This is a genomic window from Anaeromyxobacter soli, assembly GCF_022808855.1.
Lineage (GTDB): Bacteria > Myxococcota > Myxococcia > Myxococcales > Anaeromyxobacteraceae > Anaeromyxobacter > Anaeromyxobacter soli.
The window spans coordinates 1-55,841 of sequence record NZ_JAKZLF010000026.1; the positions used below are offsets into that span (position 1 = coordinate 1).

General features: G+C 73.8%; 49 protein-coding genes. 19 read left to right on the forward strand and 30 right to left on the reverse strand.

What is annotated here, in order from left to right; translation table 11 throughout:
• Positions 1-100: 100 nt before the first annotated feature.
• Positions 101-337 carry a hypothetical protein gene (locus MLV88_RS16720; RefSeq protein WP_242341555.1) on the reverse strand — a complete coding sequence of 79 codons (237 nt, stop codon included), beginning with the start codon at positions 335-337 and terminating at the stop codon, positions 101-103.
• A 32-nt stretch (positions 338-369) separates the two neighbouring features.
• Positions 370-795: a universal stress protein gene (locus MLV88_RS16725; RefSeq protein ID WP_242341556.1), complete on the reverse strand. Its 426-nt coding sequence runs from the start codon at positions 793-795 to the stop codon at positions 370-372.
• 351 nt (positions 796-1,146) lie between these two features.
• Between MLV88_RS16725 and bfr the strand changes: the two genes are divergently transcribed.
• The 5 genes from bfr to MLV88_RS16750 all read left to right on the forward strand — a co-directional run bounded on the left by bfr (position 1,147) and on the right by MLV88_RS16750 (position 7,678).
• Entirely contained in the window at positions 1,147-1,629 is a 483-nt protein-coding gene (gene bfr, locus MLV88_RS16730) for a bacterioferritin (protein ID WP_242341557.1), read from the forward strand.
• Between the two features lie 64 nt (positions 1,630-1,693).
• Positions 1,694-2,149 carry a MarR family winged helix-turn-helix transcriptional regulator gene (locus tag MLV88_RS16735; protein ID WP_242359917.1) on the forward strand — a complete coding sequence of 152 codons (456 nt, stop codon included), beginning with the start codon at positions 1,694-1,696 and terminating at the stop codon, positions 2,147-2,149.
• Between the two features lie 111 nt (positions 2,150-2,260).
• Positions 2,261-3,010, forward strand: coding sequence for a hypothetical protein (locus tag MLV88_RS16740; RefSeq protein ID WP_242359918.1), 750 nt, complete (start codon positions 2,261-2,263; stop codon positions 3,008-3,010).
• 151 nt (positions 3,011-3,161) lie between these two features.
• Positions 3,162-5,540, forward strand: coding sequence for an alpha-amylase family glycosyl hydrolase (locus MLV88_RS16745; protein WP_242359919.1), 2,379 nt, complete (start codon positions 3,162-3,164; stop codon positions 5,538-5,540).
• A gap of 119 nt (positions 5,541-5,659) precedes the next feature.
• On the forward strand, positions 5,660-7,678 hold the full coding sequence (locus MLV88_RS16750; protein WP_243338032.1) for a PAS domain-containing protein: 2,019 nt from the start codon (positions 5,660-5,662) through the stop codon (positions 7,676-7,678).
• A 6-nt stretch (positions 7,679-7,684) separates the two neighbouring features.
• Here MLV88_RS16750 and MLV88_RS16755 read toward each other — a convergent pair whose 3' ends face one another.
• From MLV88_RS16755 to MLV88_RS16775, 5 genes are all read right to left on the reverse strand, one after another.
• Positions 7,685-8,977: an acetyl-CoA hydrolase/transferase family protein gene (locus MLV88_RS16755; protein WP_242359921.1), complete on the reverse strand. Its 1,293-nt coding sequence runs from the start codon at positions 8,975-8,977 to the stop codon at positions 7,685-7,687.
• 42 nt (positions 8,978-9,019) lie between these two features.
• Entirely contained in the window at positions 9,020-11,023 is a 2,004-nt protein-coding gene (locus MLV88_RS16760; RefSeq protein WP_243338033.1) for an acetyl/propionyl/methylcrotonyl-CoA carboxylase subunit alpha, read from the reverse strand.
• A gap of 17 nt (positions 11,024-11,040) precedes the next feature.
• Positions 11,041-12,648 carry a carboxyl transferase domain-containing protein gene (locus tag MLV88_RS16765; RefSeq protein WP_242337757.1) on the reverse strand — a complete coding sequence of 536 codons (1,608 nt, stop codon included), beginning with the start codon at positions 12,646-12,648 and terminating at the stop codon, positions 11,041-11,043.
• Positions 12,649-12,784: 136 nt separating this feature from the next.
• Complete coding sequence (locus MLV88_RS16770) at positions 12,785-13,954, reverse strand: isovaleryl-CoA dehydrogenase (RefSeq protein ID WP_243338036.1); 1,170 nt, start codon at positions 13,952-13,954, stop codon at positions 12,785-12,787.
• A gap of 67 nt (positions 13,955-14,021) precedes the next feature.
• Positions 14,022-15,179 carry an acyl-CoA dehydrogenase family protein gene (locus tag MLV88_RS16775; RefSeq protein ID WP_242337753.1) on the reverse strand — a complete coding sequence of 386 codons (1,158 nt, stop codon included), beginning with the start codon at positions 15,177-15,179 and terminating at the stop codon, positions 14,022-14,024.
• A 298-nt stretch (positions 15,180-15,477) separates the two neighbouring features.
• Between MLV88_RS16775 and prpR the strand changes: the two genes are divergently transcribed.
• The 4 genes from prpR (at position 15,478) to MLV88_RS16795 (ending at position 19,311) form a co-directional block, all read left to right on the forward strand.
• Positions 15,478-17,457: a propionate catabolism operon regulatory protein PrpR gene (gene prpR / locus MLV88_RS16780; protein WP_243338038.1), complete on the forward strand. Its 1,980-nt coding sequence runs from the start codon at positions 15,478-15,480 to the stop codon at positions 17,455-17,457.
• Positions 17,458-17,622: 165 nt separating this feature from the next.
• Positions 17,623-18,363 carry a sigma-70 family RNA polymerase sigma factor gene (locus tag MLV88_RS16785; protein ID WP_242337749.1) on the forward strand — a complete coding sequence of 247 codons (741 nt, stop codon included), beginning with the start codon at positions 17,623-17,625 and terminating at the stop codon, positions 18,361-18,363.
• Between the two features lie 28 nt (positions 18,364-18,391).
• Positions 18,392-18,868, forward strand: a complete 477-nt coding sequence (locus MLV88_RS16790) for a type II TA system antitoxin MqsA family protein (RefSeq protein ID WP_242337746.1) — start codon at positions 18,392-18,394, stop codon at positions 18,866-18,868.
• Between the two features lie 158 nt (positions 18,869-19,026).
• Positions 19,027-19,311, forward strand: a complete 285-nt coding sequence (locus tag MLV88_RS16795; RefSeq protein ID WP_242337744.1) for a hypothetical protein — start codon at positions 19,027-19,029, stop codon at positions 19,309-19,311.
• A 37-nt stretch (positions 19,312-19,348) separates the two neighbouring features.
• On the opposite strand, the gene MLV88_RS16800 is transcribed toward MLV88_RS16795, so the two are convergent.
• The 9 genes from MLV88_RS16800 to MLV88_RS16840 form a co-directional block, all read right to left on the reverse strand.
• Entirely contained in the window at positions 19,349-20,842 is a 1,494-nt protein-coding gene (locus tag MLV88_RS16800; RefSeq protein ID WP_243338040.1) for a carotenoid biosynthesis protein, read from the reverse strand.
• A gap of 7 nt (positions 20,843-20,849) precedes the next feature.
• Complete coding sequence (shc, locus tag MLV88_RS16805; RefSeq protein ID WP_243338042.1) at positions 20,850-22,814, reverse strand: squalene--hopene cyclase; 1,965 nt, start codon at positions 22,812-22,814, stop codon at positions 20,850-20,852.
• On the reverse strand, positions 22,811-23,746 hold the full coding sequence (locus tag MLV88_RS16810) for a phytoene/squalene synthase family protein (RefSeq protein WP_242337738.1): 936 nt from the start codon (positions 23,744-23,746) through the stop codon (positions 22,811-22,813). The genes shc and MLV88_RS16810 overlap by 4 nt, the downstream gene beginning before the upstream one ends.
• The gene (locus MLV88_RS16815; RefSeq protein WP_242337736.1) at positions 23,734-25,458 is read right to left on the reverse strand and encodes a phytoene desaturase family protein; all 1,725 of its coding nucleotides are present in this window, start codon (positions 25,456-25,458) and stop codon (positions 23,734-23,736) included. Before MLV88_RS16815 ends, MLV88_RS16810 begins: the two co-directional genes overlap by 13 nt.
• Positions 25,455-26,507, reverse strand: a complete 1,053-nt coding sequence (gene fni, locus MLV88_RS16820; RefSeq protein ID WP_243338045.1) for a type 2 isopentenyl-diphosphate Delta-isomerase — start codon at positions 26,505-26,507, stop codon at positions 25,455-25,457. Before fni ends, MLV88_RS16815 begins: the two co-directional genes overlap by 4 nt.
• 11 nt (positions 26,508-26,518) lie before the next feature.
• Positions 26,519-27,529: an adenosyl-hopene transferase HpnH gene (hpnH, locus tag MLV88_RS16825; RefSeq protein ID WP_242337732.1), complete on the reverse strand. Its 1,011-nt coding sequence runs from the start codon at positions 27,527-27,529 to the stop codon at positions 26,519-26,521.
• Positions 27,514-28,545 (reverse strand): hopanoid-associated sugar epimerase, encoded by a 1,032-nt coding sequence (hpnA, locus tag MLV88_RS16830; RefSeq protein ID WP_243338047.1) that lies wholly within the window; start codon positions 28,543-28,545, stop codon positions 27,514-27,516. The genes hpnH and hpnA overlap by 16 nt, the downstream gene beginning before the upstream one ends.
• A gap of 309 nt (positions 28,546-28,854) precedes the next feature.
• Complete coding sequence (locus MLV88_RS16835; protein WP_242337728.1) at positions 28,855-29,091, reverse strand: hypothetical protein; 237 nt, start codon at positions 29,089-29,091, stop codon at positions 28,855-28,857.
• An 82-nt stretch (positions 29,092-29,173) separates the two neighbouring features.
• Positions 29,174-30,634, reverse strand: coding sequence for a YhjD/YihY/BrkB family envelope integrity protein (locus MLV88_RS16840; RefSeq protein WP_243338048.1), 1,461 nt, complete (start codon positions 30,632-30,634; stop codon positions 29,174-29,176).
• A 187-nt stretch (positions 30,635-30,821) separates the two neighbouring features.
• Here MLV88_RS16840 and MLV88_RS16845 point away from each other — a divergent pair, with 187 nt between their 5' ends.
• Positions 30,822-31,259, forward strand: a complete 438-nt coding sequence (locus MLV88_RS16845) for a universal stress protein (RefSeq protein ID WP_242337725.1) — start codon at positions 30,822-30,824, stop codon at positions 31,257-31,259.
• A 57-nt stretch (positions 31,260-31,316) separates the two neighbouring features.
• On the opposite strand, the gene MLV88_RS16850 is transcribed toward MLV88_RS16845, so the two are convergent.
• Complete coding sequence (locus MLV88_RS16850) at positions 31,317-31,511, reverse strand: hypothetical protein (RefSeq protein WP_243338049.1); 195 nt, start codon at positions 31,509-31,511, stop codon at positions 31,317-31,319.
• 195 nt (positions 31,512-31,706) lie between these two features.
• On the opposite strand from MLV88_RS16850, the gene MLV88_RS16855 reads away from it, so the two are divergent.
• On the forward strand, positions 31,707-32,489 hold the full coding sequence (locus MLV88_RS16855; protein WP_242355124.1) for a DUF169 domain-containing protein: 783 nt from the start codon (positions 31,707-31,709) through the stop codon (positions 32,487-32,489).
• Between the two features lie 36 nt (positions 32,490-32,525).
• Here MLV88_RS16855 and MLV88_RS16860 read toward each other — a convergent pair whose 3' ends face one another.
• The 3 genes from MLV88_RS16860 to MLV88_RS16870 form a co-directional block, all read right to left on the reverse strand.
• Positions 32,526-32,759, reverse strand: coding sequence for a hypothetical protein (locus tag MLV88_RS16860; protein WP_242355122.1), 234 nt, complete (start codon positions 32,757-32,759; stop codon positions 32,526-32,528).
• Between the two features lie 193 nt (positions 32,760-32,952).
• Entirely contained in the window at positions 32,953-33,159 is a 207-nt protein-coding gene (locus MLV88_RS16865) for a hypothetical protein (protein ID WP_242337718.1), read from the reverse strand.
• Positions 33,156-34,112, reverse strand: a complete 957-nt coding sequence (locus MLV88_RS16870) for a hypothetical protein (protein WP_242359929.1) — start codon at positions 34,110-34,112, stop codon at positions 33,156-33,158. Before MLV88_RS16870 ends, MLV88_RS16865 begins: the two co-directional genes overlap by 4 nt.
• A gap of 334 nt (positions 34,113-34,446) precedes the next feature.
• On the opposite strand from MLV88_RS16870, the gene MLV88_RS16875 reads away from it, so the two are divergent.
• On the forward strand, positions 34,447-34,644 hold the full coding sequence (locus tag MLV88_RS16875; RefSeq protein ID WP_242337714.1) for a hypothetical protein: 198 nt from the start codon (positions 34,447-34,449) through the stop codon (positions 34,642-34,644).
• A 133-nt stretch (positions 34,645-34,777) separates the two neighbouring features.
• On the opposite strand, the gene MLV88_RS16880 is transcribed toward MLV88_RS16875, so the two are convergent.
• From MLV88_RS16880 to MLV88_RS16890, 3 genes are all read right to left on the reverse strand, one after another.
• Positions 34,778-37,753, reverse strand: coding sequence for an ATP-binding protein (locus MLV88_RS16880; RefSeq protein WP_243338051.1), 2,976 nt, complete (start codon positions 37,751-37,753; stop codon positions 34,778-34,780).
• A 43-nt stretch (positions 37,754-37,796) separates the two neighbouring features.
• Entirely contained in the window at positions 37,797-39,521 is a 1,725-nt protein-coding gene (locus tag MLV88_RS16885) for an acyl-CoA carboxylase subunit beta (RefSeq protein WP_242337710.1), read from the reverse strand.
• A gap of 291 nt (positions 39,522-39,812) precedes the next feature.
• A complete protein-coding gene (locus MLV88_RS16890; RefSeq protein ID WP_242337708.1) occupies positions 39,813-40,361 on the reverse strand; it encodes a class I SAM-dependent methyltransferase in 549 nt (182 codons plus the stop codon).
• 287 nt (positions 40,362-40,648) lie between these two features.
• On the opposite strand from MLV88_RS16890, the gene MLV88_RS16895 reads away from it, so the two are divergent.
• From MLV88_RS16895 to MLV88_RS16920, 6 genes are all read left to right on the forward strand, one after another.
• Entirely contained in the window at positions 40,649-41,431 is a 783-nt protein-coding gene (locus tag MLV88_RS16895; protein ID WP_242337706.1) for a hypothetical protein, read from the forward strand.
• Positions 41,432-41,454: 23 nt separating this feature from the next.
• The gene (locus tag MLV88_RS16900) at positions 41,455-41,730 is read left to right on the forward strand and encodes a FeoA family protein (RefSeq protein WP_242337704.1); all 276 of its coding nucleotides are present in this window, start codon (positions 41,455-41,457) and stop codon (positions 41,728-41,730) included.
• 14 nt (positions 41,731-41,744) lie between these two features.
• The gene (locus MLV88_RS16905) at positions 41,745-41,972 is read left to right on the forward strand and encodes a FeoA family protein (RefSeq protein ID WP_242337702.1); all 228 of its coding nucleotides are present in this window, start codon (positions 41,745-41,747) and stop codon (positions 41,970-41,972) included.
• Positions 41,969-44,182 carry a ferrous iron transport protein B gene (gene feoB / locus MLV88_RS16910; RefSeq protein WP_242337700.1) on the forward strand — a complete coding sequence of 738 codons (2,214 nt, stop codon included), beginning with the start codon at positions 41,969-41,971 and terminating at the stop codon, positions 44,180-44,182. Before MLV88_RS16905 ends, feoB begins: the two co-directional genes overlap by 4 nt.
• A 2-nt stretch (positions 44,183-44,184) precedes the next feature.
• Entirely contained in the window at positions 44,185-44,409 is a 225-nt protein-coding gene (locus MLV88_RS16915) for a hypothetical protein (RefSeq protein WP_242337698.1), read from the forward strand.
• A gap of 102 nt (positions 44,410-44,511) precedes the next feature.
• Positions 44,512-45,375, forward strand: a complete 864-nt coding sequence (locus MLV88_RS16920) for a hypothetical protein (protein ID WP_243338052.1) — start codon at positions 44,512-44,514, stop codon at positions 45,373-45,375.
• Positions 45,376-45,423: 48 nt separating this feature from the next.
• Here MLV88_RS16920 and nrfD read toward each other — a convergent pair whose 3' ends face one another.
• From nrfD to MLV88_RS16950, 6 genes are read right to left on the reverse strand one after another with little or no spacing between them, the layout of a single operon-like run.
• Positions 45,424-46,359 (reverse strand): NrfD/PsrC family molybdoenzyme membrane anchor subunit, encoded by a 936-nt coding sequence (gene nrfD / locus MLV88_RS16925; protein ID WP_242337694.1) that lies wholly within the window; start codon positions 46,357-46,359, stop codon positions 45,424-45,426.
• 16 nt (positions 46,360-46,375) lie between these two features.
• Entirely contained in the window at positions 46,376-47,575 is a 1,200-nt protein-coding gene (locus MLV88_RS16930; RefSeq protein ID WP_242337692.1) for a YeeE/YedE thiosulfate transporter family protein, read from the reverse strand.
• Positions 47,572-48,081 carry a YeeE/YedE thiosulfate transporter family protein gene (locus MLV88_RS16935; protein WP_242337690.1) on the reverse strand — a complete coding sequence of 170 codons (510 nt, stop codon included), beginning with the start codon at positions 48,079-48,081 and terminating at the stop codon, positions 47,572-47,574. Before MLV88_RS16935 ends, MLV88_RS16930 begins: the two co-directional genes overlap by 4 nt.
• Before the next feature lie 9 nt (positions 48,082-48,090).
• Positions 48,091-48,630, reverse strand: a complete 540-nt coding sequence (locus MLV88_RS16940; protein ID WP_242337688.1) for a 4Fe-4S dicluster domain-containing protein — start codon at positions 48,628-48,630, stop codon at positions 48,091-48,093.
• Positions 48,627-50,861: a molybdopterin-containing oxidoreductase family protein gene (locus MLV88_RS16945; protein WP_242337686.1), complete on the reverse strand. Its 2,235-nt coding sequence runs from the start codon at positions 50,859-50,861 to the stop codon at positions 48,627-48,629. Before MLV88_RS16945 ends, MLV88_RS16940 begins: the two co-directional genes overlap by 4 nt.
• Positions 50,862-50,904: 43 nt before the next feature.
• Positions 50,905-52,179 carry an OmpP1/FadL family transporter gene (locus tag MLV88_RS16950; RefSeq protein ID WP_242337684.1) on the reverse strand — a complete coding sequence of 425 codons (1,275 nt, stop codon included), beginning with the start codon at positions 52,177-52,179 and terminating at the stop codon, positions 50,905-50,907.
• A gap of 236 nt (positions 52,180-52,415) precedes the next feature.
• Between MLV88_RS16950 and MLV88_RS16955 the strand changes: the two genes are divergently transcribed.
• The gene (locus MLV88_RS16955) at positions 52,416-53,858 is read left to right on the forward strand and encodes a sigma-54 interaction domain-containing protein (RefSeq protein WP_242337682.1); all 1,443 of its coding nucleotides are present in this window, start codon (positions 52,416-52,418) and stop codon (positions 53,856-53,858) included.
• A gap of 21 nt (positions 53,859-53,879) precedes the next feature.
• Here MLV88_RS16955 and MLV88_RS16960 read toward each other — a convergent pair whose 3' ends face one another.
• Positions 53,880-55,673 carry a hypothetical protein gene (locus MLV88_RS16960; protein WP_243338054.1) on the reverse strand — a complete coding sequence of 598 codons (1,794 nt, stop codon included), beginning with the start codon at positions 55,671-55,673 and terminating at the stop codon, positions 53,880-53,882.
• Positions 55,674-55,841: the final 168 nt, after the last annotated feature.

Genomic DNA, 55,841 nt, shown 5'->3' on the forward strand with positions numbered 1-55,841 from the left:
CTTCGCTCGCCTGTTCGCGAATCGTAACGGCCAGCGCACCGGCGGGGCGCTCCATGAGTGCCCGGCCGGCGCCGGCGTGCGCGGTGCGCCGCCCTGTGGTCTAGGCGCGGTCCCGGATCTCCTTCGCCCCCGCGGTGTGCGCGCAGTGGGCGCCGCAGAAGAACTTCCCGCCAGCCTCCACCCCGTGCCCGATCACGTGGCACCCGCAGCGCTCGCAGTGCGGCGCGAGCGCCTGGATCGCGCACTCGAAGCTGTCGAAGACGTGGTGCGCTCCGGCGGCGACCACCTCGAACGCCTTGTCGTACTGGTTCCCGCAGACCTCGCAGCTTCCGGTCATGGCAGCTCCTCCTTCGCCTCCTACGTCCCGGGTCACGCCTTCCAGCCCGGGTGAACCGTGAGCACCGGGCATGGAGCGTTGCGGACGACGCCCTCCGCGACGGAGCCGGTCAGCATGTGCTCCCGATCGACGCGCCCGTGCGTCCCCATCACGATGAGATCGACCTTCCCCGAGGTCGCGAACGCCACGATGGCGACCTCCGGCGATCCGCCGGCGCGAGCGACGGTGACCTTCAGGGCGCCCAGGCGCTCCGCGGTCTCCTTCCACGCCGAGAGCTCTCCGTCGAGCCCTCCCGCGGGCGGCAGCTCCGTCGCCACCCGCGCGGCGGAGTCCGCGTAGAGGAGGACGAGCTCCGCGCCGAGCCTCCGGCACAGGTCCGCCGCCACGCGCAGGCCGGCCTGCGCCGGCTCCGAGAAATCGACCGGACAGCAGATCCTGCTCCACTCCAGCGGCGCCATGCGCTCCCTCCCGGCCCGCGGGCCGCGGCCTCGTCCGACTCCGAAGAGAGCGTAAGGAGCCGCCGCGCCCGCGGCGCTCGTCATGCAGGGTCGTGCCGCGGCGCGAGCCTGCCGTGCGAGTGCCCGCCGCCCAGGTCCTCTTCCCCCCCTCCACCGGCCCGCCGCGCCCTTGAGGCCGCCCATCGCGCGGGGCTCGCGGCTCGCCGGCGGAGGTGACGAATGGGCGAGGGGGATGCGACGCCGCCATGATCCCCGCCCATCACGGAGGCAGCCCCCCTGGACCCACGACGGGGGCGCAGCCGCGATCTAGGAAGGGCGTCTGCTCGCAAGGGCCTGAACGCTGGAGGACGCATGCAGGGCGATCCCAAGGTCATCGGACTCCTCAACGACCTCCTGTCCGGCGAGCTCACGGCGGTGCACCAGTACATGCTCCACGCGCGCATCTGCCAGAACTGGGGGTACGCGCGGCTGTTCGAGAAGATCCACCACGAGTCGCGCGACGAGCTGAACCACGCGGACGAGCTGATCGCGCGGATCCTCTACCTCGACGGCGCGCCCGACGTGCAGCGGCTCGGGACCGTCGCGGCAGGCTCGAGCGTGCACGAGCAGCTGAAGCTGGATCACGCGCTCGAGCGGAATGTCCGCGACGCGCTGAACTCCGGCATCGAGCGGTGCCGAGAGGCGGGTGACAACGGCACCGCCGAGCTGCTCGAGCGCCTCCTCGAGGAGACCGAGGGGCATCACCACTGGCTCGAGACGCAGCTCGCCGCCATCGAGCAGATCGGGATCTCGGGCTATCTCGCCGAGCAGCTGAAGGGCGACGGAGGCAGCTGACGGGCGCCCGGGGCGCGGCGCGCGGACGGTTGCGGGCGGCGGCGGGGTTGCTTATACAACTCCCATGAGCCGGACCCCCGCCGCCCGCGCCTCCGAGGAGATCGCCGCCGAGTGCCTGGCGAGCCGCGCCCGCTTCCTCGACCGCCGCCTCGCCTCGATCTACGAGCGCGCCCTGCGCCCGCTCGGCCTGCGCCGCACCCAGCTCACGCTCCTCGTCGCCATCGCGCGGGCGGGCGAGCGGGCGACGCCCACGGTGGTGGGTCGGGCGCTGCAGCTCGAGAAGTCCACCGTCAGCCGGGAGCTGGCCCGGCTGCAGGCGCTGGGCTGGGTCCGCGTCGAGCCGCCCTCCGACGGCCGGACGCAGCGCCTCTCGCTCACGGCCGCCGGCGCCCGGACGCTCGAGGCCGCCCTCCCCCTCTGGCGAAAGGCGCAGCGGGAGGCGCGTGCGCTCCTCGGCGATCGCGGCGCCGAGGCGCTCGCCGCGGTGACCGTGAGGCTCCATCCACGCTTCGCGGGGTAGAGGCCCCGCGCTCGCGTTCTCCCCTGGCCAGGGCGCCCGGCCCGGGGTGGCGGTGGTCTCGGGCGCCAGGTTGTACGTACAACGCGAGCTGTCGGCTCGCGGGAGGTTCACATGGCAGCGCTCGTTCCCGGGTTCGTGTGGCCGATCGTCATCGGCGTGGACGTCCTCCTCATCGCCTTCGTGGTCCTCGCCCTCCGCCGGTACGCCGGACGTGGCGCGGCGGCGGCGGGGGTGCTCCTCGGGGCCTGGCTCTCCCTGGTGGCTATCCTCGCGGCGACGGGGGCGTTCGCGGGCGCGCCGGATCGCCCGCCGCGGATCGGCCTCGCCGTCGCCGCACCCATCCTCGCCGGCGGCCTCGCCCTCCTCGTGTCACGCACGGCGCGCGCGCGGGCGCTCGCGATCCCGCAGGCCTGGGTGGTCGGGATCCAGTCGCTGCGCCTCGTCGGCTTCGTCTTCCTGGTGCTGTACGCGCGCGGTGGGCTCCCCGGCGCGTTCGCGCTCCCGGCGGGCCTCGGCGACGTGGCGGTCGGCGCCGCCGCGCCCCTCGTCGCGTACGCGCTCGCGACGGGCAGGCGCCACGCGCCGCGCCTCGCGGTCGCCTGGAACGTCGCCGGGCTCCTCGACCTCGTGGTGGCGGTCGGCGCGGGCGCGCTCTCCGCCCCGAGCTCGATCCAGGTCTTCACGAGCGGCCCCTCGTCGGCCGCCATGGCGGAGCTCCCCCTCTCCCTCGTCCCCACGTTCGGCGTGCCGCTGTTCGTGCTCCTGCACGCCGTCTCGCTGCTCGGCCTTCGGGCCAGGGGACGCGCGCGCGCCGAGCGCGCTGGCACCGCTCGCGAGGCCACGCCCGCGCTCGCGCGGTGAGGCCCGCCCCGCGGCGGCCGTCCCGGGACCCCCCCGCCGGCCGCCGCGGGCGGAGGCCCGCGCTCGCCCGGCGAGCCGGCGCCTCCTGCGCCTTTCGTGCGCGTCCGCGCGGGCCCTCGACGCACGCCGGTGGCGCGCGTAGACGCTCCGTATGCCGGACGTACGCTTCGTGTACTCGAGCGGCCTCCTGAGGTCGCGCTTCGCGAACGCGCTGCTGCGCGGGAGCTGGGACGCGCTCGGGCGCGCCGGCGGCGCGTGGAGCGAGCGGCCGATGGCCGAGGCCACCTGCGAGGACGGCTGCCCGGGATTCGAGGCGACGGTGTCCTTCCCTGCGACCGAGGTCGGCAAGCGCTTCGAGTGGGACGTCCTCGGGGACGGTCCCTGGGGCCGCCGGTGCCTCGTCGCGACGGAGGAGGACGACTCGCTCTCGCGCCGGACCGTGCGGTCGTTCACGCTGCGGGAGGGCGGTCAGGTGGAGCGCTACCACCTCGCCCTCGGCCGCAGCCTGGGCGCGAACCCGATCCCCCGCGAGGGCGGCGCTCGCGCGCTGCGCTTCGCCCTGTGGGCGCCGAACGCCCGCGCCGTGGAGGTGGTGCTCGGCGACGGGACGAACGGCTACGTCTCCGACGACGGCGCGGGGAGCGCCCCGCTGCCGCCGCTGCCGCTCGCGCCCGCCGGCGGGGGAATCTGGGAGACCCGCGCCGGCGACCCCGCGCTCCTCGAGTACGGCCGCTGCGAGTTCACGCCCTACGTGTTCCGGGTGACGCGCGACGACGGGTCGGTGTCCTACCGCACGGACCTCTACTCGCGCTGGCAGGTGGGCCAGGGAAGCTTCGACCCGCGGGGCAGCATCTACGGCGGCACGGCCGCCGGGCTCGACGGGGCGGTGAGCTGCTCGGCGGTGGTGGACCCGGAGACGGTGCCGGCGCCCAGGCGCGGCGAAGAGGCGTTCATCGGCTGCGCTGACTTCTGGTGCGACGAGTACGACCCCGCGCGTCCGGTGCCCTCCCGGCTCGAGGACCTCGTCATCTACGAGCTCCACGTGGGCGCGCTCGGCGTCGGCCGTCCCGACGCCGGGAACCTCGAGGACGCTGAGGCGCTGCTCGACGCGCACCTCGTCCCCCTCGGCGTGAACGCGGTCGAGCTCCTGCCGATGGCGGAGTTCAGCGGCGACGCCGCGTGGGGCTACGGCAACTCGCACCACCTCGCCATCGAGGTCACCGCCGGCGGGCGCGACGCCCTCATGCGGTTCGTGCGCGCCTGTCACCGCCGCGGCGTCGCCGTCATCCAGGACGTCGTCTACAACCACTGGGACCTGAACGCCGCGCGGGCCGAGTGGCAGGTGGACTCGGCCGCGCCGGAGCGGAACCTCTACTACTGGTACGAGGGCGTGCCCGGGGAGCACTCGCGGCCCGAGGGCGGCTACGTGAACAACGGCTCCTCCGGGTGGGCGCCGCGCTACTGCGAGGAGCAGGTGCGCCGGCTGTTCGCCTCGAGCGCCGCCATGCTCGTGGACGAGTTCCACATGGACGGCTTCCGGGTGGACCTCCTCGACGCCATCCACCGCGACAACCGCCTGAACGAGCCGGGCGGCGCCCCCGTGCCGCGCGCCAACGTTTACGGCGCGAAGATGCTTCGCGAGTGGTCGCGGACCCTGCGCCTCATCCGCCCTTCCGTGATGCTCGTCGCCGAGGATCACACCGGCTGGGCCGAGGTGACCCGGCCGCTCGACGAGGGAGGCCTCGGCTTCGACGCCGCCTGGTACGTGGACTTCTTCCACCACCTCGCCGGACCGCGCGCCGAGGGCGGCTGGGCCGCGCTCCTCGCCGAGGCGGGATACGGCGACGACCGTCCGCTCGGGATCGACCGCTTCGACGGCGCGCTGCACGGCGCGGCGGACCGCAAGGTCGTCTACCACGAGTCCCACGACGAGGCGGGGAACTCCTCCGGCTCCGCCCGCACGATCGTCCTCGCGGTGCAGGGTGCGCCCCTCGCCGGCGCGACGCGCGACTTCGCCGAGGCGCGCTGCCGGGTCGTCGCGGGGCTCTCGCTGCTCTCGCCGGGGACGCCGATGTTCCTCATGGGCGAGGAGGTGGGGGCGGCGAACCCCTACCGCCACGACGACTTCCTCGAGCACCGGGAGGACCTCCTCGGCCTGCGCCGCGGCCTCGGCGCACGGCTCTTCCGCTGGTACCAGGAGCTCATCCGCCTCAGGCTCGGCCGGCCGGCGCTGCGCTCGCGCCGGCTCACGACGGTGCACCGCCACGAGGCGAACCGCGTGATCGCGTTCCTCCGCGGGGACGCCGAGCTGCTCGTCGTCGCGAGCCTCGCGAACCGTCCCTTCGCGGCGGGGTACCTGCTCGAGAGCGCCGGCCTCCCCGACGCGGAGTGGCACGTGATCCTCAACAGCGACGCCGCGGTCTACGGCGGCGCCGGCGTCGGAGACGGCGCCTCGCCGCGGCGATCCTCCTCCGGCGTGCTGGAGGTCGTCCTCCCCGCCTGCGGGCTCGTCGTGCTGGAGGCGCGCTGACGGAGCGCGGGGCGGCGGACCGGCCGCCCGGGCACGACGGATGCGCGAGACGTTGAAGAACCCGGCCGCCCCGGTAAAGGAAGCGGGATCGCCGGGCACGCCGTCCGGCTGGAGCCTGCATGCCCGAGCACCCGAGCCCTCGATCGATCCCGTCCATCCCGCGCGAGCCGGGCGCGGAGGAGGATCGCGCCCGCGCCCGCACCGAGGAGCTGGAGCGAACGGTCGACGAGCTGACGCGGGCGGAGCAGGCGCTGCGGGAGAGCGAGGCGAAGTACCGCGAGCTGTTCCAGCACATGACGAGCGGGTTCACGCTCTGCCGCGTGATCTTCGACGGCGATCGCCCGGTCGACTACGTCCACGAGGAGGCGAACCTCGCGTTCGAGACCCAGACCGGCCTGTCCCGCGACGCGGTGCTCGGGCGCCGCATCACAGAGGTCCTGCCCGGCCTGCGCGAGGACCCCGCCGGCTGGATCGAGCTCCTCGGGAACGTCGCCCGGACCGGAGCGCCGGTCCACTACGAGCGGCACTTCGCGGATCTCGACCGCTGGTACGAGGCGACGGCGTACCGGCCGAAGCCGGGGTACTTCGCCGTCTTCTTCTCCGACGTGACCGAGCGCAAGCGCACCGAGGAGCGGCTGCGCGAGAGCACGACCCTGCTGCGCGCGATCAGCGACACCTCGGGCGACGTCATCTTCGCGAAGGACCGCGACGGGCGGATGCGCTTCGCGAACCCCGGCGCCGTCGCGCTCGTCGGCAAGCCCGCCGCCGAGCTCCTCGGCAAGACGGACCTCGAGTTCCTCGCAGATCCCGCGGTCGCCCGGCAGATCATGGAGACCGACGGGCGCATCATGGCGACCGGAGCGCCGGCCGAGGTCGAGGAGCACGTCCCCGATTCCGAGGGCCGCCCGCGCGTCTGGCTCTCCCGCAAGACGCCCTACCGCGACGCCGACGGCAACGTCATCGGCCTGCTCGGCATCTCGCGCGACATCACCAAACGCAAGCGGGTCGGGGACGCGCTGCGCGAGGCGAACGACCGGCTGCGCGAGGCGGACCGCCGCAAGGACGAGTTCATCAGCGTCCTCTCCCACGAGCTGCGCAACCCCCTCGCGCCGATCCTGAGCAGCATCCAGCTCCTCGCCCGCGCCGCGCCGGACAGCCCCCAGGCCGCGCGCGCGCGGGAGGTCATCCATCGCCAGACGGAGCACCTCACCCGCCTCGTGGACGACCTGCTCGACGTGACCCGCGTCACGCGGGGGAAGATCCAGCTCCAGCCGCGCCGCCTCGACCTGCGCGACGTCGCGCGCCGCACGTGTGACGACCACCGCGCCATCTTCGACGCCCGCGGCATCGCGCTGCACCTCGACACGGTGCCCGGCGCCATCTGGGTGGACGGGGATCCGACCCGCCTCTCGCAGATCGTGGGGAACCTGCTCCAGAACGCGGCGAAGTTCACGCCCGAGGGCGGCACCGTCACCGTCCACACCGGCGTGGCGCGGGGCCAGGCGGAGCTCCGGGTGCGCGACGACGGCGTCGGGATGGAGGCCGGCGAGCTCGAGCGCATGTTCGAGCCCTTCGCGCAGGCGGAGCGCAGCCTCGCGCGCACGCGCGGCGGGCTCGGGCTGGGGCTCGCGCTGGTGCGCGGGCTCGCCGAGCTGCACGGCGGCACGGCGCACGCACGCAGCGAGGGCCCCGGCCGTGGCGCGGAGCTCGTCGTCACCCTGCCGCTCGCGCCGACCCCCGAGGCGGAGGCGGGCCCCGCGCGGGAGCGCGACGCGCCCACGGGCCGGAGCGTGCTCATCGTCGAGGACAACCTCGACGCCGGGCAGTCGCTCGCGGACCTGCTCGAGCTCTCGGGCCACCGGGTCGCGCTCGCGCGCGACGGACGGACCGGGATCGCGCTCGCCGGCGAGCTGCGGCCGGACGTGGTCCTGTGCGACATCGGCCTGCCGGACATGAGCGGGTTCGACGTCGCGCGCGCCCTGCGCGCGGACGAGCGGCTGCGCCGCACGCGCCTCGTCGCCCTGAGCGGCTACGCGCAGCGAGAGGATCTGGAGAAGGCCCGGGAGGCGGGCTTCGACGCCCACCTGCCGAAGCCGCCGCCGCTCGAGCGCCTCGAGGCGCTGCTCGAGGCCTCGTGACGAGGCTCAGATCCGGTTCAGGCGCCGCGCGGCGAGGGTGAGCTCGCGCCGGAAGTCCGGGTGGGCGATGGCGATGAGCGCGAGCGCCCGCTCCCGCGCCGTCCGCCCGCGCAGCCGCGCCACCCCGTACTCGGTCACCACGTGGTCCACGTCGTTCTTGCCGGTGGTGACCACCGCGCCGGGCTCGAGCGTCGCCACGATGCGCGACACGGTCCCCTTCCTCGCGGTGGACGGCGCCGCGATGAAGCTCTTGCCGCCGCGCGACAGGTTCGCGCCCCGCACGAAGTCCACCTGCCCGCCGCTCCCGCTCCACTGCGCGGGGCCGATCGCCTCCGAGCAGCACTGGCCGAGGAGATCCACCTCGAGGGTGGAGTTGATCGCCACCACGCGGTCGTTCCGGCCGATCTCCCGAGGATCGTTCGTGTGGTCGACCGGGTGCATCTCGACGGCCGGGTTCTCGTGCATGAAGTCGTAGAGCCGGCGCGTCCCGAGCGCGAACGTCGCGACCGACGTCCCCGGGTGCGTGGTCTTGCGCGAGTTGTCCACGGCCCCGCAGCGCACGAGGTCCACCACCCCGTCGGTGAGCATCTCGGTGTGGATCCCGAGGCCCCGCTTGCCGGTGAGGGCGGCGCAGACCGCGTTCGGGATCCCGCCGATCCCGAGCTGGAGCGTGGAGCCGTCCTCGATGAGCTCGGCGATGCAGCCGCCGATGGCCCGCTCCACCTCGGTCACCGGCGCGGGCGCGAGCTCGAAGAGCGGGTCCTCGCACTCGATGATGCGGTCCACCTGGGACACGTGGATGCGGCAGTCCCCGCGGGTGCGCGGCGCTGCGGGGTTCACCTGCACCACGACCGCCCTCGCCTTGCCGAGCGCCGCCATCGTGTAGGCCACGGAGAGGCCGCAGGTGAAGAAGCCGTCCTCGTCCATCGGCGAGACGACCGTCCCGACCACGTCCACCGGCCAGTGCTCGCGGAGGAGCCGCGGCACCTCGTGGAAGTGGTTCGGGACGAAGTCCGCCCAGCCCTCCTGCACCGCCGTCCGCGAGGCGGCGCTCGTGAACCAGGAGCAGAGCCTCACGTGCGGCGCCGACTCCCGGTCGAGGTACGCGCCGGTGAGGGTGTGCTGCTGGTGCACCACAACGCCCGAGAGCTCGTGCCTGCGCGCGCCGAGCGCCTTCACGAACAGCGTCGGCTCCGCCGCGCAGATCGGCAGGACGAGCTGATCGCCGGACCGCACGATCGCGGCCGCCTCCTCGGGCGTGCAGCGCCTCTGCCGGTACAGCTCCTCCGCGCTCGCCATTCGCTCTCCCTCCGGGCCGGGTGCGCCGGCGCGAGGACCCCGTCAGGCCTCGTGGACCTCGAGCGCGAGGAGCTGCGCGCCCTCCTCCACGATCGCCCCCACGCCGTAGTGCAGCTCCGCCACCTTGCCGTCGCGCGGGGAGGTGATGGTGTGCTCCATCTTCATCGCCTCGAGCACCACGAGCGGCGCGCCCTTCTTCACCTCCGCGCCCGGCTCCACCATCACCGCCACGATCTTCCCCGGCATCGGGGCGGTGAGCCGCCCCGCGTCCGCGTCGCGGTCCGCCGCCGCGGCGCCCGGGTCGAAGAGGCCGAGCCGGTGCGCGTGGCCGGGGGTCAGGATCGTGATCGCGTCGCCGCCCCGGACGACGGTCGCGCGCGTCCGCGCGCCGCCGAGGTCCGCGAGGAGGTCGCCCGCCGGGTCCCGCTCGGCGCGCGCGAGGATCGTGCCGCCGGGGAGCTCGAGGAGGTGGCCGCCGGGCCGGTAGTGCGCGACGACCCGGGCGCGCCGCTCGCCGTCGTCGAAGGTGAGCACGTGGTGGGCGTCGGCGTTGAGCCGCCACCCGTCGGTCCGGTGCCACGGCGAGTGGGGATCGTGCGACTCGCGCGCCGCCGCCGCCGCCTCCTCGCTCCGCGCGAGGAGCACGTCGAGCGCGGCGAGCGCGAGCACGGTGTCGGGCACCGGCGCCGCCTCCGCCACGAGCCCGGCGCGGTGCCGCTCGACGAAGCGGGTGTCGAGGTCCGCCGCGGCGTACGCCGGGTGCGCGGCCACGGCGGACAGGAACGCGAGGTTCGTCGCCACGCCGACGATCTGGTACTCGGCGAGCGCGGCGCGGAGCCGGCGCAGGGCCGCGGGCCGGTCGACGTCCCAGACCACGAGCTTCGCGATCATCGGATCGTAGTGGACGCTGACCACGTCCCCCTGCCGGACGCCCGTCTCGACGCGGACGTGGGCGTTCTCGGCGGGCGCGCGCAGGTGCGTGAGGGTCCCGGTGGCGGGGAGGAAGTCGCGCGCCGGGTCCTCCGCGTAGACGCGCGCCTCGATGGCGTGGCCGGCGGTGACGAGGTCCTCCTGCGTGCACGGGAGCGGCTCGCCGGCCGCGACGCGGAGCTGCCACTCGACGAGGTCCTGGGCGGTGACGAGCTCGGTGACCGGGTGCTCCACCTGCAGGCGGGTGTTCATCTCCATGAAGTAGAACTGGCCGTCCTCGTCGAGGAGGAACTCGACCGTGCCCGCGCCGACGTACCCGATCGCGCGCGCGGCGGTGACGGCCGCCCTGCCCATCCGCTCGCGCAGGCCCGCGCCGAGCCCCGGCGCCGGCGCCTCCTCCAGCACCTTCTGGTGGCGGCGCTGGATGGAGCAGTCGCGCTCGAACAGGTGCACGACGGCGCCGAGCGTGTCGCCGAACACCTGGATCTCGACGTGGCGCGGCTTCGCGAGGTAGCGCTCGAGGAGGACGCGGTCGTCGCCGAACGCCGCGAGCGCCTCGCGCCGCGCGCCCGCGAGCGCGGCCTCGAGCTCGCCGGGCCCCGCCACCGCGCGCATGCCCTTCCCGCCGCCCCCCGCGGTCGCCTTGACGAGCACCGGGTAGCCGATGCGCTCCGCCTGCGCGGCGAGCGTCTCGGGGCGCTGGTCGTCGCCGTGGTAGCCGGGGACGAGCGGGACGCCTGCCTCTCCCATGATCTTCTTGGCGGCGCTCTTCGAGCCCATGGCGCGGATGGCCGCCGCCGACGGGCCGATGAAGGTGAGGCCCGCGGCGGCGCACGCCTCCGCGAAGTCGGCGTTCTCGGAGAGGAAGCCGTAGCCAGGGTGGATCGCGCGCGCGCCGCTCCTCCGCGCCGCCTCCAGGATGGCGGCGCCGTCGAGGTAGCTCTCGCGCGCCGGCGCCGGGCCGATGCGGTACGCCTCGTCGGCCATCGCGACGTGCAGCGCCCGCGCGTCGGCGTCGGAGTAGACGGCGACGGTCCGCACGCCGAGCCGCCGCGCCGTGCGCATCACCCGGCAGGCGATCTCGCCGCGGTTGGCCACCAGGATCTTCTCGAACATGCCGTGGGTCTCCGAGGTCACATCCGGAAGACGCCGAACGTGGTCGCCTCGACGGGCGCGTTCAGCGCGGTGGAGAGGCCGAGCCCGAGGACGGTGCGGGTCTCGGCCGGATCGATGATCCCGTCGTCCCAGAGCCGGGCGCTCGCGTAGTAGGGGTGCCCCTGCGTCTCGTACTGCTCGCGGATGGGGGCCTTGAACGCCTCCTCCTCCTCCGCGCTCCACCGCTCGCCGCGCGCCTCCAGCGCGTCGCGCTTCACCTGGGCGAGGACGCTCGCCGCCTGCTCCCCGCCCATCACCGAGATGCGCGCGTTCGGCCAGCTCCACAGAAAGCGCGGGGAGTACGCGCGCCCGCACATCCCGTAGTTGCCGGCGCCGAAGCTGCCGCCGATGAGCACGGTGAACTTCGGCACCCGCGCGCACGCGACGGCGGTCACCATCTTGGCGCCGTCCTTGGCGATGCCGCCCGCCTCGTACTTGCTGCCCACCATGAAGCCCGAGATGTTCTGCAGGAACACGAGGGGCACGCCCCGCTGCGCGCACAGCTCGATGAAGTGTGCGCCCTTCAGGGCCGACTCGGAGAACAGGATCCCGTTGTTCGCGACGACGCCCACCGGGTAGCCGAAGACGTGGGCGAACCCGCAGACGAGCGTCGTCCCGTAGAGCCGCTTGAACTCGTCGAGCTCGGAGCCGTCCACGATGCGCGCGATCACCTCGCGGACGTCGTAGGGCTTGCGGGTGTCGGTGGGGACCACCCCGTAGAGCTCCTCCGGATCGTGGCGCGGCTCCGCCGGGCGACGCAGCGCGAGCCCGGGGCGCTTCACGAGGTTCAGGTTCCCGACGATCCCGCGGGCGATGCGCAGCGCGTGCGCGTCGTCCATCGCGTAGTGGTCGGTGACGCCGGAGGTGCGGCAGTGGACGTCGGCGCCCCCGAGCTCCTCCGCGCTCACCACCTCGCCGGTGGCCGCCTTCACGAGCGGCGGCCCGGCGAGGAAGATGGTCCCCTGCTTGCGCACGATGACGCTCTCGTCGGACATGGCCGGCACGTACGCGCCGCCCGCCGTGCACGAGCCCATCACCACCGCGATCTGCGGGATCCCCGCCGCCGACAGGTTCGCCTGGTTGTAGAAGATGCGCCCGAAGTGGTCGCGATCCGGGAACACCTCGTCCTGCTGCGGGAGGTTCGCGCCGCCGGAGTCCACGAGGTACACGCAGGGCAGCCGGTTCTCGCGGGCGATCTCCTGCGCGCGGAGGTGCTTCTTCACGGTGACGGGGTAGTAGGTGCCGCCCTTCACGGTGGCGTCGTTCGCGACCACCACGCACTCGCGCCCGCTCACCCGCCCGACGCCGGCGATGATCCCCGCCGAGGCGACCTCGCCGCCGTACATCCCAAAGGCCGCGAGCTGCGACAGCTCGAGGAAGGGGGAGCCGACGTCGAGGAGCTGGCGGATCCGCTCGCGCGGCAGGAGCTTGCCGCGCTCCACGTGGCGCGCGCGCGCCCGCTCGCCGCCGCCCTGCTCGACCGTCGCGACCTTCTCGCGCAGGTCGGCCACGAGCCCGCGCATCGCCTCGGCGTTGCGCCGGAACTCCGCGGACCTCGGATCCACCGCGCTCTCGAGCACGCTCATGCGAACCGTCTCCCGATGGTGTTGCGCGCCGGTGCCCTGACGGGGGCCGGGCCCCCGCCCCGGAGGCGCCTCGTCGCCGCCGCCCGGGCCGGGCTCGCCTCGCTCGCCGGCGGGTCTCGCATCGTCTCTCGGTCGCTCAAGCGGCGGTCTCGTCGAAGAGCTCGCGGCCGATGAGCATACGGCGGATCTCGCTCGTGCCCGCCCCGATCTCGTAGAGCTTCGCGTCCCGCAGGAGCCGCCCGGTGGGGAACTCGTTGATGTACCCGTTCCCGCCCAGGCACTGGATCGCGTCGAGCGCCATCCGGGTCGCCCGCTCCGACGCGTAGAGGATCGCGCCGGCGGCGTCCTTGCGGCTCGTCCGGCCGGCGCCGCACGCCCGCGCGACCGCGTAGACGTAGGCGCGGCACGCGGAGAGGGTCGTGTACATGTCGGCGAGCTTCCCCTGGATGAGCTGGAACGTGCCGATGGGCTGGCCGAACTGCTCGCGCTCGTGCACGTAGGGGAGGACCACGTCGAGGCAGGCCTGCATGATCCCGAGCGGCCCGCCCGCGAGCACCGCCCGCTCGTAGTCGAGCCCGCTCATGAGGACGTTCACCCCTCGTCCTACCTCGCCGAGCACGTTCTCCGCCGGCACCTCGCAGTCGGCGAAGAGCAGCTCGCAGGTGTCGGAGCCGCGCATGCCCAGCTTGTCGAGCTTCTGCGCGGTGGAGTAGCCGGGGAAGCCCTTCTCCACGAGGAAGGCGGTGATCCCGCGCGGCCCGGCGGCGGGGTCGGTCTTCGCGTACACGACGACGACGTCGGCGTGCGGGCCGTTCGTGATCCACATCTTGCTGCCGTTCAGGACGTAGCGATCGCCCCTGCGCTCGGCGCGGAGCCGCATGCTCACCACGTCCGAGCCGGCGTTGGGCTCGCTCATCGCGAGCGCCCCGACGTGCTCGCCGGAGACGAGCTTCGGCAGGTACCGCCGCCGCTGCGCGTCGCTCCCGTTCCGGAAGATCTGGTTCACGCACAGGTTCGAGTGGGCGCCGTAGGCGAGCCCCACCGAGGCCGAGGCGCGGCTCACCTCCTCCATCGCGACCACGTGCTCGAGGTAGCCCATGCCGGCGCCGCCGTACTCGGGGGAGACCGTGATGCCGAGGAGCCCGAGCGCGCCCATCTCGGGCCACAGGTCCATCGGGAAGTGGTTCGCGCGGTCGATCTCCGCGGCGCGCGGCGCGAGCTCGCGCGCGGCGAAGTCGCGGACCGACTGGCGCAGGAGGTCGGCGGTCTCGCCGAGGCCGAGGTCGAGGGCGGGATGGGTCTTCATGGTCGGGTCTCCTCCGCGGGGTGCGCGGGCGATCCCGCCTCGCGCGAGGCGGCGGGCAGGCCGCGCCTCACGCGAGCTCCTTCAGGATCTCTCCCGCGATGATCACGCGCTGGAGCTCGTTCGCCCCCGCGTAGATCGAGGTGAGCCGCGCGTCGCGCGCGTAGCGCTCGACGGGGTACGCGCGCGTGTAGCCGGCGCCGCCCATCAGCTGCATGGCGGTGTAGCAGGCGCGGTTCGCCGCGTCGGTCGCGAAGAGCTTCGCCATCGAGGCCGCCTTCACGAACGGCTGGCCGCGCTCCTTCCGCCAGGCGGCGCTCAGGAGCAGGAGCCGCGCCGCCTCGAGGTCGGTGTACGCGTCGGCGATCATCCACTGGACGCCCTGCAGCGCGGTGAGGCTGTCGTCGAACTGCACCCGCCGCGAGGCGTAGCGCGTGGCGAAGTCCATCGCCGAGAGGCCGATGCCGAGCGCGAGCGAGCCGATGCCGATGCGGGCCCGGGCGAGCTCGGTCACCGCCATGCGGAACCCGTCGTTGAGCCGGCCGACGAGCGCGCCGCGCGGGACGCGGCAGTCGTGGAACGCGAGCTCGGTGGTGGCGGTGGCGCGCTGGCCGAGCTTGTCCTCGGTCCGGCCGACGCGGAGCCCTCGCGTCCCCGCCTCCACGAGGAAGCAGCTCATCCCCTTCCCCTTCGGTGCGGCGCGGTCGGTGACCGCCCAGACGAGGAAGACGCCCGCGAACGGCGCGTTCATGGTGAAGCGCTTCGCGCCGTTCAGGATCCAGCCGTCGCCGTCCGGCACGGCGGTGGTCGCCACCGCGGCGGCGTCCGAGCCGGCGCCGGCCTCCGTGAGGGCGAAGCTCGCGGCGGGGTACTCGCCGGCGCAGAGCCTCGGCAGGTGGAGCGCCTTCTGCTCCGGGGTGCCGATGTCCTGGATGACCTCCGCGACCATGTCGTTCAGGACGAGGGTGGTCGCGGTCGAGGCGCAGACCCGCCCGATCTCGGTCATCGCCACGCTGAAGGCGATGGCCCCCGCCTCCGAGCCGCCGTGCTCGCGCTTCACCTCGAGGCCGGTGAGGCCGAGGTCGGCGAGCTTCTTGAGGTTCGCGACGAAGACGCGGCGGTCGAACTCCCGATCGAGCTGCGCGGCGACCGGCTCCAGCTCGGCCTGCGCGAACTCCCGCGCGGTCGTCTGGATCGCCTTCTGCGCCTCGGTCAGCTCGAGGTTCATGCGAGGACGGTGTGCATCGAGCGGACCGCGGCCGCGTCCCGAGGCAAGCCCGAACGCATCCCCCCGCCGTCACGAAGGTTTCCGGCGGATCGCGCTTCCCGGCCGGCGGCGGGATGAACGAGGGGCTGCCTCATCGCTGAAACACCTCCGGCGCTGGCCTCGCAGGCCCCCGCCGCTCCAGTTCGCGCGGCGGGAGCGCCCGCCGCGACTCCTGGACGCACTTCGCGCCCCGTCGGGCCTCCCTGTTCCACGCTGACACAGATATGCTTCATCTCTGCAACAGCACCACGGAGACGCGATGCCCGACCCGAGTCGCCGGCCGATCATCTGGGTGTTCAGCACGAGCCGCCTGAGGCAGGTGTTCGAGGGCGTGGCGCCGAGCTACGCGGGCGCGGCCGACGTCCGCGTGTTCGACAAGGTCTTCGAGGAGGCGCTCGAGATCGCGCGCGCGCGGGTGGAGTCGGGCGAGGAGGTGGACGTCTTCGTCGCGGCGGGCTGGAACGCGGCCTACCTCCGCGACCACGCGCCGGTGCCGGTGGTGCTCGTCTCCCCCTCCGCGAGCGACGTCCTCCAGGCGCTCGCCGAGGCCTGCCGCCTCGCGCGGCGCGTCGCGGCCATCCCGTTCCGCAAGGCGCTCGCAGGCGTGGAGGCCTTCGCGGAGAGCCTGGGCGTCGTCCTCGAGCAGCGACCGTACGAGACGCTGGAGGACGCGCGCGCCGCCGTGGCGGACTTCGCCGCGCGCGGCTTCGAGGTCGTCGTCGGCCCGGGGCCGGTCTGCGACGTCGCCGAGAGGGCCGGGCTCCGCACCGTGCTCCTCTACGCGCGCGACTCGGTCTGCGAGGCCATCGAGCAGGCCATCGAGGTCGCCCGCGCCGTGCACGCGGAGGACGCCGAGCGCGAGCGGCTCCGCGGCATCCTCGATCACCTCGTGGAGGGCGTCGTCGCGGTGGACCCCGAGGAGCGGATCCAGTCCGTGAACCCCGCCATGGAGCGGCTCCTCGCCGCCTCCGCGGCCGAGGTCCTCGGCAGGAAGCTCTCGCAGCTCGCGCCCGACCTCTCGCTCGCGCGGGTGCTCGAGACCGGGAACGCCGAGCTCGACGACGTGCAGCGGATCGGGAACCGCACCCTCGTCGTGCACCGGATCCCGCTCAGGCAGCGCGGCGGCCCGCGCGGCGCGGTGCTCACCTGCCAGGACGCGAGCACGATCCAGCGGCTCGACCGGAACCTGCGCTCCCGCTACCGGCCCCGGCGCTTCGTCGCGCGTCACCTCCTCTCGAGCATCGCCGGCAGCTCGCCCGCGATGCAGGAGGTGCGCGCCCTCGCCGAGCGCTACGCGCGCACGGACGCGACGGTGCTCGTCACGGGCGAGAGCGGCACGGGCAAGGAGCTCGTCGCGCAGGGCATCCACAACGCGAGCACCCGCCGCGACCACCCCTTCGTCGCCATCAACTGCGCCGCCTTCCCGGAGGCGCTCCTCGAGTCGGAGCTGTTCGGCTACGACGAGGGCGCGTTCACCGGGTCGCGCCGCGGCGGGCGGCCGGGCCTCTTCGAGGCGGCGCACACGGGGACCATCTTCCTCGACGAGATCGGCGACATGCCGATGACCCTCCAGACCCGGCTCCTCCGCGTGCTCCAGGAGCGGCAGGTGCTGCGGCTCGGCTCGAACGACCCGACGCCGGTGGACGTGCGCGTCATCGCCGCGACCAACAAGGATCTCAAGCAGGCGGTCGCCGCGCGCGAGTTCCGAGACGACCTCTACTACCGGCTCAACATCCTGAAGCTGCACCTGCCGCCCCTGCGCGACCGCGAGGAGGACCTCGCCGCGATCGCGGCGGACCTCCTGCAGCGCGCGCTCCTCCGCCACGGCGCGCCCGGCGCGCACGCGCGGGCGCTCGCCCTGCTGCTGCCGCGGCTCGACGGCTACTCCTGGCCGGGCAACGTGCGAGAGCTCGAGAACGTGGTCGAGCGCGTCGCGGTGCTGTTCGCGGACCGCGAGCCGGACGCGGCCGTGGCGGAGGGTGCGCTGCGCCGGATCGTGCCGGAGCTCTTCGCGGAGGAGGGGCCGGGAGAGGCTGCCCCGCCCGCGCGCCGCAGGGAGCCCGCCTCCGGCAGCGCGGCCGGCGCACGGCCGACGGACCTGCGCACCGCCCGCGACGAGCAGGAGCGGGAGCTCATCCGGCGCGTGCTCGACGAGGTGGGCGGCAACCAGTCGGAGGCCGCGCGTCGGCTCGGCATCGGCCGCTCCACGCTGTGGCGGAAGCTCAAGGCGGGCGCCTGAGCCGTCCACGCTCGACGCCTTCCCGGCGCCGCACACCCGACCCTCACCGGCGGCCGCTCGCTCGACCGTCCTTGCTCCTTCCGGCCGAGCGGTCTCCGCAGCCCCGGAGAGGTCAAATGCGAGGCGACTTGAATTTTCTTCAAACCACATGTGTTCCAGTGAGCGATGAAGGGAACGACCAAGAATCTGGAGCTGGATACGCTGACGCCGTACCTCGAGGCGGCGCGCCGTCAGGGCCCGCTGTCGCGCGAGGAGGAGCGCGAGCTCGCGCTCCGCGCACGGCGCGGGGAGGCGCGGGCGAAGGAGGAGCTCGTGCGCAGGAACCTCGCGCTCGTGGTGATGATCGCGCGCAAGCAGATGCGCGGGACGCTGCGCCTCGAGGAGCTCGTGCAGGAGGGCAACCTCGGCCTCCTGCGCGCCATCGAGAAGTTCGACCCGAATGCCGGGACGCGATTCTCGACGTACGCGGTGTGGTGGATCCGGGCGTACGTCTGGAAGTACCTGAAGCAGGCGCGCTCGTCGGTGAGGCCGAAGAGCGGGACGGTGGCGGCGGCCGACCTGTCGCTCGACCGCACGGTCGACGAGGAGGGAGACGTCTCGCACCTCGATCGCCTGGAGGACGAGGGGCCCGGCCCGCACGAGCAGTACGCATCGGCCGAGCACGACCGCCACCTCCGCGCCGCGCTCGAGCGCGTGCGCGGACGGATCGGCGAGGTCGGCTGGGACATCGTCCAGACGCGCCTCAAGCAGGACCCGCCCGACACGCTCGAGACCATCGGCAAGCGCTGGGGCGTGTCGCGCGAGCGCGTGCGGCAGCTCGAGCTGCAGACGAAGCGCTTCCTGCACGGTTACCTGACGTCGATCCGCGACGCCGAGGGCGGCGAAGGCGACCGCGAGGCCGCCTAGCACCAACCAGGGAGCGCAGGAGGTCGGGATGGCGGGCGACGGCGAGGGGCGCTGCAGGCGGTGCGGAGACGGCGAGCTGCAGGAGCAGACCGAGACGCTCTCGGTCGAGCTCCCGCGCTCCGCGGTGACCGCCTCGGTCGCCGTGCCGGCCCGGCGCTGCGCGGCGTGCGACGCCGTCCAGGTGGACGGCGAGCTCCGCGACCGGGTCCGCCTCGCCACCTGCTGCGAGCTCGCCGACGCCGGCGTGGACACGGGAGAGGCGCTCCGGCACATGCGCAAGGCCCTCGGCCTGCGCGCCGCGGAGCTCGCGCGGCTGCTCGACCTCACGCCGGAGACCATCTCGCACTGGGAGACCGGCCGCGCCGCCCCCAACCGCGCCGCGTTCATCGCCGTGTGCGCGATGGTGCAGGACGCGCTCGACGGGCGGAGCACCACCCGCGACCGGCTCGCGCGCCTCGCGCAGCACCAGGGTTACCCGCACGCGCTCGCCGTGAAGCTCCGCTGACGCCGCGGGCCGCCTCGCCTCTCGCCATCGCGCCCGCCCGGCCGGCGGGTGTCTCACGAAGGGACGACGGGTCCGCCCGCCCGTGGCGACGCGCGAAGTTCACGCAGACTTCGCCGCCGCGCCGCCCGCCGAGCTACGCGCCGAGGCACGATCCGGGCATGAACGACCAGCGAACCATCTACTGCGGAAAGCGGCACCGCCGCGCCGACGGCGTCCCCGTCGGGCACTCCTGCCGGATCCTCGCGCCCGAGTACCTGCGCGCGGAGCGGCTCGAGGAGTACGGATGGGCCGCCGCCTTGCTCGAGCGCATGCCCATCGTGCTCCATGCGGGGGCGGCCGACCTCGGGCAGGGTCGCGGCGGCGCGCCCGAGCATCCGAGGACCGCGGCGCTGAGGCCGCTCGACGGCTCGTCGGGCCCCGGGGCGGGACGTTGCAGTCAGTGAAGCGTGGGGCTCCTGCTCGCCGGACCGCCGCCTGGCCTCACGAGGCCGAGCGCGTCGGCTCGGCCTCCCGCGCGGTGGCGGCGAGGAGCGGCGCGAAGGTCCGCCACGTCTCGCGCAGCCGGCGGCACCAGCCGAGCGAGGCACGGACGAAGGCGATCGTCTCGCGCGGCCTGCCGAGCGCGTCCGAGAGCGTCCGGACGAGGTGCCCGCCGCGGGAGAGGCCCCGCGCCGCGAGGGCGGCCGCGACGCTGCGGGCCACGGGAGGCAGCGGCGCCGCGGGCGTGTCGGTGACGACGCGGAGCACCGAGAACGCGATCCCGGCCTCGGCGGCGGTCCGCGCGAGCGCGGCGGATTCCATGTCGCCGGCGGCGGGCGCGCGGAGACCGTGGCCGGCGGCGGCGAGCACCTCGGCCGCGGACGAGAGCTCGACCGGGCGGGCGCCGGGCGCGAGCCGCAGGAGCGCCGGGGGCAGCTCCAGCGCGGCCCGCTCTCCGTCCGCGAGCCGGTGCACCGACCGCGCGGTCACGACCGCGCCCACCTCGAGCCCCGGCGAGAGCGCGCCGGCGAACCCCGACGACACCACGAGCGAAGGCCGCGGTCCGCGCGCGAGCCGCGCCGCGAGCGCCGCCCGCGCGCGCTCCGGCCCGACGCCGGTGCAGAGCACCTCGAGCCCCGCCGCGTCCGCGTCCGAGATCCCGCGGCGGCAGGCGGCCGCCTCGGCGAAGGTCGCGGCGCAGACCACGATGCCCGCCGCCCGGCGGGGCGCGCGGAGCCGCACCGCCAGCGCCGCGAGCGTGAGGGCGGACACCGTCGCGCTCGCCGCCGCGAGCGCGTGATCGCCGATCGCGATCGTGACCGCGAGGTTGAAGGCGAGGACGCCCGCGTACACGGCGTAGATCCCGGGGACGAAGCGCGGGTGCACCCGCCGGAACGGCCCGCGGCAGCCCGGGAGGCTCGCTGCGCAGCGCTGGAACACCCACGCGCTCACGGCGCCGACGAGGAACCAGCCCGCGAAGTTGGCGGCGGTCACGCCGAAGTAGAACCCGCGGTAGGGGTAGTCGTAGATGCGCCCCAGGAACCACTTCTCCCCCTGCAGCGTCACCGGGTCGATGACGACGTCGAGGAGCGTCATGAGCACGCCGGCGAGGAGCGGCGCCAGCGGGTGGAGGAGGCCCGGGGCGCGCCCCCGGCCGCGCTCCTCCGGCGGCGACAGGAGCGCGCCGGCCAGCGCGAGCGAGAAGTAGGAGAGGAACACGAAGGACAGCGAGTCCCAGAACGGCACGTTCGCGATCCAGAGCTCGCGCGTGCGCGTCTCGTCGAAGTAGCGGTACGGCCCGAAGGGGAAGCCGTTGCGGGTGGAGCTGTACTCCGCGCCGAAGGCGAGGAGCCAGGTCGTCACCCCGAAGACGAGCGTCCGGCGCGGACCGAGCTGGTGCAGCGCGAACACGAGGAAGCACGCGAAGAACGCGTACACGTACGGACGGTGGACGACCGTGCCCCAGAGCAGCGCCGCCGTGTCCGCGAGCGCCATGGGCGGCCTAGCCGCTCCGCGCGAACCGCCCGAGCGCCATGAGCGGGAAGTAGTGCCGGTAGAGGTGGTAGCGGAGGTAGAAGTGGCGCGGGAAGCCGGTGCCGGTGAACGCCTCCTCGCTCCACGACCCGGCCTCCTCCCCGTCCGTCAGCTGCCGCTCGACGAGCCACGCCACGCCGCGCCGGATCGCGTCGTCCCCCCCGGAGCCGTAGGCGAGGAGCCCGATGAGCCCCCACGCCGTCTGCGAGGCGGTGGAGGGGCCGCGCCCCATCGCGGCGCGGTCGGCGTAGGACTCGAGCCCCTCTCCCCAGCCGCCGTCGGCGTTCTGCACCGACTCGAGCCAGCGGAGCGCGCGCCCGACCATCGCGTCCGACCGAGGGACGCGCTGGCGCGCGAGGCCGGCGAGGACGTTCGACGTGCCGTACACGTAGTTCACCCCCCAGCGCCCGTAGAAGCTCCCCTCCGGCTCCTGCGCGCGGCGGAGGTAGGCGACACCGCGCCGGCAGGCGCCTCGGAGGCGCGGGTCGTCGAGGAGCCCGAAGGCCTCGAGCACGCGCCCGGTCACGTCGGGGCTCGACGGGTCGCAGAGCGAGTCCATGTCCGAGAACGGGATGTCGTTCAGGAACCGCTTGTCGTTGTCGCGGTCGAACGCGGCCCAGCCGCCGTCCCGGTTCTGCATGCTCGCGACCCAGGCCGCCGCCCGGCGGACCGCGTCGCCCTCCCGCGAGGCGGGGTCCTGCTTCAGGAGGCCGATGATCACCGCGGCGGTGTCGTCCACGTCCGGGTACCAGCTGTTCGCGTACTCGAAGGCCCAGCCGCCGGGCGGGCCCCGCGGATCGTAGACGCGCCAGTCGCCCCAGTCGTTCGTGAGCTGCATCCCCTCGATCCAGCGGCGCGCCGCGAGCAGGCGCGGATCGGCGGGATCGGCGCCCGCGTCGACGAGGCCGATGAGCGCCAGGATCGTGTCCCAGACCGGCGACTGGCAGGCCTCCACCCGGAAGCCCTCCGCGTCGCTCAGGGTGAATCGCTCGATCGCCTCGAGCCCGCGCCTGACCGGGTCCGAGTCGAGCCCGCGGCCGGCCGCGTGGAGCGCGAGGACGCCGTTCAGCATGGGCGGGAAGATCCCGGCCCAGTCGCCGCTCGCCTCCTGCCGGGCCAGGATCCACTCCTCGCAGGCGCGGAGCGCCTCCGCCCGCAGCCGCGTGAGCGGCGGCACGCGCCGGACCCGCTCGTGCGCGCGGAGGGCCACGTCCGCGGCGTTGAAGAACGCCTTCCAGCCGAGCCCGTGCCGGCGCACCGTCGCGAGGACCGACTCGCGGTACGGCACGCGCTTCTCGGCGGGATCGAGCCAGAGGTGGTCGAGCCAGGAGTTCGCGTCGGAGCGGCCGTTCGGGAGCGCGAAGACCGGCCGGTGGTGGAAGAGCACGAAGAGCGGGATCATCGTCGAGCGCGCCCAGCTCGCGAGCCGGTACGCGTTCACCGGCGCCCAGCGCGGCAGGAAGATGACCTCCGCCGGGACGATGGGGACGGCGTCCCAGGGGAAGAGCCCGAAGAGCGCGAGGTTGATGCGCGTGAACACGCGCACCCGCGCGAGGCCTCCCGCGGCGCGGATGGCCCGCTCCGCGGCGAGGAGCCGCTCGTCCTCCCGGGCGACCCCGAGCAGGCGCAGCGCGAGGTACGCCTCGGCGGTCGTGGAGACGTCCCCGGGGAGCGTCGAGGCGATGCCGAAGCTGCCGTCCGGCTTCTGGCGGGAGCAGAGGTAGCGGACGAGCGAACCGCGGCGCGCGGTGAGGTCGAGCCCGAGCGCCTGGCGCAGGAGCACGTACTCGGCGGTCACCGTGACGTTCGACTCGAGCTCGCCGCGCCAGTGGTCGCGCCGCTGGGTGCGGTAGAGGAAGTCCTGCGCGGCGAGGGCCGCGCGGCGCGCCGCGCGCGCGAGGGGGTCCTCCGCGAGGCGGACGTGGCCGCTCATTGCGCGTGGCCGTTGGCGGCGAGCGAGGCCCTCCACAGGGCGCCCGGCACGAGCGCCAGCTTCTCGCTCGCCGAGAGGCTCGCGCGGCGGCGGAAGACGTCGTAGCCGTTCGCGCGGATCTTGCCGAGGATGGCGGAGTAGGCGTCCACGGCGAACTGGAACGCCAGGCGCCCGCGCGCGTCCGCGAGGAGCGGGATGAGCGCCAGGCCGCGCTCGTACAGCCCGCGCGCCCGCGCGATCTCGAAGTCCATCAGCGCCCGGAAGCGGCCGTCCACCCGCCGCGCCGAGAGGTGGCCCTCGCCGAGGCCGAAGAGCGCCAGGTCCTCCTCCGGCAGGTACACGCGCCCGAGCGCGAGGTCCTCGCCGACGTCGCGCAGGATGTTCGTGAGCTGCATGGCGGTGCCGAGCGTCTTCGCGTGTTCGAGCGCTTCCGTGCCGGCGCGGTAGCCCGCGACCGGGGTGATCATGAGCCCGACCGTCCCGGCGACCCGGTAGCAGTAGCGCTCGAGGTCGGCGAAGGTCCGGTAGCGCGCGCCGTCCAGGTCCATGAGCAGCCCGGCCACGAGGTCGTCGAACGGCTCGAGGGGGATGCCGTGGCGGCGCACCGTCTCGCCGAGCGCGACGAAGCGCGGCTGCACGCTCTGCCCGAGCACGGCCCGGCGCAGCTCCTCGAGCATCGCGGCGAGCTTCCCCCGGATGGCGTCGGGCGTGTCGTCCGGCCCGGGGACGTCCACCGCGTCGTCGGCCACCCGCGCGAACCCGTACAGCGCGGCGATGTCGCTCCCGCGCTCGGGCCCGAGCAGCTTCGCCATCATGTGGAACGTCTTCCCGTGCACGCGGAGGATGTCCCAGCACTCGGCGAGCCCCCGCCGCCCCAGCTCCGCCAGGGCGGGCGTGCGCCCGCGCTCGGCGCCCACTGTCACGGTGTCCATTCGGTCCCCCCTTCGACGAGCTGCTCGGACGGCGCGGCCGGCCGCGCGCGGGCGCGCCCCCTCCGGCGGGCGAGCCGCGCGTGGGCGCGGCGCGCGGCGATCTTCCCGGAGAGCGCCGCAGTCGGCACGGTGCCCGGCCAGACGGTGAAGTGCCCGGCGGTGTGGAAGTTCTCGAGCGGCGTCTCGACGTGCGCGAGCGGGTTCGAGAACGGGAAGCTCCTGAGGTTGAGCTCGAACCCGCAGGAGCCGCCGAAGGCGTTGCGCGTGAAGCGCACGGTGGACGGCGGCGCGCCGACGTCGAGGTGGACGACGCGGTCGGCCACCCCGGGGACGAGCCCGTCGAGCTTCTCGAGGAGCTCCGCGGCGACCTGCCGCTTCAGCGCGCGGTACGCCGCCGGCCTGGGCGGCGGCCGCGCCGCCTCGCGGGCCGGATCGCCCGAGAGGCCCGTGCGCCAGCCGTCCTGCCAGTCGTGGCGCGTGAACGCCTGCACGACGAGCGCGGACTTCCCCGCGGGAGCGAGCGACGGGTCGCGGAGGCCGTGGGCCGTCACCTCCAGGAAGGCGTGCCGGTGCGCGTCCGGATCGGCGGGATCCAGCGCGGTCTTGCACGCGAACGAGGGGAAGTAGAAGACGTGCGAGGTGCGGAGCCGCTCGCGGAGCGCCTCGGGCGCGAGGTCGAGGCCCAGGTACACGGAGACGAGCGCGTCGGACGTGCGCGCGCGGTCGAGGCGCGCGAGCGCGGCGGGCGAGAAGCGCTCGCGCCCCACGAGCCGGTGGACCGCGAAGCGGTAGTCCCCGGTGTAGACGACCTCCTCCGCCTCCAGCCGCTCGCCGCGCGCGGTCCGCACCGCGACCGCGCGGTCGCCGCTCACGTCGAGCGCCGCGACCGTGCGCCGGAAGAGGAACCGCACGCCGCGCTCCTCGAGCCGCGCCACCCAGCGGTCGAAGAACCCCTGCAGCCCGCCCTCCGGGTACCAGTAGTCGCTCGCCCACAGGTGCCAGAAGGCCGACGCGACGAACACGTTCATCCGCGTGTAGCCGCAGCTCGCGAGGAGGTCGCGCACGCCGGACGGCGGGAGCTCGCGCGCGTACCAGGCCGCGGAGTCGTCGAGGAGCAGCGTGCGGAGATCGCGGAGGCGCCGGAGGAGCACCGCCGGCGAGCGCACCGCCTCGCGCTCCAGCGCCCCGAGGGCCCAGCGCGCGGCGCTCGTCCCGCCCGCGTCGCGGACGTAGGGGACCCGCTCCGGGACGAACAGGCGCGAGAGCAGCGCGGAGGTCCGCTCGTGGAAGGCGAACACCCGGCCGAGCGACGCCGCGCTCTCCGGGAACGCCTGCTGGAGCGCCCGGCTCACCGCGCCGAGCGAGGTCACGTCCACGTCCACCCCCGGCATGACGAGCCGGTAGTGGGCGCGGCGGAAGCGCGCGAGGTCCGCGAGCCCGTACTGCTCGAGGAGCGGGAAGACGATGCCCATGTCCTCGAACGACTGGCAGCCGACGTCGAAGTAGAAGCCGCGGCGGCGGATGCCGCCCATGAGCCCGCCCGCCTGGTGGTCGTGCTCGAGGACGAGGACGCGGTGCCCGCGCTGGCAGAGGTCGGACGCGGCCACGAGCCCTGCGATCCCGGCGCCGACGACGATCGCGTCGAAGCGGCCCGCCGCCGCCTCCTCGCGCGCCTCCCGGCGCGAGCGCGCCTTGTCGTCGGGCTCGGTCATTTCGGGGGGAACGCGGTGAGGTCGCGGGCGCGGGAGAGCGGGCGGTCGCGCAGCTCGGCGACGCGCGTGCAGCCGGTGAGGAACATGGCGAGGCGCAGCTCCTGGACGAGCCGCTCGAGCTCCTCGGCCGCCGCCTCCCAGGACCGCTCCGCCGCGCGCAGGAGCGGCAGGGCGAGCGCCACCGCGTCCGCCCCGAGCGCCAGCGCCTTCGCGATCTCGATCCCGTTCCGGATCCCCCCGGAGGCGACGACCACCCGCTCCGGTAGCGCCGCGCGGCAGGCGGCGATGCTCTCGACGGTGGGGATCCCCCAGCGCGCGAACGTCTCGCCGAGGTCGCGCCGCGCCGGATCGCGCGCCCGCAGGCTCTCGACCCGGGCCCAGGAGGTCCCCCCGAGCCCCCCGGTCTCCACCCCAGCCACCGGCAGCGCCGCGATCTTCCGCGCGGTCGTGCGGGAGATGCCAGCGCCGACCTCCTTCAGCAGCACGGGGACGCCCAGCTCCGGGATCACCGCGGCGAGCCTCGGCAGGAGCGCCGCGAAGCGGGTGTCGCCCTCGGGCTGGATCGCCTCCTGGAGCGGGTTCAGGTGGAAGTTGAAGGCGTCGCAGCCGACCTCGGCCACGAGCCGCCTGACCTCCGGGACGCCCACGCCCAGGTTGAGCTGCACGGCGCCGAGGTTCCCGAAGAGGAGCGGCAGGCCCGGCGCGGCCTCGCGCACCGCGTAGCTGTCGCGGGTCGAAGGGTCCTGGAGCATGCGCCGCTGCGAGCCGAGCGCGAAGCCCACGCCGCAGCGCTCCGCGGCGCGCGCGAGGCGCCGGTTCACCTCGCCGGCGCGCGGCGTCCCGCCCGTCATCGCGCCGACCACGATGGGCGCGGCGAGCCGCTTGCCGAAGAGCTCCGTCTCGGTCCGCACCGCCGCGAGGTCCACCTCGGGCAGCGCGTCGTGGTCGAAGCGCAGCGCGGCGAACCCGGTGGCGTCGCCGCCCGGGAGCTCGACCTCCTCCGCGAGGCACAGGGCGAGGTGGCTGTCCTTCCGCTCGGCGATGGACATCCCTACCTCCCTCAGCGCATGAGCGACCGCACGGAGCGGACGACGTTCCCGACGGTGGCCATCGAGTCCTGCACCGCGGAGGGCTCGTAGCCCGAGTGCACCATGCAGTCGGCGCAGCGCGGGTGGCGCCCCGCCCCGAACTTCTCCCAGTCCGTCGTCTCCATGAGCTCGGCGAAGGTCTTCGCGTGGCCGCCCTCCGAGAAAAGGTAGCAGGGGCGCTGCCAGCCGAGGACGCTGTAGTTGGGGCTGCCCCACGGCGTGCACTGGTAGTCGCGGAGCCCGGCGAGGAAGTCGAGGTAGAACGGCGAGTGATTGAAGCGCCAGCCGCGCTCGCGCGCGGGCGCGAGCACGCGGCGGAACAGCGCGCGCGTCTCGTCCCGCCGCAGGAAGTGCTCCTGGTCCGGCGCCCGCTCGTAGCCGTAGCCGGGAGAGACCGTCATGCCCTCCACGCCGAGCGCCATCACCTCGTCGAAGAACCGGTGCACCTCCTCCGGGTCCTGGCCGACGAAGAGGGTCGAGTTGGTCGTCACGCGGAAGCCGCGCGCCCGCGCCGCGCGGATGGCCGCCACGGCGGCCCGGTGGACGCCGGCGCGCTGCACCGACGCGTCGTGGCGCGCCTCCACGCCGTCGAGGTGCACGTTGAACGTCAGCCGCCCGTGCGGCTCGAAGAGCGCGAGCTTCTTCTCGAGCAGGATGGCGTTCGTGCACAGGTAGACGAACCGGCCGCGCTCCACGAGCCCGCGCGCGATGCGGGCGATCTCGGGGTGGAGGAGCGGCTCGCCGCCGGCGATGCTCACGACGGGCGCTCCGCACTCGTCGGAGGCCGCCCAGCACTGCTCGGGCGTGAGCGAGCTCCGCAGCACGGCCTCGGGGTGCTGGATCTTCCCGCAGCCGGCGCACTCGAGGTTGCAGCGGAAGAGCGGCTCCAGCATCAGCACGAGCGGGTAGCGCGCCCGCCCGCGCAGCTTCTGGGCCACGATGTACCGGCCCACCGCCACCGCCTGCTTCAGCGGGATGCCCATGCCGCCTTCCCCTCTCCGGGGCGCGGGAAGTAGCCCCGCTCCCCGAACCACGTGAGCGCATCCTCGAAGGCGATCCGCACCGGCGTCTGGGGCAGCCCGAGCTCCCGCACCGCCTTGGCTGCGTCGAAGAACATGCGCCGGCGGGCCATGCGCACCGCCTCGAGCGCGACCGAGGGCGGCCGGTGGGTGACGAGGCGCGACACCGCCGTGTCGAGCGCGCCGACCGCGAGGGCGGCGAGGTAGGGGAGCCGCACGCGCGGGGCCGGACGTCCGAGGATCGCGCCGACCTCGGCGAGGATCTCGGCGAGCGTCATGTTCCGGTGGCCGAGGATGTAGCGCTCGCCGACGCGCCCGCGCTCCGCGGCGAGCAGGTGGCCCTCGGCGACGTCGCGCGCGTGCACCACGTTGAGCCCCGTGTCCACGAAGGCCGGGAGCCGGCCGCGCGCGAAGTCCACCAGGATCCGCCCGGTCGGGGTCGGCTTCACGTCCCACGCGCCCACCGGGGCGGACGGGTTCACCACCACGACCGCGAGGCCGCGCGCGACGTAGGAGAGCGCGGCCCGCTCCCCGGCGAGCTTCGAGCGCTTGTAGTGGCTGGTGAGCTGGCCGGGCGCGAGCGGCGTCGTCTCGTCGCAGGGCGTGGGGAGCGCTGAGAGCCCGACCGTCCCGACCGTGGAGGTGTGGACGACGCGCTCCACCCCCTCGGCGAGGCACGCGTCCATGACGTGCACGGTGCCGTCCACGTTGGAGGCGTACAGCTCGCGCGGGTCGCGCGCCCAGAACCGGTAGTCCGCCGCGACGTGGAACACGCGGCGGCAGCCTCGCACCGCCCGTCGCACCGCCTCGCGGTCGCGCAGGTCGCCCACGGCGATCTCGACGGGGAGGCCGTCGAGGTTCGCGCGCGGCGATCCGGGCCGCACGAGGACGCGCACCTCCGCGCCGCGCTCGAGGAGGAGCCGCGCCACGTTCGCCCCGACGAAGCCCGTCGCGCCGGTCACGAGCGCACGGCCGGTCACGGCGTCCCCCGTGGCGCCGGATCTTCCGACGAGTCGATCTCCTCGCGCAGTCCCGCCATTCCGCCTCGCAGCGCGCCGTGGGGCGCGTCGCCCGAGAGTGAAGCTCCCGCCTGTGGCGAGGGGTGTAGGATTCGTTCCTCCCGCCGATCACGCAACAGTATTAGGGTCGTCCGGATGCGGTCGCGCGATGGGGTGCGACCGTCCGAGGCGTAAGCACCTCGACCGCGCGCCCACTCGGGGCGCATGCACCCCAGGTGAGCGCGATCCAGTGTGCGGATCCTGCGCGACTTGCCGCTGCGGTGAGCAGCCTCAGCCCGGAATGGCGGCAGCCCCGTGGCGCTCCGCCGCCGCCGCGGGCCGGACGTCGAGGCGGCGATCCCGGCTGTTGCACGGCGCCTGGCGCCCGAGGGTCCCCGCGCACGGCGCGAGCATCAGCCGGTCCGCCAGCGAGAACGCCGCCGCTGCCGGGACCACGAAGCGATCGACGCGCCCGCATCGGCAGCATCGGATCCGCAGCGTCGTCCACTCGGTCGCCCGCCTGGCCATGAGCTCCTCCTGGCGGTCTGCAAAGCATGGGACGTGCCGGCGCGCGCGGCCCCGGGAGCTCGGGCGCTCGCCGTGGCCTCGGCTATCCAGGCGAGTCCGGCGCCTTCCCGTCGAGCACCTCGGGGCGATCCCCCGCCCGCCCGCCCCCCGCTCCGCGCGCGCCGCTCGAGCCCGGCGCGGGGTCGCGCGCGAGGGCGGCGAGCTCGCGCAGCGTCGCGTTGTGCGGAGAGGAGCGGCGCTCCTCCTCGGTCGCGTGGAGGAGGCGCTGCAGCTCCGGCCCGAGCCGCCGCAGGACCGCGGCGCGCACGTCGTCCACGCCCGGCTCGCGGCGGAGCGCCTCCCGCAGGTCGCTCGCGCGGATGGCGTCCACGTCGCGCCCGGGGACGTAGCCGACGCCGTGGCTTGAGACGGCGCGGACGAGGAGCCCGGCCCGCGCGAGCGCCTCGAGGATCTCCTCGACCTCCGCCGGCGGGACCTCGAGGAGCTGGGCGAGCTCGACGGGCGTCCGTCGCGTCCCGCCCGCGAGGTAGTCGCGCGTGAGCTGCGCGGCGGCGGCGACCGCGAGCGTCTCCTTCAGCGCCTGGTCCGCCCGGTGGCCGCGGAGCCGCTCGCGCACGACCTGCTCGTTCTGGTGGCTCGCCGCGACCTCCGCGCCGACGAGCACGATGAGCCACGAGACGTAGGTCCAGACGAGGAAGATCGGGATGGCGCCGAGGACGGAGTAGAGCGCGTTGTACTTCGCGACGCCCATCTGCAGCTGCACGTGCACGACGAGCGATCCCTGCCAGCCGATCGCGGCGAGCAGCGCACCGAGGAGCGCCGACAGCGGGCGGACCCGGACGTTGGGCAGGATCACGTACATCGCGAACAGCGCGAGGCCGACCACCACCACCGGGGTGAAGCCGAGCGCGAAGTCGATCGCGGGGCCGAGGCCGAGCCGCTCGCGCAGGAACACGACCACGCTCGAGCTCTGCGCCGCGGTGGAGACCGTCGCCGCCGCGAAGACCAGGATCGGCGTGGTCACGAGCAGCGTCACGTAGTCGGTGATCTGGCGCAGGAACGGGCGGGTGGTCTTGGCGCCGAACACGTCGTTGAGGGCCATCTCGATGCTCGAGACGAGCGACACGCTCGTGTAGACGAGGACGAGGAGCCCCACAGCGCCGAGGCGCGACACGTCGGTTCGATCGACGAACTCGAGGATCCGCTCGCTCGCCTGGAACAGGGCCGGGTTCGGCCCGAACGTGTCGGCGAGGTACGGCCTCACGAAGCCCTCGACGAACGCCTGGTAGGCGCCGAAGCCCTTCAGCACCGCGAAGGCGAACGCGAGGAACGGCACCACCGAGAGCACGCTGTAGTACGTGAGCGCGGCGGCGCGGACGGTGAGCCGGTTCTCGAGGAACCCGCGGAGGGTCGAGTAGCCGAGCCGGCTCGCGCGGAACAGCGCGGCCTTCGCGCGGGGCAGCTCCGCGGGGCGGACGTCCCAGATGCGCACCGCGAAGAACTCGCGCAGCCGGTCGACGGGGTGCGAGGCGGCGTCGCTCACTCCTCCATGATCCTTCGCCTCGCAGGATCGCGCCGCGCCGGGCGCTCACCGCCCCGGCCGCTCGTCTGGCGCCGGGACGCCCGGCCGGGACACCGCGGCGAGGGGAGCCCCTTCTTTTCGCGGTCCGCCGGCGATCACCGCCCGGCGGCACAGGAGGAAGATCGCTCTGGGAGCACGGAGGGAAGCCATGGCCACGTTCAAGCACGTCCTCGCCGCGACCGACTTCAGCGAGGCCTCGGGCCGGGCGCTCGAGATGGCGGTCACGATCGCGCGCGACGCCGGCGCCCAGCTGACGGTCGCGCACGTCGCCGAGGTCCCGACCTACACGGAGTTCGCCGCGCCGGTCGACCTCGTGACTCCCATCACCGATCTCGCGGAGACCAAGCTCGAGGAGCTGCTCACGTCGATCCGCGACGTGTGCCCCGGGGTGAAGGGCACCGTGCGGGTAGGCGCGCCGTGGGAGCAGATCCTCGCGGCCGCCGCGGAGGCGGGCGCGGACCTCGTCGTGCTGGGCACCCACGGGCGGCGCGGCTTCGCTCACGCGTTCATGGGGAGCGTCGCCGAGCGCGTCGTGCGCCTCTCGCCCATCCCCGTGCTGACGGTGCGCTCGCGCATCGCCTCCTGAGGCACGCGCGGACGCGCCCGCGGCGGGCGCACCGCGCGCCGCCTCGGGCGCGCTCGCTCAGGCGTCCGCCGCGACGGCAGCCTCGGGGGCGGCGACCGGCAGCCGGCGCTCGCGGAGGAGCGTGCTGCAGAGCTCGCAGTTCACCCGGCTGCGAATGGTCCAGTGGGCGCCGGGGTCCACGACACCGCACAGGATCCGCTGCAGTTCGCGGTCGTAGTAGTGGACGATCTTCTTCTGCTCGTGCTGCTCCATTGCGTCTCCGTCCGTCGAAACCGCGGGCCGGGTGAGGGACCAGCCGCCCCTGCACCGGGCCCGCCTGCCAGGGGTTGTAACGTGCGGCGGCGGGGCTCGCAGAGGCCAGGCGGTCCGCTCGTCCCCCGCGAAGCGTCGAGCAGCACCCCCGGAGCGTGGCATCGTGGGGCGCCCCGCATGACCGAGGAGCCCCTCATGGACGCCCCCACGCTCGCGAAGCACCTCGAGAAGCACCTCCGCGTCGCCACCTTCCCGGTCGCGATCCGCCCGCTCGCGCCCGGCGAGCCCGTCCCCGCGAAGGCGAAGCGGCCGTCGAAGGACCTCGGCGCGCAGGTCGCGATCTGCCAGTGCGTCGCGCTCGCGCGCCGCTACGGCTGGACGATCGCGTTCACGGGCGAGGATCTCGCCTGCCCCATCGCCAAGGCGGCGTTCGGGTTCGAGGATCGCATCCCGTACTACGAGCGCGGCGCGCTCGCCGAGGGGATGTACGCGTCGTGCCAGGAGGCCGGCGCGGCGTTCGAGTCGGCGCTGCCGCGCCTCGCCCGCGACGAGATCTCCGGCGTCGTGGTCGGCCCCCTCGAGCGATCGACCTTCGAGCCCGAGACGGTGGTGGTCTACGGAAACTCGGCCCAGGTGCTCCGGCTCGTGAACGCCGCGCTCTACGAGCGGGGCGGCAGCTTCAAGGCGGAGTTCACCGGGCGCGGCGACTGCGCCGACATCGTCATCCGGACGCGCCAGACGAAGGAGCCGCAGCTCATCCTGCCGTGCTACGGCGATCGGCTGTTCGGCCTCGCCGCGGACGACGAGCTGGCGTTCACCTTCCCGTTCGGGATGGCGGACGCGATCGTCGCCGGCCTGGAGGGGACGGGCCGGGGCGGCATCCGCTACCCCATCCCCTCGTTCGCGCTGCGGGCGCAGCCGGCGTTCCCGCCGAGCTACGTCGAGCTCGAGCGCCGCTGGCGTGCGGGCGAGGAGTGAGCGCGCTCGCAGGCGCCGGCGGCCGCTCGTGCAGGCTCAGCCCGCGTCTGCGGCGTGCGTCGCCTCCGGCGCGGACGGCCGCTGCTCGCGCGCCCGCAGCATCTCGCTGCAGCGCGGGCAGTTGACGGTCCTGCGCGTGGTCCAGTGGGCGGTCCGGTCCTCGATGCCGCAGAGGATGCCGGCCCGCTCCCGGTCGTAATGGTGGATGAGCCTGGCCTTCTCCGGGTGCTCCATCTCGTCTCCCTTGGGCGCGGCCGGGGAGGGAGCCACGGCTCCGAGCGACGGTCACACCTTGGAAGCTTGTAGCGCCCCGTGCCCGGCTCTGCAGGCATCGAGCCGCCGCTCGCCGCGCCGAGGAGGGAGCGCTCGCCGCACCTCGCGGGGCGTGCCGCCTCCCGGATCGGACGGAGACCGCCGCTGCCGGGACCATGCCCGGCGCGGCGGCGGAGGACGCCGGAGCGGCTCAGGTGCTCTTGCGAGCGAGGGTCTCCGCGCGCTCGAGCAGCCCGCGCAGCTCCGGGCTCGGCTCCCGCGAGCGATCGCCGTGGCGCACCGCGCGCCGGACCCGGCTCACCGCCTGCGCGAAGTCGACGTCGACGTGGCCGCGTGCGACGAGCTGCTCCTCGAGCTTGCGGATGCGGCCCTTGAGATCCTTGAACCCGTCGTTCACCGCGTCCTCCTCGAGCGAGTGGTCGCGCCGTCGACCGCCGCGGGCTGCGGGCGGCGAGCCGTGGCGACGACGTTCAGAAAGACCTCGACGTCCACGAAGTCCTGGGCGCCGAGCGGAGCGAGGCGCTCCCGGAGCTGCGTCGCGAACGCCCGCACGGCGGAGTAGGTCGCCCAGTTGGGCGCGGGGTCGTAGCGGAGGTCGCAGCCGAGCCGCTCCGCGGCGGCGCGGGTCGACTTGGGCCAGATGACGACGTGGCGGCCGGGGTCGGCGAGGAGCGGGAGCGCCGTGGCCAGCGCCCAGCTCGAGGCGGGCGCCACGGCCAGCCCCGCGGCGGCCGCGAAGAGCTTGTCGAAGCGGGCGCGGGCCGGGACCGGGACGGAGAGCAGGCCGAACAGCGCGTCGAAGAAGGCGCGAGCGGCGGCCTCGTCCTCGAACACCTCGGCGAGGCCGTCCTCCTCGAGCACCGGGTCGAACAGCGCCGCGAGCGGAGCGGAGCGGGAGATCCGCTTCACGAGCTCGCCCACCTCGCCCTCGTCGGCCAGCCGCGCGCCCTCGCCGCTCGGGAACGTCTCCTTCCACGCGGCGCTCGCCGCGCGCCACCGCGCCGCCCGCTCGCGCTTGCCGCTCGCGGTGTAGGCGGGATCGGCGAAGCCCTGCGGATAGAGCGCCTGGAACTCGGCGACCGCCTCCTCGTGGGTGAGGAAGTTCGCGGCGAGCGCGTATCGGCCGCTCTGCGCGTCGAGCGCGAAGGACGAGAGCCCCTCGAGCCAGGAGTTCCGCTCCAGGCCGTCGGTCGAGAGCAGCGCCCTCGCGGCGGGCAGGCGGAGCTTCGCGGCGAAGCGCTTCTCGCTGTCGGGGAAGAAGACGTGCACCGCGTTCGCCTCGAGGGCGACGACCTTGCCGACTCCCAGGGACGCGTGCTGTACCAGCATTCCTTCCTTCAGATCGGCCATCGACGTCCTTTCGCAAGGCTTGTAGCGCGTGTGTCGCGAGAGGACGCGCGCACGCGCCCGACGCGGTGATGCCTGCGTCGCAAAGCGGGAGAGCGCGGTCTGGGGTCTGCCGTCGAGGAGGGCGCTCGCTCGTTTCCGGTCGCTACGCCCGATCCGGCCGGCGCGCGTCTCTTGTACGCCCTGCGCCCTCCGCTGGGAAGCCCCGAGCGCCGGCTCGCCCGGCACGGACCCGGCTTGACCGCTCGTGGAGGGACGTCCGAGCCCCGTCTCTCCGAGCCGCGCTCCGGCCCCTCGTGGGCGGGCTATTCACCGCTGGCGCGATTAACAATGAACGATGAGCGCCGCGCGCATCACCCGGTCCGTTCGCGGGCACCTCGTCGCGATCGAGCGCGTCGACTCGCACCTCTGGCGCGTGACCGTGGACGGGCAGCTGCTCGCGAGCTTCTGCACCGAGAGCCGCGCGCGCGCCGCGGGGACGGCGGAGGCACGTCGCCTCGAGCTCGTCGCGGGCGAGGGGCGCCGCCGCCAGTGAGCGGCGGGCGCCGCGCGCGCCGGCAGCCGCCGCCCCGTCTCGTCTGGACGAGGTGCCCCGCCAAAGAAGAAACGAAGAGCCCCGCCCGCCGGGCGAGGCTCTCGAGGGTCCGGCGGCCGGACGGGCCGCCCGGCTACACGGCGAGGACGTAGTCGCCGGCCCGCACGAGGTCCAGCTCCACCTCGCGCGGCTCGACGTCGTACAGCTTCTCGTACGGCGTCATGAGCACCGCCTGGAGCTGCTCGGCGGTGCGCGCGCGCCGCTCGCGCTCGATGAGCTTGGGATCCTGCGCGACGAACTTCTCGTCCGGCGTGATCTTGAAGAGCGGCTGGCCCTTCTGCACGACCGTCCCGTCCGGCCCCGTCATGAGGACCCGGTCGATCGTGCCGGAGAACGGCGCGCGGACGGTGTTGAACATCTTCATGACCTCGATGATGTAGAGCGCCTGCCCCTTGTCGAAGTGCACGCCCTCGCTGACGAAGGGCGGCCTCCCGGGCGCCTCCTGGCGGTAGAGCATGCCGCCGAACGGGGCGACGAGCTCGTCGGCCTTCGTCGCGGGCGGCGGCACGAGCACCTTCTTCATGCGCGCCTGGAGCTCGGGATCGTTGAGGTACGCGGGGATCGTGACGTCGAGGTTCGCCTCCACGCGGAAGTCGAAGAACTTCACCGCCTCGGCGACGGTGAAGAGGAGCCCGAGCAGCTCGTTGCCGGCCTCGTAGCCGAGGTGCGCGGCGCGGATCTGGCTCCAGGTCTCGGCGTCGTAGCCGCCCTGCGGGGCCTCGCTCTTCAGGATCTCGTTCAGCTTGTAGAACTCCTCCTTCTTGAGGCCGAACGTCTTCCGGAGCGCCACGTAGAACCGGATCGACTTCTGGAGCAACTCGTGGTCGTGCTGCCAGATCACCTCGGCGGCCGGCTTCCGCGCGTCCCACCCCATGTTCAGGTACTCGTACGTGTCGTTGAGCACGCCGAGCGGGTTGCGGATCCAGAACACCTTGCCCTGCTCGAGCCGGTAGTGCTTGCGGTTCAGGCTGAGCCAGCCGGCGAGGAGGTGCGGCGCCTCGAGCAGCCGATCCATCACGCGCGTGAGCAGGGTGAGCTTGCGGTCGATCACCTCCGCCATGGCCTTCGTGACCGACGGGTCGCCGGGGCTCTCCTTCGCGATCTGCGCCGCGTAGTGCTTCTTCATCTCGGCGAACGCGTAGGCGGTGTCGAGCTTGCTCCCCTCCTCGGCGAGGAGCCCCACGAGCGTGAGGTACGGCACGACGAAGCGGGTGGTCGGCTTCGCCATCACGTTCTGGCCGAGGAACCAGTTGACGAGCCCGTAGTGGAACTCGAGGTTCGTGGCGAGGTTCACGCCGCGCAGGCTCGTCTTGCGCAGCACCTTGGCGAGGTGGAGGTAGCTGTCGAGGCGATCCTCGCCCTTCGTGAGGAGCAGCGCGATGTTGGAGTCGTACGCGCCCGCCACGTGGTAGCGCATGAACATGCCGGTGTCCGGGTTCGGCATGCTGATGCCCTGGTCGTCGCGGATCTCGCCCTCGATGGGCTTCGACCAGAAGCGGATGAGGCCGCCCGCGTGCGGCGAGAGCGAGGCGTCGGTCGCGTTGAGGCGCGCCTCGGCCGCGGCGCCGAAGCGCGGGATCCGCGTGGGCTTCGGGAGCCGCTCCTTGTGGCGCGCGAGGAGCGCCATCGCCTCGACGAGCGACTCGACCACGAACGCGTCGCTCGGGTCGTCCGGGTTCGCGAAGCGCAGCGAGTAGCAGAGCTCCGTCACCCGGTGCTCGACCTGGATGCGGGTGTTGACCTCCATGAAGTAGTAGCGGTCGCGATCGACGATGCACTCGAAGGTCGAGGCCGAGTCGAGCCCGACCGCGGCGCCGAAGCGGGCCGCGTCGTCCTCCATCCGCTTCAGGATCTCGAGGTCGGTCGCGAGCGCGCGGGCCTCGTCCTTCCGCCCTGCCCGCTCCGAGCGCTCGATGGCGGCGGCGAGCCCCTCCTGCGTGACCGAGATCTCGAGGAGCTTCTGCTCGTGCATCTGCAGGGAGCAGTCGCGGCCGCCGAGCGAGACGCACCACTTCCCGTTGCCGAGGAGCTGGATCTCGTTGTGGCGGGTCTGCTCGATGTTGAGCTCGATGAGGACGTTCTTGTTGTCGCCGACGCCGGTCGCCTTGACCTCGTTCAGGACCTCGCGGACGAGCGTGGGGGCCTCGGCGGCCGCCTCCTCGATGAGCTTCGCGTCGGCGTGCCTCGCGGTGAGGAGCGCGCCGCCCAGGATGCGCTGGCCCTTGCCGCCGCCGCCGCCGATGGCCTTGAGGCGCACGCGCGTGCCGGGGTGCTTCTTGAACATCTCGGCGACCTCGCGCTGCACCTGCCAGCCGAGCTCGTCGATGGTGTAGAGGTCGATCCCCTTGGCATAGGACGCCATGAGGACGTGGTCGGCGAGCTCCTCGAGCGACAGCTGCTCGTCCTTGAGGAGCTTCCGGTCGACGGTGAGGTCCTCCGCCTCCACGAGCGCGAGGAGCGCCTTGCGCGTCTTGTGCTTCGAGAGGAGCGTGCGCGCGGTGACGTTGTTCACGCCGGGCGTCACGGAGACGCCCACCTCCAGCGCGGTCCGCTTGGCCTCGTCCTTCTTGCCGGCGCGCGCCTGCGTCACCGAGTTCGGGCCGATGAACTTCAGGCCCGCCCGCTCGAGCGTCGCGACGAACTCCTCGTCCTCCGCCATGAACCCGTAGCCGGCGAACACCGAGTCGTAGCCGTTCTCGTGCGCGATGCGGACGATCTGGTTCATCCGCTCGACGCGCTCCTCCTTCGTCGCGCCGGTGTAGTCGGGGACCCGGTGCACGCGGCTCGTGTCGGTGAGCTGGCGCAGCTCGGGGGCGAGCGCGTTCGCGTAGACGATGGAGTCCTTCTCGGAGAGGAGGATGCCGTAGTGGCGGATCCCCATCTCCTCGAAGACGTCCATCGCCTCCTTGCGGATCGGGCCGCGGCAGACGATGAGCGGCTTCAGGTCCTCGCAGGCGAAGGAGCGGATCCACGCGGAGCCGGCCTTGCCGAGGCGGCGGTCGCGGTGAACGAGGGGGTTCGTCTTGTAGTAGTCGGCGGTCGGAGCCATCGGTCTCAAGTCTCCAGTCTTGGATTCGGGTCGAGCCGCGGACCTAGTGGAACTCGCGCTGCGGGCCGGACATCGGGGACGGCTTGTAGTGCCGGAGCAGGAAGCCCATGTTCTCGCCGAGGACCTTGCGCAGCTCGGTGGGCATCACGAGCGAGGAGATGGAGCCGAGCGCGAGCCCTTCCTTCGGGTTCATGAGCTCCTTCTCGTAGCGGCGGTTGAGCGCGGCCTCCTGCTGCTTCAGCCACTCCGCCGCCTCCTTCTCCGCGTCCTTCTTGGCGGCGGGGCCCTCCATGCCGGCGGCGGTGCGCTGCTCGACGCCCTTCTTCACCATCTCGGCCGCCGCGCCGCGGACCTTGCGCAGCTCGTCCTTGTAGACGAACTCCTTGCCCGCCGGCCCCATCACCGCGAGGCGCGTGGTCGGCAGCGCGAGCACGAGGTCCGCGCCGGTCGGGTAGTTGTTGTAGGACGCGTACGCGCCGCCGAAGGCGTTGCGCAGGATGAGCAGGATGCGCGGGGTGCGCACGTCGACGATCGCGTCGAGCATCGAGCGGCCCGCCTGCACGATGCCGCGCGCCTCCTGCTCGCGGCCGGGGAGGAAGCCGGTCGTGTCCTCCATGAAGATGATGGGGATGTTGTAGATGTTGCAGAACCGCACGAACCTCGCGATCTTCAGCGCGGTGTCGCAGTCGATCTGCCCGGAGCCGACGGCGCTGTTGTTCGCGACGAAGCCGACGACGTTCCCGCCGAGCCGGCCGAACGCGGTGACGACCTCCCGCGCGCGCTCCGGCTGGATCTCGAAGTAGTCGCCGTAGTCGCACACCTGCTGGATGATGATCGACACGTCGAACGGCGTGTTGAAGCCGGTCGGCGAGTTGAACGCCTTCTTGAGCAGCGTGTTGATCTCCCAGGTCTTCCGGTCGAGCGGGTCGCTCGTCGGCTGGAACGGCGCGGAGACGCCGTTGTTGTCGGGGAGGTAGGCGAGCAGGCGCACCGCCTGGCGGAGCGCGGCGAGCTCGTCCGCCACGGTGAGGTCGGCGACGCCGGAGGCGCCGTGGACCTTGGGGCCGCCGAGCTCCTCGGGCGTGATGTCCTCGCCGAGCACCGACTTCACGACGCCCGGGCCGGTGAGGCCGAAGAAGGTGTCGTTCGGCTGGATGACGAAGCTGCCCTGGCGCGGCAGGTACGAGCCGCCGCCCGCGTTGAAGCCGAACATGCACATGATGGACGGCACGACGCCGCTGATCTTGCGCAGCGCGGTGAACGCCTCGGCGTAGCCGTCGAGCCCGCCCACGCCGGCCGGCACGTACGCGCCGGCGCTGTCGTTCATGCCGATGAGCGGCATGCCCTTCTCGCCGGCGAGCCGGAAGAGGCGCGCGAGCTTCGAGCCGTTCGTCGCGTCCATCGAGCCCGCGCGCACGGTGAAGTCGTGGCCGTAGCAGGCGACGTCGCGGCCCCGGACGTTCAGCACCGCCGTGACGAGCGACGCGCCGTCGAGGTTCTTGCCCCAGTTCTGGTAGAGGACGATGGGGTCCTTGTCCGTCAGGACGCGGATGCGCTCCCAGACCGTCATGCGCCGCTTGAAGTGCTGCTTCTCGATCTGCTCGATGCTGACCGAGCGGATGGGGCGCTGGACGAGGTCGTGCCCTTCCCTCATCGCCTCCTCGTAGCCGCCGGTCTCGCGGGCGATCTCGCCCGGGATGTTGAACTCGACCTTCTCGACCGGATCGAGCGGGTTGGTCAGGATCGGTTTGATCGCCTTCGTGGCCATGGGCTCGGTCCTCTGTACGACGCTGTGTGAATCCCGCGCAAAGCGTGCCGATCGCCCGGTCAGCCTGGCGGCGAACCGCGCTCGGGCTTCGTCACGAAAAAGTGCGTGATTGTCACAAAGCACCGCGCGCCCGGGCAAGGGGTCTCGCAGCTTTTGCGCCCCGGATCGCACCTCGGAGCGCCCGCTTCGTGGACCGGTGGGGGCGGCGACGCAGCGCGCCGCGCCGGCCGCGGAGGGGCGCACGAGCAGGCGCCGCCCGGCCTCCGGCGGGCCTCTCTGCGCGGGGAACCGCTACGCCTTGACGAGCACCGCCGCGTGGCTCCGCCACACGGCCGGACGCGCGGCGACGAGGAGCCCTGCGTCCGAGGCGGCCACGAGCTCGCGCTCGAGCTCCGCCGTAGAGACGTGCCCGCTCGGCTCCCCGAGGAGCAGCCGGCCGCCGGGCCGGAGCGCCGCGGAGGCCTCCCCGAAGAAGCGCGCCGCGCTCGGCAGCTCGTGCACGATCGCGAACGCGACCACCACGTCGACCTCGCCCGCGAGATCCTCGACGCCCAGCGTGTCGGGGTGGGCGAGCCGGAGGTCGAGCCGCTCGGCGAGGCCGGCGCGACGGCGGAGGGCCTCGAGCATCTTCGGCTGGAGCTCCACCGCCACGACGCGGCCGGAGGGCCCGACGAGCCTCGCGAGGTCGAGCGTGAAGAAGCCCATGCCCGGCCCCGGCTCGAGCACCGTCATCCCCTCCGCCACGTACGGGCGCAGGAGCGTGAGCGGGTTCTGCACGAGCCGCCGGAGCGGGTTCACCAGCAGATAACCCAGCCACCAGGGGCAGACGCGGTGGGCCATGGGCTCCGGGATCGCCCATCCGGCGGGGGCACGGTAGCGCGACGTTGGGGTGCGGCCACGGGGCGCGATCTCGCGGCGAGGATCACGTGAGCCCGGGCGGACTTGGCCCATTCCCTTGATTGTCGTCAACTCAGCCGCACTGCGAGTCCGTGGATCGGACCCGCTGAGACCGAGTATCGTCCGTTTCGAAATTGAGAATGATTCGCAAGATTGGCGGCCAGAGGACCTCGAGCCCAGCGCCCCGACCCCGGAGCCCGCACGCGGGCGCCGGCCCGAGGTGACCGAACATGCGCCCCACGCACTCCTGCTGCTCTTCGCGCTCCCGCCGCTACCGCCGCGCCGCCCTCCTCGCCCTCGCCGCCCTCGCCGTCGCGCCGCTCCTCGCGCGCTCGCAGGAGGACGCGCCCGGCCAGGAGGAGCCCGAGCTCGTCGCCGAGGCGCTCTTCCTCTGCGACACGCTCCCACCCGCAGGGCGCGACCTGAACCTCTCCCTCGCCCTCGCCGAGGGCGAGCCGGATCCCGTCACCGGGGAGACCGCGCTCCAGGCCTCGCCGCGCGTCCAGCTCGCGATGGGGCTGGGTGAGCGCGTCGGCCTCTCCGCGGACGTGGGGCTCGGCACGGGGGGCACCGTCGCGCTCGACACCCCCGGCGCGTCGCTCAAGCTCCTGCTCCGCGCCCCGAGCGCGACGCGGACCGGGCTCTCCGCGTCGGTCGATCTGTTCGGCTCGACGCACTCCCTCCACGAGGCGGAGGCCGGCCTCGGGCTCGGCGCCATCCGCGCGCTCGGCCGCATGGCGCTGCGCGCGAGCGCGAGCGTCGCGAGCGGCGTCACCGCGTGGTCGCCGCACCTGCACTTCGGCACGTCGGCCGCGGTGGCGCTCGGCGCCCGCTGGCGCGCGCTCGCCGAGGTGGTCTCCGAGGTCTCCGCCGGCGAGGTCGCGGTCTCCGCCGGCCCCACCGTGAAGGTCGCGCTCGCCGAGAACAGCGCGCTCATGGCCGGCGCGCTCTTCCCGGTCTCGCAGGGCGGTGGCCTGCCGGTCTTCACCTTCCAGCTCACGCAGTCGATGTGACTCGCAGTCGGAGAACCCGCCACATGCCTCGTTCCAGCAGCACCGCAGCGGACGGCTCGCCCGCCCCGCGCCCCGGGATGCCCCTCGGCCTCCTCGGCGACGGGGAGTCCGCGGAGATCGTCGCCGTCGCCACCGCCGCGCGCGGCGGGTGCGAGTCGCGCGCAGAGGAGATGGGCCTCCGCATCGGCAAGCGGGTCGTGATGCTCAGCAACGGCGCGGGCCCGGTGCTCGTCAAGGTGGACGAGTCGCGCATCGCGGTCGATCGCGGCGTCGCCATGAAGATCAAGGTCACCAAGTGACGGAGACGACGGAAATGAACCTGGCGAGGCTCTCTCCCGGCGAGAAGGGGCGCATCACGGCGATCGGGGCGATCGGCCCGATGCGGCGGCGGCTCATGGACATGGGGCTCCTCCCCGGCGAGGAGGTGCGGGTGGAGAAGGTCGCCCCGCTCGGCGATCCCATCGAGGTGCGGATCCGCAGCTACCACCTGTCGCTCCGCAAGAAGGAGGCGGAGGGCATCGCGGTGGAGGTGACGCCGTGAGCGCCGCGCCGAAGCTCTCCCCGGTCTCCGCAGAGCACCCCGGCGCCGCGCGGTCGATCACCATCGCGGTCGCCGGCAACCCCAACTCCGGCAAGTCCACGCTCATCAACGCGATCGCCGGCAGCCGCCTGCACGTGGGCAACTGGCCGGGCGTCACCGTGGAGAAGAAGGAGGCCGCCTTCGAGCACGAGGGGCGGCGCCTGCGGCTCGTCGATCTGCCGGGCACCTACTCCCTCTCGCCCTACTCGCAGGAGGAGATCGTCGCGCGCGACTACCTCGCCCACGAGCGGCCCGACGTCATCGTGAACGTCGTGGACGCGACGAACCTCGAGCGGAACCTGTACCTCACGGTGCAGCTCCTCGAGCTCGGCATCCCGGTGGTGATGGCGCTCAACGTGTACGACGAGGCGCAGGCGAAGGGCCACCGCATCGACGTGCGCGGCATCGAGGCGCGGCTCGGCGTCCGCGTGGTCCCGACCTCCGCGACGCGCAAGCAGGGCCTCGAGGAGCTGCTCGGAGCGGTCGTCGCCACCGCCGACCGCAGCCACGTCCGGACGATCGCCCCGCTCTCCTACGGCCCCGACCTCGACGGCGCGACCGCGGGCGTGGCGCGCGCCCTCGAGGAGCGACACCCGGAGCTCACCGCGCGCCTCCCCGCGCGCTGGCTGGCGCTGAAGCTCGTCGAGGGGGACGCGCGCGTCCTCGAGGAGACCGGCCTCGAGCGCGACGCCCTCGTCGCGGCGCCGCTCGCCCACCTCGTCGCCGCCCACGGCGACGACGTGGAGGCGATCGTCGCCGAGGCCCGCTACGGCCTCGCGGCGGGGCTCACCCGCGAGGTGCTCGAGAGGCCGAGCCTCCAGAAGACCGAGCTCACCGAGCGGATCGACCGGGTGGTCCTGAACCGCTTCCTCGGGATCCCCATCTTCCTCGCCGCCATGTGGCTCGTCTTCAAGCTCACGTTCGATCTCTCCGCCCCCTTCGGCGACTGGATCGACGCGATGACGAGCGGCCCCTTCAAGCGCTGGGCGGCGGTCCTGCTCGGCGCGATCGGCGCGCCGGGCTGGACGGTGTCGCTCGTGAACGACGGCGTCATCGCGGGCGTCGGCTTCGTGCTCGTCTTCGTCCCCGTCATCTTCGCGATGATGTTCTTCATCACCTTCCTCGAGGGCTCCGGCTACATGGCCCGCGCCGCCTTCGTGATGGACAAGGCGATGCACGCGATGGGGCTCCACGGGAAGTCGTTCATCCCGATGGTCCTCGGCTTCGGCTGCAACGTCCCCGGCGTGTACGCCACCCGCACGCTGGAGAGCGGGCGCGACCGCATCCTCACCGCGCTCCTCATCCCCCTCATGTCCTGCGGCGCGCGCCTCCCCGTGTACGTGCTGTTCGTCGGGGTGTTCTTCCCGCAGCGGCCCGGCACGGTCATCTGGTCGCTCTACGTCATCGGCATCGCGCTCGCGATCACCATGGGCGTCGTCTTCAAGAAGACGCTGTTCCGCGGCGAGGCGCCGGCGTTCATCATGGAGCTCCCGCCCTACCGCATGCCGTCGCTGCGCAGCCTGTGCCTCCACACCTGGGAGAAGGGGAAGCACTTCCTCACCAAGGCCGGCACCTACATCCTCGCGGTGTCCGTCATCGTCTGGTTCATGCTCAACCTGCCCTGGGGCGTGGAGCACAAGAAGGACTCGTACCTCGGCAAGGCGGGGCAGGTGATGGCGCCCGCGCTCGCGCCGCTCGGCTTCGGCACCTGGGAGGCGGCGTCCTCGCTCATCACCGGCGTCATCGCCAAGGAGATCGTGGTCGGCACGATGTCCGAGATCTACGCGCCGAAGCCCGCCCACGAGGAGCAGGCGCCGACGTTCGCCGAGGACCTGCGCGAGATCGGCACCTCGTTCGTGGGCGCCGGGCGCGAGGCGCTCTCGAACGTGGTGTCCACCGCGGGGCTCTCCTCCATCTCCATCGACAAGGCCGACGAGGCGCCCTCCCCGCTCAAGGACGCCGTGCGCGGCGCGTTCACGCCGCTCACCGCGCTCGGCTTCATGGTGTTCGTGCTGCTCTACATGCCGTGCGTGGTGGTCGCCATCGCCATGCGCCAGGAGTTCGGCGGCTGGAAGTGGTTCGGCGTCGCCTTCGCGTACCAGACGGCGCTCGCCTGGGGGATGGCGCTCCTCGTCTACCAGGGCGGCCGCCTGCTCGGGCTGGGGGCGTGAGCATGGGCCTCGAAGACGCCGTCATCGCCGCGCTCGTCATGGCGGGCGCGCTCTACCTCCTCTACCGCTCGCTCTGGAGGGGCGGAGGCGCCTGCCACGGGTGCTCGTCGGGCGGCGCGTGCAGCGCCCGGGCACGCGCACCCGCGCCCCTCGTGACGCTCGGCCGCCGCCCGGAGCCGCGCCCACCGCGGCCGTCGGCCTCCGCCGGCGGCGGCACGGGGACCTGATCCGCTCCTCGCACCCCCTCGCCCATCCCGCAGCCCGACTCGACCCGGGGAGGAAGCTCCCCCGGGACCCCACCCCACTCGAATCGCCGGAGCACGCACCCGATGTCCTCGAACCGCCTCCTCGCCCTGCTCACCGCCGTCGCCCTCTCGGTCCCCGCCGCCGCCCTCGCGGAGGGGGACCTCCCGATCCAGGACAACAGCTTCCTCATCGAGGAGGCCTACAACCAGGAGCCGGGCGTCATCCAGCACATCAGCACCTTCAGCCGCGTCGGCGGCACGGGCGCGTGGCTCTACTCGTTCACCGAGGAGTGGCCGGTGCTCGGGCAGACCCACCAGGCGAGCGTCACGCTCAACTACGCCGGCCTCGAGGCCCCCCGCGCCACCGGGCTCGGCGACCTCATGCTCAACTACCGCTGGCAGGCGATCGGGAGCGGGGAGACGGAGGTCGCGCTGGCGCCGCGCCTCTCGGTCCTCGTCCCCACCGGCGACGAGCGGCGCGGGCTGGGGCTCGGTGGCGCCGGCGTCCAGGTGAACCTGCCGCTGAGCGCCATGCTCGGGCGGCGCTTCGTGACGCACGTGAACCTCGGCGGAACGTACGTTCCGTCCGCGCTCGCCTCCGACGGCGGCCACGGTGCGCTCACCTCGTTCTCAGCCGGGCAGAGCCTCATCTGGCTCGCCCACGCGCGCTTCAACGTGCTGACGGAGGTGCTCTACACGCGCTCGGAGACGGCGCGTCCCGGCGCGAACGATCACGCGGAGACGTTCACCGTCAACCCGGGCGTGCGCGGCGCGATCGACTTCGCGAGCGGGCTGCAGATCGTCCCGGGCGTCAGCGTGCCGCTCGGCGTCGGGCCGAGCCACGGGGAGCGCGCCGTGTTCCTGTACCTGAGCTTCGAGCACCCGTTCCGCCTCGCCGGTCCGACGGCCGAGGCGTCGGCGAAGCCGAGCGCGGACGGGCGTGGATGACGGTGGCGTGCCGCCGGCGCGCGGGCACGGCGCCGGCGCCCCGCGCCCTCAGGCCTGGCCCGCCGCGACCAGGATCCAGCGCAGCGCGAGCCCGCCCGCGAGCACCAGCGCGGGCGCCACGCGGGTCGCGCCGAGGTGCAGGCGCACCTCGAGCGTCTCCATGAGGAGCGGCACGGCGAGGCCGCCGAAGACCACGAGGGCGAAGAACTGCGCCGTGAACGGGCCGCCCAGCAGGAGCCCCGCGGCGGCGTGACCCGCCGCGCCTCCCGTGGAGAGCCCGACGAGGAACAGGACGATGAGCGCCGCCTCGACGGTGATCGCCGCACGGTCCCAGCGCGCGACGAGCCGCCGCTCGTCCGCGTCGAGCCCGAAGAGGAGCAGGAAGGCCGCGCCGGTGGAGAGGCCCGAGACGAGGAAGAGCGGGCCGAGCAGGGCGGAGCTCCACAGGGCGCGCGCGCCGAGCGTGGAGAGGAGGACGCCGGTGTACACGCCGAGCGCGACGCCCACCCACAGGTTCGCGCGGAGGAGCGCCGGCGCGCGGCGGAGCGCGTACGCCCGCGCGGTCCGGACGAGGCCGCCCAGGCCGACGCGGCCGGCGAGCGCCGCAGCCCGCGCGGCCTGCGCCTCGTCGAGCCCGCCGAGCGCGACGAGCAGGCTCACCGGGTAGACGGCGACCAGGATCCACGCGCCCCACGACATGGGCGAGGACGGCCGGAGCGCGAGGTAGAAGCGCGCGATGTGGAGCTTGTGGGCGAGGTCGAGGAACAGGGCGCCCATGCCCACCGACACGAGCACCGGCGCGGCGAAGGCGAGCCAGCGCGCGGCGGGGGAGCGCTCCGGCCGCCGCGCGGCGAGGAGTGAGGTGACGATCATGAGCCCGGCCGCCATTCCGCCGAGGAAGAGGTAGACGGGGACCTCCCAGCCCCAGACGTGCAGCTGCGGATCGATGAGCCGGCTGTGCCGCGCGAGATCGAGCTCGGTCATGGTGGTCTCCCGTTCGTTAGCCGCTGCAGCCGCCGCCGCCCGCCTTGCGCGGCCCGCCGGGCGCCGCGGCGGGCACGGGGGGCGGCGGCGCCGCCTTCATTCCGGTCATCGCCGCCTGGATCCCGGCGCGCAGCCGGTACGCCTCGAGGTCGGAAGCCGGCGCGCCCGGAGCGGGCGGAGCGGGCGGGGTGAGCGCGAACGCCTCCCACGCCGCAAAGCCGCCCTCGAGGGCGTACACGCGGCCCGGGTAGGCCGCGGCGGCCTCCGGCATGGCGGGGAGCTCGGCGGCCCCGACGAGCACGAGGTCGCGCCCGGGGCTCGCGTCCGCGAGCCCGAGCGTGCCGAGCTTGTCCTGCGGGACGCACTCGGCGCCGGGGATCCGCTTCGCCGAGCAGGCCTCCATCGGCCTCAGATCGACGATGCGGAGCTTCCAGGGCTCGTCGAACACGCGGCGGGCCAGCGCGAGCGGCGCGAGGCCGGTCGGCGCGCGCCCGCCCTCGCGGGCCACCGTCGGCGCCGCGAGGCCCACGAGGCCCAGGGCGGCCGCGACGGCGAGCCCCGCGAACACGAAGCGCCCGGGCCGCCCCGCCGGCGTCGGGACCGCGCCGGGATGGGAGCGGCCTGCGAGGACGCGCTCCAGCTTCTCCGCGCCGACGAAGCACCCGACCGCCATCGCGGTCACGGCGAGCGCGACGACGTACGGGCCGGAGCGCGGCGAGAGGTGGAACAGCTCCCAGAGGTAGAAGTTGCCGAGGTCGCCGGCGTTGTGGAAGGTCGCGAACCCCGGCCGCCACTCGAGCTCCGCCCAGAGGACCTGCCCCACGATGACGCCGAGCACGGTCATGAGCCCGTCGAGCTTGCCGGAGGCCATCGCCACGAACGAGGTGCCCGGGCAGTAGCCGGAGACGATGAAGCCCGCGCCGAGCAGGAACCCGCCGGCGACCATCGGCACGAGGTAGGTGCCGCTCACGGCGTGATCCGCGAGCGCCTTGAAGTCGGCGAGCCCCAGCGCCGAGGCGAGCACGACCCCGAGCATGGCCGTCACGATCGCGCTGAACATGACCTTGAAGACGGTCATGTCCTCCCCGTAGAACTGGGCGGCGAGCTTGTTGGCGCGCCCGAAGCCGGCGCGCTCGAGCACGAACCCGAACCCGAAGCCGATGAGGACCGCGGCGACGAGCCCGAGCTCGAAGGGCGGCAGGATGGGGAACGTCATCTCCACTCCCTCCTCAGGAACCAGGCGAGCGCGTAGCCGCCGCCGAACACCGAGAACATGAAGGCCCAGGCGCCGACCGACAGGAGCGCGCCGCCCGAGAGCGCCTGGCCGGAGGTGCAGCCGCGCGTCATCTTGGCGGCGGCGCCCATGAGCACGCCGCCCGCGAGCGCGAGCGCGAGCCGCGCGCCGTTGCCGATGCGGGGCCCCTTCAGCACCTCGCCGCGCAGCCGGCCGGAGGTGTAGGCCGCGACGACGCCGCCGAGCAGCGCGCCGAAGATCTCGAACACGAGCCAGGTCACGTGCGGGCTCGCCTCCGCGCGCGCGAGGGACGGCGTGCTCGCCACGTGCGAGGGCGCGAAGACCTCGAGCGCGGCGATGCCCGCGCGGAGCGACGCGCCGGAGGCGCCGAGGCCCGAGCCCATCACCAGGAACGAGGTGAAGAGCACGAGGCCGAGGGCCACGCCGGCGAGGTACGGGTTCCAGAACTTGTCGGGGTTCCGTTGCATCTCGGGCTCCTACGTGAGGAAGAACACGTTCGGCTCGTTGCCCGACCCGGGCTGGAGCACCTTCACGCGGCGCGAGCGGGTGAGCTCCGCGACGCGGCTCGCCGGGTCGGCGAGGTCGCCGAAGGTGAGCGCGCGCGTGGGGCAGGTCTCCACGCAGGCGGGGAGGTTCCCCTCGCGGACGCGGTGCAGGCAGAAGGTGCACTTGTCCACGAAGCCCTCCGGGTGGACGTAGCGCGCGCCGTACGGGCACGACGCCACGCACGCCTTGCAGCCCGTGCACTTCGACCGCGTCACGGCCACCACCCCGCCGTCGGCGACGTGGCTCGCGCCCGTCGGGCAGGCGGAGACGCAGGAGGGGCGGCTGCACTGGTTGCAGCGCTCCGAGCGGATCTCCATCGAGAGCCCCGGGAACGCGCCGTGCGTCTCCTCGGCGATCCAGCCGCGGAACCCGCCGCTCGGCAGCGCGTTCTCCGTCTTGCAGGCGATGACGCAGGCGTTGCAGCCGACGCAGCGGGCGGTGTCGACCGCCATGGCGTAGCGCTTCCTCATGCCGACCTCTCGGCGCGCTCGAGGCGCACGAAGTTCACGCTCATGCCGGTGCCGCCCATGATGGGGTCGACGGCGTAGCGGGTGACGAGCGCGCTGTCGGAGGCGCCGCGGCCGTACGCGTAGCCGAGCCGCTTCGCGGTCTGCCCCCAGCCGTGCACGAGGTACACGCAGTCACCGCGGATCCGCTGCGTCACCTTCGCGCGCACCGGCCCGGAGCGCGCGCCGTCCTGGTTCACGAGGAACACGCGCTCGCCGTCCTCGAGCGGCTGCGCGAACCCGGGCAGCGCGCGCGCGACGTCCGCGTTCACCCACACCTCGTTCTCCGGGTAGGGCTCGGCGAGGAGCCGGTTGTTCACCGTGCGGCCGAAGGTGTGCGTCGGGGCCCGCCCCATGAGCAGCCGGAACTGGCCCGGGGGCGGCTCCTCGTGCGGGTAGTACTGGGGGAGCGGGTCGAAGCCGAGCTTCGCGAGCTCCTCGCTGCGCAGCTGGATCTTGCCCGACTCGTGGGGCACCTCGACCGCGAGCCCCTCCTCCTCGCAGGTCGCGACCTCGCGGCCGAGCACGACGCCCGTCTCGCGGGCGCGGGCGACGTCGTGGCCGCCCGCGCGGAGCCGCGCGTCCACGTACTCGCGCGCGTCCTTCCAGGGGAAGTGCTCCGCGAGCCCCACGCGCCCGGCGAGCTCCTTCGCGATCCACCAGCCCGGCTTCGAGTCGTGGAGCGGCGGCACCACCTCCTGCCGCACCGCGAGGAACGGCCGCTTGTACGCGGGCGCCGCGATGTCGTCGTCGCGCTCGAGGTAGGTCGCCTCGGGGAGCACCACGTCGCTCCACCCGCAGATCTCCGCGGGCAGCACGTCGATCGACACGACGAGGTCGAGCCCCTCGAGCGCCTTCACCGTCTGGCGCCGGTCGGGCAGCGCCTGCATGAGGTTGCAGCCGTAGATGAGCCAGGCCTTGAGGTCGTAGAGCGCCTGGCCCGACACGCTCGCGTCGCACAGGCCCGAGGCGATGACCTCGGTGGCGACCGGGAAGCCGCCCTTCTTCGGCCGGTCGGCCGCGCCCTTCCCCCCGTGCGGAGGCTCGGCCGTCACCGGGTACGGCGGGAGCGAGAGCTTCGCGTGGCTCACGTAGCCGCCGCGCCGGCCCCAGCTGCCGAGCAGCGCGGAGAGGATCGCCATGGCCCGCGCGCGCTGGGTGTCGTCGCCGTACCAGGTGGTGTGGCGGCCGGGGTGGACGAGCGAGGCGGGGCGCGCGGAGGCGATGAGCCGCGCGCTGTCGCGGATGAGCTCGGGGCGGAGGCCGGTGATGGGATAGGCCCACTCCGGCGTCTTGTCCGCCACGTGCGCGCGGAGCTCCTCGAGGCCGACCGCGTGCTTCGCGAGGTACTCGGCGTCGTAGGCGTTCTCCGCCAGCATCACGTTCATCCAGGCGAGGAGGAGCGCGATGTCGGTGCCGGGCTTGATGGGCAGCCAGTAGCGCGCCTTGCTCGCGGCGACCGAGAAGCGCGGGTCGACCACCACGAGCTCGGCGCCGCGCCCGACCGCCTCGGCGAGGTCCTGCACCTGGGTGTTGTGCATGTTCTCGCCGAGGTGGCTGCCGATGAGCGTGATGACCCGGGCGTTCGCGAGGTCGATCGGCTCCGGCGAGCCGAGCGGCGTGCCGAAGGTGAGGAGGTAGCCCGCCTCGCGCGGCCCGCGGCACTGCGCGTAGGACGGCGCGCCGACGTTGGGCGAGCCCCACGCCTTCATGAAGTGCTTGAACCAGGTGCCGCCCGAGCCGTGCGTGAAGAGCGCGACCGCCTCGGGGCCGTGCCGGCGCTTCACCTCGAGGAGCCCCTCGCCGACGCGGTTCAGCGCCGCGTCCCAGCTCACCTCCTCGAACACGTCTTCGCCCCGCTTCTGCGTGCGGACGAGCGGCCTCCTCAGGCGATCGGGGTCGTAGAGGAGGCCGGTCGCGCCGGCGCCGCGCGGGCAGAGCATGCCGCGGGAGAGCGGGTGGTCGGGGTTGCCGACCACCTTCGTCACCCGCCCGTCCTTCACGTGCGCCCTCACCCCGCAGCCCCAGAAGCAGAGCTCGCAGTACGAGGCGACCACGCGGTCGCCGTCGGTGGCGGGATCCTCCACGCGGTCCGCGTCGAGGCCCCACCAGCGCGTGGTGAGCCCGGACGCGAGGGCCGCGCCGCCGGCCGCCGCGCCGCCGATCTGGATGAACTTCCTGCGGGTGAGAGTCATCGCTGGCGCTCCTTCGAGGGAGATCCTGACGCGCCTTGCCGCGCTAGAAGTGGTAGGCGAGGCCGACGTCGATCTCGAGCTGCGACATCTCGGTCGAGTAGGCGGCGATGCCCTGGCCGTTGCCCATCGGCGGCGGCGGCGCGGCGTTCGAGCCCTCGAGCTTCGAGTTGAGCGCGTACATGCCGGCCACGTTCACGTTGAGCTTCTGGCCGATCGCGTAGCCGACGCCGGCGGTGAGGTGGTGCTCCGAGACGGCCGGGAACGCCATGTTCTCGAACGCGCGGTCCGGGTCGAGCGGCATCTTGCCGTAGTTGTAGCCGGCGCGGAGCGCGAGCTGCGCGGTCGGCTTCACCTGGGCGCCCACCTTCACCACCCACTGATCGCTCCAGCCCATGTTGAACGGCATGGCGCCGGTGGCGCTCGGGTCGCTCGTGTACTGCGGGAGCCCGTCACCCATCGTGCTCGACCAGTCGATCCACTGGACGTCCACCGCGAGGAGGAGGGCGTCCACCGGGGTCACGGCCACGCCGAGGGTGGCGCTCTGCGGCTGGTCGAACGAGAGCTTGTCGGTGCCGCCCGGGATCGTCGTGCCCGGCGCCATCGGGTTCGGGCGCGCCGGGACGTCGAACGAGAAGTCCTGGAACCAGCTGCGCGTCTCGTACGCGGCGCCCAGGGTGACGCGCTTCACCGGCGTGAACTTGACGCCGAAGGTGGCGCCGCCGCCCACCGCCGTGGAGGTGTCGTGCGCCGCCTGGCCGGCGCCGGAGGCGACGTCGTACTTCATCTGCGCCACCATGACGTTCGCGGTGACGCCGAGGCTGAGGCGATCGCTCACCCGGTAGGACGCGCCGGGCGTGAAGCGGCCCTGCATGTAGGAGGTGAGGGTCGGCCCGTAGTAGAGGTTCGTCGCGTAGTCGACGCCCATGCCGGCGACGCCGAACACGCCGAGGCCGGCGGAGATCCGGTCGGTCACCGGCTGGACGTAGGCGATGACCGGGATCGGCGAGGCGCCGCGGTCCGAGTCGAGGGACGCGCCGTCGTTCGCGACGAACATCGCGGGCATGCTCCCCGTCGCGCTGTAGCTGACCGACGGCTTGAAGTACGAGCCGCCGAGCTCGAAGCACCGCCCCAGGTCGGCGATGCCCGCCGGGTTGGTGAGGAGCGAGGCGCCGTCGAGCGTCGCGCCCACGCCCACGCCGCCCATGGCGTCCTGCACGGCGCCGAAGCCGATCATCCGCATGCCGTTCGTCGCGTGCGCCGCCGCCGGCGCGATCGTCGAGATCGCGGCGAGGAGCACGGTGAGCCTCTTCATCGTCATGGCCTCTTCCTCTCTCGTGGCACGCCGGGCGAGCCGGCGCGCGGTCCGTCGCCAGGCGGTTCGCTGCGTGGCGCAACTCTCGTCGCAGGCGGGCATTGCGCGCCGCGTGCCCGTTCGGGAGTCACGTCGAATCGCGGACTTGGCTCGAGCACGCGACTCTGCGTTTCAGGTGCGACGACACACCGCGTTTCACGGCGAAACGCGGTGTGTCAGGGTGTGCGACGAGGGAGAGTCCGATGGAACAGGCCCAGCACCCCACGAGCAACCGCGACGTCGCCTTCGCCGCCGTGAACGCCGCGTTCGGCTCGATCGGCCGCATCTGCATGGCGCTCGACGGACAGTTCCGGATCCGCCACGCCTCCGAGCGCGTGGAGTCGCTGCTCGGGCCGGGGGCCGCCGCGCGGATCACGGGTGCGCCGGTCGAGACGGTGCTCGGCAGCGAGCTGTTCGGGCCTGAGGGACCCCTCCGTCAGGCGCTCGTCGCGGGCGAGCGTCGCGAGGGGTGGCGCGCCTACCTCCAGTGCGAGCGCGGCCCGCGGCTGCTCTCGGTCACCGCCGCGCCCCTGCAGCACGACCCGCACGGCGTCTGCGATCCCTCCGCCGCCTACCTCGTCATCCTCCGTCCCGCCGACGACGAGTCGCCGGACGTCTGCGCGCCCGTCGCCGGCTTCGGCGTGATGTGCCGCTCGCAGGCCATGACGCGGGTGTTCCGCCTCATCGAGACGCTGCAGCACAGCGAGTCGACCGTGCTCGTCACCGGGGAGAGCGGGACGGGCAAGGAGGTGATGGCGCGCATCATCCACGCGCACTCGCCGCGCCGGAACGGCCCGTTCATCGCGGTGAACGCCGCGGCCCTCCCCGCCGAGCTGCTCGAGAGCGAGCTCTTCGGGCACGTGCGCGGCGCCTTCACCGGCGCGATCCGCGACCGGACCGGGCGGTTCGAGTCGGCCGAGGGCGGGACGCTCTTCCTCGACGAGATCGGCGACCTGCCGCTCGCCGTGCAGGTGAAGCTCCTGCGCGTCCTGCAGGAGCACACCTACGAGCGCGTCGGCGACGACAAGGTGCGCAGGACGAACGCCCGGATCATCGCCGCGACCCACCGCGATCTCCGCCGCGCCGTCGCCGCCGGCACCTTCCGCGAGGACCTCTACTACCGGCTGCGGGTGTTCCCGGTGGAGCTCCCGCCCCTGCGCGCGCGGCGCGAGGACATCGAGCCCATCGCGCGGGTCCTCCTCGGGCGCGTGGGCGCTCGGACGGCGCGGGCGCTGCACTTCTCGCCCGACGCGCTCCGCGCCCTCCTCTCCCACGACTGGCCCGGCAACGTGCGCGAGCTCGAGAACGCGCTCGAGTACGCCGCCACCGTGTGCAAGGGGCAGACGCTCCAGCCCGAGGACCTGCCGCCGGAGGTCGGCGCGGCCGCGGCGGCGCGCGCGGAGCCGCTCGTCGCGCCCGCGCCCGCCCTCGCCCCCTCCTCGACCCCGGCGGCCCTCCTCGCGATCGCCGGGCGCCGCGCCGTCCCGCACGACGAGCGCGCCACCCTGCAGGCGACGCTCGACGCCCACCGCTGGAACCGCGCGGACACCGCCAAGGCGCTCGGCCTCTCCCGCAGCACGCTGTGGCGGCGCATGCGGGCGCTCGGGCTGCTCGACCCCGCGGAGGCTTCCGGCGCGCTCGCCTGACGAGGTCCGCCGGCCTCGCGCTCAGGGCGCGCGCCGCCAGAGGCCGCCGTGGTGCGACACCCACGCGCCGGACCCGCACATGAGGCCCACGGGCATCTCGGCGCGCTCCCACGTTCGCCCGTCCCAGCGGAATCGATTCATGGGATCGTGGTTCCAGCGCGACGTCGGGACGGCCCAGACGTCGTCCGCGCCGGTCCCGAAGATGCAGCGCACCGGGTAGGTGGGGCCGGCGGTCCCCGCCCAGCGGCTGCCGTCCCAGCGGTAGGCGACCTCCCCGATCAACGCCCAGGCATCGTGCGGCGTCGCGCCCCACATCGCGCCGCGCTCCCAGGACGAATCGCGGGCCGTGAGCGCGCGGCACTCGGTCGCTCCGCGGAGCTCCTCGCTCCAGCCGCCGTCCGACCAGCGCCAGATGACCTGCTGCAGCACCGCCTCGTACGGCGGGTCGCCCTGGATCGGCGTGACCGCGAACCCCAGCGCGAACAGCAGCCCCGGGCGCGGCGTCCAGATCGCGTGCACCTCGCCCGGCGAGCCGCGGCCCGTCCACCGCTCGCCGTCCCAGTGGAAGACGCCCGCCTCGTTCGACGCCCAGGCGTCGGTCGCGCCGGTGCCGGTGAGCTTCTCCCGCAACGCGCGGTACCGCGGGTCCCAGGCCGAGGCCGCGCTCCGGTCGACACGGGTCGGCGTCCAGCGCACGCCGTCCCAATGGAGATAGCCGTCGCGGTGGGCGAGCCAGACGTCGCTCGCGCTCGAGCCGTACGTGGCCGTGTAGAGGAGCCCCACCTCCGAGGCGGGGAGCCGCGAGCCGGAGACGCGGACCCAGGTTGCCCCGTCCCAGCTCACGAGCTCCGCGCCGCCGTCCTCCGTCGGCGCGAGCACCCACGCCTCGTCGGCGGGCGCCAGGTTCCGGTCGATGACCCGCAGCTCGCCTCCGAGGTGAGCGCGAGGCGTCCAGCGCTCGCCATTCCAGTGGTAGAGCGCGCCGGACACGTCGTCCGTGCGCATGCCCCACACGTCGTGCGCCCCCGCCGCCCAGAGGACGCGGTCCGGCGCGTCCGCGACCTCGCTCCAGGCGCCGTCCGCGAGGTGATGCTCGCCGACCCAGACGTCGCCGCGCGTCGCGACGAACACGGGGCCCGAGATCGACGCGTCCTGCGGCCACCACTCGGCCCCGTCGAACCTCCAGACGGTGGGCTCGGTGGAGCGGAACGGCTCCCGGGCCCGCGAACCGGCCTGCGGAGGAGACAGCGCGCTCGCCCACACGTCGTCCGGCGCCGAGCCCGAGATCGAGCCCAGCCCATCGGGCAGGCGGACGAGGCCTCCGCCCAGGCGCCACTCGGACCAGCTGCCGCCGCGACGCCGCACGACGGCGACCGCCCGCGTGTTCACGCCCGCCCGCAAGCCTTCCCACGGCAACGTGACGCCGAACACGTCGTCGATCCCCGCCGCCCAGACGCCGTACACGTCGCCGGCGTAGCCTTCCGGGCACGCGAACGTCTCCGCGACGGTGCCGTCGAACCGCTGGAAGCCGCAGCTCCACGTGCCGGTCCACGCCACCCCGTCCGAAGAGGAGATGGAACCCTGTGTGAACACCTCGCCGCGGGCCTGACGCGTCCAGCGCGTTCCGTCCCATCGGAGGAGCGTGAGCGGATCGGCCGTCCACGCCTCCGTCGCGCTCTTGCCCCAGACGTCCCTCAGGTCGAAGCCGACGTACAGCGGGATCCCGCCCGGCTCGCGCGCGACGCCGAGCCACTCCGCGGACCACGCCGCGCCGTCCCAGTGGAGCATCCCGCCGAGCGTGGTCGTCGCCCACACGTCGCTCGGGCCGCTGCCCCACATGCTCCGGACGGGCGCGCCGCGCGGGAAGTTCCACCAGCACCAGCCCCCGGCGCACGGGCGGTCCGAGGTCGCGACGCCTGCCTCGACCGGCAGCAGCGACGCGGGGACCTCGCCTGCGACGTCCGGGGGGATCGGCCCGGAGGG

Coding starts and splice junctions, on each gene's coding strand:
- MLV88_RS16720 (WP_242341555.1), bottom strand. CDS start 337: ATGACCGGAAGCTGCGAGGTCTGCGGGAACCAGTACGACAAGGCGTTC.
- MLV88_RS16725 (WP_242341556.1), bottom strand. CDS start 795: ATGGCGCCGCTGGAGTGGAGCAGGATCTGCTGTCCGGTCGATTTCTCG.
- bfr (WP_242341557.1), top strand. CDS start 1,147: ATGCAGGGCGATCCCAAGGTCATCGGACTCCTCAACGACCTCCTGTCC.
- MLV88_RS16735 (WP_242359917.1), top strand. CDS start 1,694: ATGAGCCGGACCCCCGCCGCCCGCGCCTCCGAGGAGATCGCCGCCGAG.
- MLV88_RS16740 (WP_242359918.1), top strand. CDS start 2,261: ATGGCAGCGCTCGTTCCCGGGTTCGTGTGGCCGATCGTCATCGGCGTG.
- MLV88_RS16745 (WP_242359919.1), top strand. CDS start 3,162: ATGCCGGACGTACGCTTCGTGTACTCGAGCGGCCTCCTGAGGTCGCGC.
- MLV88_RS16750 (WP_243338032.1), top strand. CDS start 5,660: ATGCCCGAGCACCCGAGCCCTCGATCGATCCCGTCCATCCCGCGCGAG.
- MLV88_RS16755 (WP_242359921.1), bottom strand. CDS start 8,977: ATGGCGAGCGCGGAGGAGCTGTACCGGCAGAGGCGCTGCACGCCCGAG.
- MLV88_RS16760 (WP_243338033.1), bottom strand. CDS start 11,023: ATGTTCGAGAAGATCCTGGTGGCCAACCGCGGCGAGATCGCCTGCCGG.
- MLV88_RS16765 (WP_242337757.1), bottom strand. CDS start 12,648: ATGAGCGTGCTCGAGAGCGCGGTGGATCCGAGGTCCGCGGAGTTCCGG.
- MLV88_RS16770 (WP_243338036.1), bottom strand. CDS start 13,954: ATGAAGACCCATCCCGCCCTCGACCTCGGCCTCGGCGAGACCGCCGAC.
- MLV88_RS16775 (WP_242337753.1), bottom strand. CDS start 15,179: ATGAACCTCGAGCTGACCGAGGCGCAGAAGGCGATCCAGACGACCGCG.
- prpR (WP_243338038.1), top strand. CDS start 15,478: ATGCCCGACCCGAGTCGCCGGCCGATCATCTGGGTGTTCAGCACGAGC.
- MLV88_RS16785 (WP_242337749.1), top strand. CDS start 17,623: ATGAAGGGAACGACCAAGAATCTGGAGCTGGATACGCTGACGCCGTAC.
- MLV88_RS16790 (WP_242337746.1), top strand. CDS start 18,392: ATGGCGGGCGACGGCGAGGGGCGCTGCAGGCGGTGCGGAGACGGCGAG.
- MLV88_RS16795 (WP_242337744.1), top strand. CDS start 19,027: ATGAACGACCAGCGAACCATCTACTGCGGAAAGCGGCACCGCCGCGCC.
- MLV88_RS16800 (WP_243338040.1), bottom strand. CDS start 20,842: ATGGCGCTCGCGGACACGGCGGCGCTGCTCTGGGGCACGGTCGTCCAC.
- shc (WP_243338042.1), bottom strand. CDS start 22,814: ATGAGCGGCCACGTCCGCCTCGCGGAGGACCCCCTCGCGCGCGCGGCG.
- MLV88_RS16810 (WP_242337738.1), bottom strand. CDS start 23,746: ATGGACACCGTGACAGTGGGCGCCGAGCGCGGGCGCACGCCCGCCCTG.
- MLV88_RS16815 (WP_242337736.1), bottom strand. CDS start 25,458: ATGACCGAGCCCGACGACAAGGCGCGCTCGCGCCGGGAGGCGCGCGAG.
- fni (WP_243338045.1), bottom strand. CDS start 26,507: ATGTCCATCGCCGAGCGGAAGGACAGCCACCTCGCCCTGTGCCTCGCG.
- hpnH (WP_242337732.1), bottom strand. CDS start 27,529: ATGGGCATCCCGCTGAAGCAGGCGGTGGCGGTGGGCCGGTACATCGTG.
- MLV88_RS16835 (WP_242337728.1), bottom strand. CDS start 29,091: ATGGCCAGGCGGGCGACCGAGTGGACGACGCTGCGGATCCGATGCTGC.
- MLV88_RS16845 (WP_242337725.1), top strand. CDS start 30,822: ATGGCCACGTTCAAGCACGTCCTCGCCGCGACCGACTTCAGCGAGGCC.
- MLV88_RS16850 (WP_243338049.1), bottom strand. CDS start 31,511: ATGGAGCAGCACGAGCAGAAGAAGATCGTCCACTACTACGACCGCGAA.
- MLV88_RS16855 (WP_242355124.1), top strand. CDS start 31,707: ATGGACGCCCCCACGCTCGCGAAGCACCTCGAGAAGCACCTCCGCGTC.
- MLV88_RS16870 (WP_242359929.1), bottom strand. CDS start 34,112: ATGGCCGATCTGAAGGAAGGAATGCTGGTACAGCACGCGTCCCTGGGA.
- MLV88_RS16875 (WP_242337714.1), top strand. CDS start 34,447: ATGAGCGCCGCGCGCATCACCCGGTCCGTTCGCGGGCACCTCGTCGCG.
- MLV88_RS16880 (WP_243338051.1), bottom strand. CDS start 37,753: ATGGCTCCGACCGCCGACTACTACAAGACGAACCCCCTCGTTCACCGC.
- MLV88_RS16885 (WP_242337710.1), bottom strand. CDS start 39,521: ATGGCCACGAAGGCGATCAAACCGATCCTGACCAACCCGCTCGATCCG.
- MLV88_RS16890 (WP_242337708.1), bottom strand. CDS start 40,361: ATGGCCCACCGCGTCTGCCCCTGGTGGCTGGGTTATCTGCTGGTGAAC.
- MLV88_RS16895 (WP_242337706.1), top strand. CDS start 40,649: ATGCGCCCCACGCACTCCTGCTGCTCTTCGCGCTCCCGCCGCTACCGC.
- MLV88_RS16900 (WP_242337704.1), top strand. CDS start 41,455: ATGCCTCGTTCCAGCAGCACCGCAGCGGACGGCTCGCCCGCCCCGCGC.
- MLV88_RS16905 (WP_242337702.1), top strand. CDS start 41,745: ATGAACCTGGCGAGGCTCTCTCCCGGCGAGAAGGGGCGCATCACGGCG.
- MLV88_RS16915 (WP_242337698.1), top strand. CDS start 44,185: ATGGGCCTCGAAGACGCCGTCATCGCCGCGCTCGTCATGGCGGGCGCG.
- MLV88_RS16920 (WP_243338052.1), top strand. CDS start 44,512: ATGTCCTCGAACCGCCTCCTCGCCCTGCTCACCGCCGTCGCCCTCTCG.
- nrfD (WP_242337694.1), bottom strand. CDS start 46,359: ATGACCGAGCTCGATCTCGCGCGGCACAGCCGGCTCATCGATCCGCAG.
- MLV88_RS16930 (WP_242337692.1), bottom strand. CDS start 47,575: ATGACGTTCCCCATCCTGCCGCCCTTCGAGCTCGGGCTCGTCGCCGCG.
- MLV88_RS16935 (WP_242337690.1), bottom strand. CDS start 48,081: ATGCAACGGAACCCCGACAAGTTCTGGAACCCGTACCTCGCCGGCGTG.
- MLV88_RS16940 (WP_242337688.1), bottom strand. CDS start 48,630: ATGAGGAAGCGCTACGCCATGGCGGTCGACACCGCCCGCTGCGTCGGC.
- MLV88_RS16945 (WP_242337686.1), bottom strand. CDS start 50,861: ATGACTCTCACCCGCAGGAAGTTCATCCAGATCGGCGGCGCGGCGGCC.
- MLV88_RS16950 (WP_242337684.1), bottom strand. CDS start 52,179: ATGACGATGAAGAGGCTCACCGTGCTCCTCGCCGCGATCTCGACGATC.
- MLV88_RS16955 (WP_242337682.1), top strand. CDS start 52,416: ATGGAACAGGCCCAGCACCCCACGAGCAACCGCGACGTCGCCTTCGCC.